The sequence below is a fragment of the Microcoleus sp. F10-B2 genome (assembly GCF_036704965.1).
GTDB lineage: Bacteria > Cyanobacteriota > Cyanobacteriia > Cyanobacteriales > Microcoleaceae > Microcoleus.
Genome location: NZ_JAUBTB010000017.1, coordinates 1 through 57671 on the forward strand (window position 1 = coordinate 1; position 57671 = coordinate 57671).

General features: G+C 45.9%; 54 protein-coding genes and 1 riboswitch (1 of these 55 running past the window's edge). Of the genes, 28 read left to right on the top strand and 26 right to left on the bottom strand.

The features are described from left to right. Nucleotides 1–245: 245 nt before the first annotated feature. The 6 genes from QUA99_RS09065 to QUA99_RS09090 all read right to left on the bottom strand — a co-directional run bounded on the left by QUA99_RS09065 (nt 246) and on the right by QUA99_RS09090 (nt 2812). Nucleotides 246–524, bottom strand: coding sequence for a type II toxin-antitoxin system ParD family antitoxin (locus QUA99_RS09065; protein WP_333235835.1), 279 nt, complete (start codon nt 522–524; stop codon nt 246–248). Nucleotides 525–631: 107 nt separating this feature from the next. Then, nucleotides 632–949 (bottom strand): RNA-binding protein, encoded by a 318-nt coding sequence (locus QUA99_RS09070; protein ID WP_333032386.1) that lies wholly within the window; start codon nt 947–949, stop codon nt 632–634. Nucleotides 950–954: 5 nt separating this feature from the next. Next, complete coding sequence (locus tag QUA99_RS09075; protein WP_333235834.1) at nt 955–1356, bottom strand: hypothetical protein; 402 nt, start codon at nt 1354–1356, stop codon at nt 955–957. After that, nucleotides 1331–1528 (bottom strand): hypothetical protein, encoded by a 198-nt coding sequence (locus QUA99_RS09080; protein ID WP_333235833.1) that lies wholly within the window; start codon nt 1526–1528, stop codon nt 1331–1333. Before QUA99_RS09080 ends, QUA99_RS09075 begins: the two co-directional genes overlap by 26 nt. Before the next feature lie 120 nt (nt 1529–1648). Then, nucleotides 1649–2335: a class I SAM-dependent methyltransferase gene (locus tag QUA99_RS09085; RefSeq protein ID WP_333235832.1), complete on the bottom strand. Its 687-nt coding sequence runs from the start codon at nt 2333–2335 to the stop codon at nt 1649–1651. 102 nt (nt 2336–2437) lie between these two features. Further along, on the bottom strand, nt 2438–2812 hold the full coding sequence (locus tag QUA99_RS09090) for a DUF1257 domain-containing protein (protein WP_333235831.1): 375 nt from the start codon (nt 2810–2812) through the stop codon (nt 2438–2440). Between the two features lie 378 nt (nt 2813–3190). Here QUA99_RS09090 and QUA99_RS09095 point away from each other — a divergent pair, with 378 nt between their 5' ends. From QUA99_RS09095 to QUA99_RS09110, 4 genes are all read left to right on the top strand, one after another. Then, entirely contained in the window at nt 3191–4387 is a 1197-nt protein-coding gene (locus QUA99_RS09095; protein WP_333235830.1) for a WD40 repeat domain-containing protein, read from the top strand. 838 nt (nt 4388–5225) lie between these two features. Beyond that, complete coding sequence (locus QUA99_RS09100) at nt 5226–6206, top strand: PAS domain-containing protein (protein ID WP_333235829.1); 981 nt, start codon at nt 5226–5228, stop codon at nt 6204–6206. 37 nt (nt 6207–6243) lie between these two features. Further along, the gene (locus QUA99_RS09105) at nt 6244–6618 is read left to right on the top strand and encodes a histidine kinase dimerization/phosphoacceptor domain -containing protein (protein WP_333235828.1); all 375 of its coding nucleotides are present in this window, start codon (nt 6244–6246) and stop codon (nt 6616–6618) included. Between the two features lie 332 nt (nt 6619–6950). Then, a complete protein-coding gene (locus QUA99_RS09110) occupies nt 6951–8702 on the top strand; it encodes an EAL domain-containing protein (protein ID WP_333235827.1) in 1752 nt (583 codons plus the stop codon). 55 nt (nt 8703–8757) lie between these two features. On the opposite strand, the gene QUA99_RS09115 is transcribed toward QUA99_RS09110, so the two are convergent. Further along, nucleotides 8758–10182: a J domain-containing protein gene (locus tag QUA99_RS09115; protein ID WP_333235826.1), complete on the bottom strand. Its 1425-nt coding sequence runs from the start codon at nt 10180–10182 to the stop codon at nt 8758–8760. Between the two features lie 98 nt (nt 10183–10280). On the opposite strand from QUA99_RS09115, the gene polA reads away from it, so the two are divergent. From polA to QUA99_RS09140, 5 genes are all read left to right on the top strand, one after another. After that, entirely contained in the window at nt 10281–13460 is a 3180-nt protein-coding gene (gene polA / locus QUA99_RS09120; RefSeq protein WP_333235825.1) for a DNA polymerase I, read from the top strand. An 11-nt stretch (nt 13461–13471) separates the two neighbouring features. Next, nucleotides 13472–14044: a thermonuclease family protein gene (locus QUA99_RS09125; RefSeq protein ID WP_333235823.1), complete on the top strand. Its 573-nt coding sequence runs from the start codon at nt 13472–13474 to the stop codon at nt 14042–14044. Between the two features lie 553 nt (nt 14045–14597). Beyond that, nucleotides 14598–15119, top strand: coding sequence for a hypothetical protein (locus QUA99_RS09130; protein WP_333235822.1), 522 nt, complete (start codon nt 14598–14600; stop codon nt 15117–15119). A gap of 259 nt (nt 15120–15378) precedes the next feature. Beyond that, complete coding sequence (locus QUA99_RS09135; protein ID WP_333235821.1) at nt 15379–17094, top strand: HAMP domain-containing sensor histidine kinase; 1716 nt, start codon at nt 15379–15381, stop codon at nt 17092–17094. Between the two features lie 456 nt (nt 17095–17550). Then, on the top strand, nt 17551–19266 hold the full coding sequence (locus QUA99_RS09140; protein ID WP_333235820.1) for a calcium-binding protein: 1716 nt from the start codon (nt 17551–17553) through the stop codon (nt 19264–19266). 665 nt (nt 19267–19931) lie between these two features. Here QUA99_RS09140 and QUA99_RS09145 read toward each other — a convergent pair. Then, nucleotides 19932–20624 carry a DUF2259 domain-containing protein gene (locus QUA99_RS09145; RefSeq protein WP_333235819.1) on the bottom strand — a complete coding sequence of 231 codons (693 nt, stop codon included), beginning with the start codon at nt 20622–20624 and terminating at the stop codon, nt 19932–19934. A 410-nt stretch (nt 20625–21034) separates the two neighbouring features. On the opposite strand from QUA99_RS09145, the gene clpB reads away from it, so the two are divergent. Further along, complete coding sequence (gene clpB, locus QUA99_RS09150) at nt 21035–23650, top strand: ATP-dependent chaperone ClpB (protein WP_333235818.1); 2616 nt, start codon at nt 21035–21037, stop codon at nt 23648–23650. A 117-nt stretch (nt 23651–23767) separates the two neighbouring features. On the opposite strand, the gene QUA99_RS09155 is transcribed toward clpB, so the two are convergent. Next, nucleotides 23768–23944, bottom strand: a complete 177-nt coding sequence (locus tag QUA99_RS09155) for a ribbon-helix-helix domain-containing protein (RefSeq protein ID WP_333235817.1) — start codon at nt 23942–23944, stop codon at nt 23768–23770. A 53-nt stretch (nt 23945–23997) separates the two neighbouring features. Continuing rightward, entirely contained in the window at nt 23998–24162 is a 165-nt protein-coding gene (locus QUA99_RS09160) for a ribbon-helix-helix domain-containing protein (protein WP_333235816.1), read from the bottom strand. A 219-nt stretch (nt 24163–24381) separates the two neighbouring features. Here QUA99_RS09160 and QUA99_RS09165 point away from each other — a divergent pair, with 219 nt between their 5' ends. After that, nucleotides 24382–24612, top strand: coding sequence for a hypothetical protein (locus QUA99_RS09165; RefSeq protein ID WP_333235815.1), 231 nt, complete (start codon nt 24382–24384; stop codon nt 24610–24612). A 163-nt stretch (nt 24613–24775) separates the two neighbouring features. Here QUA99_RS09165 and QUA99_RS09170 read toward each other — a convergent pair whose 3' ends face one another. After that, nucleotides 24776–25438, bottom strand: coding sequence for a hypothetical protein (locus QUA99_RS09170; RefSeq protein WP_333235814.1), 663 nt, complete (start codon nt 25436–25438; stop codon nt 24776–24778). Between QUA99_RS09170 and QUA99_RS09175 the strand changes: the two genes are divergently transcribed. Then, on the top strand, nt 25437–25625 hold the full coding sequence (locus QUA99_RS09175) for a hypothetical protein (RefSeq protein WP_333235813.1): 189 nt from the start codon (nt 25437–25439) through the stop codon (nt 25623–25625). The genes QUA99_RS09170 and QUA99_RS09175 overlap by 2 nt on opposite strands. A 44-nt stretch (nt 25626–25669) precedes the next feature. On the opposite strand, the gene QUA99_RS09180 is transcribed toward QUA99_RS09175, so the two are convergent. Then, entirely contained in the window at nt 25670–26695 is a 1026-nt protein-coding gene (locus QUA99_RS09180) for a YihY/virulence factor BrkB family protein (RefSeq protein ID WP_333235812.1), read from the bottom strand. A 129-nt stretch (nt 26696–26824) separates the two neighbouring features. On the opposite strand from QUA99_RS09180, the gene QUA99_RS09185 reads away from it, so the two are divergent. Both QUA99_RS09185 and QUA99_RS09190 read left to right on the top strand, forming a co-directional pair. Further along, on the top strand, nt 26825–27457 hold the full coding sequence (locus QUA99_RS09185) for a hypothetical protein (protein ID WP_333235811.1): 633 nt from the start codon (nt 26825–26827) through the stop codon (nt 27455–27457). A gap of 308 nt (nt 27458–27765) precedes the next feature. Next, entirely contained in the window at nt 27766–28752 is a 987-nt protein-coding gene (locus QUA99_RS09190) for a mechanosensitive ion channel family protein (RefSeq protein WP_333235810.1), read from the top strand. A 454-nt stretch (nt 28753–29206) separates the two neighbouring features. On the opposite strand, the gene thrC is transcribed toward QUA99_RS09190, so the two are convergent. Beyond that, nucleotides 29207–30331, bottom strand: coding sequence for a threonine synthase (gene thrC, locus QUA99_RS09195; protein WP_333343230.1), 1125 nt, complete (start codon nt 30329–30331; stop codon nt 29207–29209). A gap of 120 nt (nt 30332–30451) precedes the next feature. Here thrC and QUA99_RS09200 point away from each other — a divergent pair, with 120 nt between their 5' ends. The 4 genes from QUA99_RS09200 to QUA99_RS09215 all read left to right on the top strand — a co-directional run bounded on the left by QUA99_RS09200 (nt 30452) and on the right by QUA99_RS09215 (nt 34609). Next, nucleotides 30452–30733 carry a hypothetical protein gene (locus tag QUA99_RS09200; RefSeq protein WP_333235809.1) on the top strand — a complete coding sequence of 94 codons (282 nt, stop codon included), beginning with the start codon at nt 30452–30454 and terminating at the stop codon, nt 30731–30733. 257 nt (nt 30734–30990) lie between these two features. Further along, nucleotides 30991–32043 (top strand): fatty acid desaturase, encoded by a 1053-nt coding sequence (locus tag QUA99_RS09205; RefSeq protein ID WP_333235808.1) that lies wholly within the window; start codon nt 30991–30993, stop codon nt 32041–32043. 182 nt (nt 32044–32225) lie between these two features. Continuing rightward, nucleotides 32226–33728, top strand: coding sequence for an AAA family ATPase (locus tag QUA99_RS09210; RefSeq protein ID WP_333235807.1), 1503 nt, complete (start codon nt 32226–32228; stop codon nt 33726–33728). Next, nucleotides 33728–34609, top strand: a complete 882-nt coding sequence (locus QUA99_RS09215) for a ParB N-terminal domain-containing protein (protein ID WP_333235806.1) — start codon at nt 33728–33730, stop codon at nt 34607–34609. The genes QUA99_RS09210 and QUA99_RS09215 overlap by 1 nt, the downstream gene beginning before the upstream one ends. A 141-nt stretch (nt 34610–34750) precedes the next feature. On the opposite strand, the gene QUA99_RS09220 is transcribed toward QUA99_RS09215, so the two are convergent. The 4 genes from QUA99_RS09220 to QUA99_RS09235 all read right to left on the bottom strand — a co-directional run bounded on the left by QUA99_RS09220 (nt 34751) and on the right by QUA99_RS09235 (nt 38314). Then, on the bottom strand, nt 34751–34969 hold the full coding sequence (locus tag QUA99_RS09220) for a hypothetical protein (protein WP_333235805.1): 219 nt from the start codon (nt 34967–34969) through the stop codon (nt 34751–34753). Nucleotides 34970–35002: 33 nt separating this feature from the next. Beyond that, on the bottom strand, nt 35003–35170 hold the full coding sequence (locus QUA99_RS09225; protein WP_333235804.1) for a hypothetical protein: 168 nt from the start codon (nt 35168–35170) through the stop codon (nt 35003–35005). A 43-nt stretch (nt 35171–35213) separates the two neighbouring features. After that, nucleotides 35214–36521, bottom strand: a complete 1308-nt coding sequence (locus tag QUA99_RS09230; RefSeq protein WP_333235803.1) for a voltage-gated chloride channel family protein — start codon at nt 36519–36521, stop codon at nt 35214–35216. A gap of 170 nt (nt 36522–36691) precedes the next feature. Beyond that, on the bottom strand, nt 36692–38314 hold the full coding sequence (locus QUA99_RS09235) for a cation:proton antiporter (RefSeq protein WP_333235802.1): 1623 nt from the start codon (nt 38312–38314) through the stop codon (nt 36692–36694). Between the two features lie 97 nt (nt 38315–38411). Beyond that, a riboswitch (Fluoride riboswitch) is annotated at nt 38412–38508 on the bottom strand. Between the two features lie 466 nt (nt 38509–38974). On the opposite strand from QUA99_RS09235, the gene QUA99_RS09240 reads away from it, so the two are divergent. After that, entirely contained in the window at nt 38975–40075 is a 1101-nt protein-coding gene (locus QUA99_RS09240) for a Rho termination factor (modular protein) (RefSeq protein WP_333235801.1), read from the top strand. A 381-nt stretch (nt 40076–40456) separates the two neighbouring features. Then, the gene (locus QUA99_RS09245; RefSeq protein WP_333235800.1) at nt 40457–41167 is read left to right on the top strand and encodes a Uma2 family endonuclease; all 711 of its coding nucleotides are present in this window, start codon (nt 40457–40459) and stop codon (nt 41165–41167) included. A gap of 41 nt (nt 41168–41208) precedes the next feature. Here the strand turns inward: QUA99_RS09245 and QUA99_RS09250 are convergent, their stop codons facing one another. From QUA99_RS09250 to QUA99_RS09265, 4 genes are all read right to left on the bottom strand, one after another. Further along, nucleotides 41209–41544: a XisI protein gene (locus QUA99_RS09250; RefSeq protein ID WP_333235799.1), complete on the bottom strand. Its 336-nt coding sequence runs from the start codon at nt 41542–41544 to the stop codon at nt 41209–41211. After that, entirely contained in the window at nt 41532–41732 is a 201-nt protein-coding gene (locus tag QUA99_RS09255) for an element excision factor XisH family protein (protein ID WP_333381262.1), read from the bottom strand. Before QUA99_RS09255 ends, QUA99_RS09250 begins: the two co-directional genes overlap by 13 nt. Next, complete coding sequence (locus QUA99_RS09260) at nt 41702–41989, bottom strand: element excision factor XisH family protein (RefSeq protein WP_445250996.1); 288 nt, start codon at nt 41987–41989, stop codon at nt 41702–41704. The genes QUA99_RS09255 and QUA99_RS09260 overlap by 31 nt, the downstream gene beginning before the upstream one ends. A gap of 280 nt (nt 41990–42269) precedes the next feature. After that, complete coding sequence (locus tag QUA99_RS09265; RefSeq protein WP_333235797.1) at nt 42270–43799, bottom strand: phenylacetate--CoA ligase family protein; 1530 nt, start codon at nt 43797–43799, stop codon at nt 42270–42272. Between the two features lie 303 nt (nt 43800–44102). Here QUA99_RS09265 and QUA99_RS09270 point away from each other — a divergent pair, with 303 nt between their 5' ends. The 4 genes from QUA99_RS09270 (at nt 44103) to QUA99_RS09285 (ending at nt 49262) form a co-directional block, all read left to right on the top strand. After that, on the top strand, nt 44103–46007 hold the full coding sequence (locus QUA99_RS09270; RefSeq protein ID WP_333235796.1) for a serine/threonine-protein kinase: 1905 nt from the start codon (nt 44103–44105) through the stop codon (nt 46005–46007). Nucleotides 46008–46087: 80 nt separating this feature from the next. Further along, a complete protein-coding gene (locus tag QUA99_RS09275) occupies nt 46088–46357 on the top strand; it encodes a hypothetical protein (protein WP_333235795.1) in 270 nt (89 codons plus the stop codon). Between the two features lie 583 nt (nt 46358–46940). Then, nucleotides 46941–48284, top strand: a complete 1344-nt coding sequence (locus tag QUA99_RS09280; RefSeq protein ID WP_333235794.1) for an EAL domain-containing response regulator — start codon at nt 46941–46943, stop codon at nt 48282–48284. A gap of 312 nt (nt 48285–48596) precedes the next feature. Beyond that, a complete protein-coding gene (locus QUA99_RS09285) occupies nt 48597–49262 on the top strand; it encodes a response regulator (protein WP_333235793.1) in 666 nt (221 codons plus the stop codon). Nucleotides 49263–49361: 99 nt separating this feature from the next. On the opposite strand, the gene QUA99_RS09290 is transcribed toward QUA99_RS09285, so the two are convergent. Further along, nucleotides 49362–50087, bottom strand: a complete 726-nt coding sequence (locus QUA99_RS09290) for a pentapeptide repeat-containing protein (RefSeq protein WP_333235792.1) — start codon at nt 50085–50087, stop codon at nt 49362–49364. Nucleotides 50088–50278: 191 nt separating this feature from the next. Next, nucleotides 50279–51478 carry a phosphoglycerate kinase gene (locus tag QUA99_RS09295; RefSeq protein WP_333235791.1) on the bottom strand — a complete coding sequence of 400 codons (1200 nt, stop codon included), beginning with the start codon at nt 51476–51478 and terminating at the stop codon, nt 50279–50281. A gap of 184 nt (nt 51479–51662) precedes the next feature. On the opposite strand from QUA99_RS09295, the gene QUA99_RS09300 reads away from it, so the two are divergent. Together QUA99_RS09300 and ylqF are read left to right on the top strand one after the other, a co-directional pair. Further along, complete coding sequence (locus QUA99_RS09300; protein WP_333029586.1) at nt 51663–52076, top strand: universal stress protein; 414 nt, start codon at nt 51663–51665, stop codon at nt 52074–52076. Nucleotides 52077–52300: 224 nt separating this feature from the next. Then, nucleotides 52301–53158, top strand: coding sequence for a ribosome biogenesis GTPase YlqF (ylqF, locus tag QUA99_RS09305; protein ID WP_333235790.1), 858 nt, complete (start codon nt 52301–52303; stop codon nt 53156–53158). Between the two features lie 16 nt (nt 53159–53174). Here ylqF and QUA99_RS09310 read toward each other — a convergent pair whose 3' ends face one another. Next, a complete protein-coding gene (locus QUA99_RS09310; RefSeq protein ID WP_333235789.1) occupies nt 53175–53990 on the bottom strand; it encodes an MOSC N-terminal beta barrel domain-containing protein in 816 nt (271 codons plus the stop codon). A gap of 330 nt (nt 53991–54320) precedes the next feature. Between QUA99_RS09310 and QUA99_RS09315 the strand changes: the two genes are divergently transcribed. Further along, entirely contained in the window at nt 54321–55031 is a 711-nt protein-coding gene (locus QUA99_RS09315) for a carbonic anhydrase (protein WP_333235788.1), read from the top strand. A 110-nt stretch (nt 55032–55141) separates the two neighbouring features. Here QUA99_RS09315 and QUA99_RS09320 read toward each other — a convergent pair whose 3' ends face one another. Continuing rightward, entirely contained in the window at nt 55142–56329 is a 1188-nt protein-coding gene (locus tag QUA99_RS09320) for a tetratricopeptide repeat protein (protein ID WP_333235787.1), read from the bottom strand. Nucleotides 56330–56626: 297 nt separating this feature from the next. On the opposite strand from QUA99_RS09320, the gene QUA99_RS09325 reads away from it, so the two are divergent. Next, entirely contained in the window at nt 56627–56896 is a 270-nt protein-coding gene (locus QUA99_RS09325) for a GlsB/YeaQ/YmgE family stress response membrane protein (RefSeq protein WP_333235786.1), read from the top strand. Between the two features lie 440 nt (nt 56897–57336). Here the strand turns inward: QUA99_RS09325 and sppA are convergent, their stop codons facing one another. Then, a protein-coding gene (sppA, locus tag QUA99_RS09330) for a signal peptide peptidase SppA (protein ID WP_333235785.1) crosses the window boundary here: on the bottom strand, nt 57337–57671 show its 3' end. The gene runs 1489 nt beyond the window's last position; 335 of the gene's 1824 nt are visible here — the last part of the coding sequence; its start codon lies off the right edge, out of view; its stop codon occupies nt 57337–57339.

Sequence of the window (57671 nt, forward strand, 5' to 3'; positions counted from 1 at the left end):
AGAATGTTGGTAACATTAATTTTTGAGATAGGCTAGCTTGTAAGAATTCGGCTGCCTATCTTTTTTTAGCACAAGTGGGTTAAATCTTTACGCTCTCTGGGTTTGGCGCGGGTTGTCACCCCCCCAGCTTCTAAAGTTAGAGTGACTCGGATTGTCAGTCTTGAACAGAGATTAATACTGAGACGATTGGGCGAGTTAGGAAGTCAGCAAATGCAGGAATTGAATGCAACTATCATACAAGCATTTCAATTAGTATAGCCTTGTTTACTATCCCGTACTTGCCGGAAACGATCGCAAATCCCTGCAATCAAGGTTTCGCCATCAATCGGTGGATTATGTTCGGACATAGCAACAGCAGCATCTATCTTAACTCGTACAGTATCGATCCACTGGCGATCGGCGCGATCGTATTCATCTAACAACCGCAAAGCAACTTCCAGCACTTCTTCAGCAGAGCCATATTTACCAGTTTGCAGTTTAGTTTGGATGAATAGTTCTTGGGTTTTCGTCAGAGTAATGCTCATAGTATTGATTTACTCGTTTGCTTCAATTATATCGTGTCGATCGATCTTTGAAACCAGCGAGTGGCAAAATTTGGATTTTGCGATCGATCTTAGCATACCTAATTATTTCAAACCAGCACCGGACGACTTCTCAACGGCACAAGAATTTCATGCAAAACACTAGGCTTCGCACTAAGATACACTTCACGACAATTACCCTCGTTATATCCAACAATAATTGCACCGATCGCACTACCGATTTCAGGATACATCTCTTCACTCATCTCTCCGTTATCCAAAAAGTCTGGAATTTTAATCAAACCTTTGACAGCATCTTCACCAATATTAACAAACACTCCAAAGGGAGCATGATATTCAACTTTACCCAGCAAAAATTGCCCCAATCTGTACTTTAACTTAATTTGTTCCCAGCTTTGACTATCCATAATATTCAGTGTGGTTTGAGGACTCGTGGAAATTGGTTGAGTATGGCAAACAAGCGTTGAGGTACAATTACCTCAATTCGCTCGTAACCGTCTTTCTCATCATAGCGATATTCCAGCGACTTGAAATACTGCTCATAACTTGACTTATCAATTGAAACCTCCAGTATCCCTTCTTTATAGCATTGATTATACTCTTCTGCAATACTTCGATCGTTGGGGCCGGCAAAATAGCAATTTCCATCGACATAAGGAGGATTGTAGGGAAAATCGACGGGTTGAAATCCCTCTTTCAGTAATTTCTGACCTTTGCGTTTTTGAGGTGCTTTGTAAATTGTAATGATTTGGGGGGATTGTGACTGACTAGGTTCCATGTAAAATGCTTCAGATTTCCAGACATTTTCCTTCACTAAATGCTTGTTTTGCTTGTCGCCTCACAGGATCGAATTTGCCTGCTTTCAGATCCTCTTCAATTTGTTTATCCCAAAGAGCTTCTTGGAAATCTTCAAACCATTTGACAAACTCTGCGAGTTCATTCTGTGGAAGTTGCTTTACTGCTGTTTTGAGTTCTGCAATGTTCATGGTAAGTAACTTTTTTTCCTAATATTCGTTGACTTGTTTGTTTTAATTATATCGCGTCGATCGCATCATACAAAATTCCCTCTTCAGTCCCCCTCTGCTCGGAGTTCGTTTGACCAGATTTCAATCGCCGGGTGACTGACAAATCAGCAGCATGGAAAGAGGAATCTGCGTCTGTGGATGTGTCTGCTCCTCGAATTCACAGACCCTCCAGCCAGATTCCGACACTTGTTGAAACCACGAACTAACAGTGCGAAAATACCACGGCATTGGCTCTCGAAAAGCTCCGCCGAAGTTGTCGAAAGTCTCGGTTTTCCATCCATCAACATAGGGCTGTTCCTGACACGCTGTGAATGGATGAACTGTCTGGATTAACAGATGTCCGTCTGAGACTATTGCTTTGCGTAACGATCGCAATAAACCTCCAATTTCCTCACCCAGTAGCGAGAAATTGCAAACAATTCCATCGTATGGTTGACCGAGTATCGCTGGATCGGCAATAATCTCATCGTAGCCGATCGCCCGAAAACAACTGCCTCCTTTCTCGCGAGCTCGATCGACCAAAACAGCGCAACCATCAACTCCGACAACCTCAAAACCACGGTTTGCTAGGGCGCGTGTCAGCCAACCTTCACCGCATCCGACATCCAAAACACGCCGAGGCTTATAGCGCAGCACTGCTTGCAGAATAGCCTCATCGGTTGCTGCGCGGCGACTTTCAATCTTATTTTGGTCGATCGCCTGTATCCATGCGTCAGCATTAGCCTCCCAACTTTGTTGAATTTGTTGTTCAGGGCGATCGAATTTCATGGTGATTCTCCTATTGGTACTAGGACTTACGAAAAAATCAGATTTTAACCCGATCCTGCGTAAGTCCTGGCTACATAAAAACGAGTTCACAAAGCCCGATTCTTAAACCCATCGACCCACTACAACTCTCAGCGTTCCATCTGCCAAAGTTTCCTCTTCTTCAACATGAAAACCCTCTGACTGCACCGCCGCCATCAAACTTTTCCGCGCGTATTTTTGACTGATTGAATTGACAAATTCCTGCTGGTTAATTCGAGCGCCCCAAAAATCCGCCACCAATTCGTAATCCTCTCCAGTGCGGCGAAAACCCAAATCGTAACCATTGGATTGCCGAATCACGTACTCGGCATTAATTTTGTCGCCCCGATAACCCCGTACCTGCACATTGCACTCTACTTGATAACCCAGCTCTTCCAACACTTGATGCAGCAGTTCGCCGTTCTTGATCTGAACCTTGATCGTTGTGAAGTGTGACATATCACTTTCGGATTTTTGTGTGAAACGCTAATTTGATTATAATACTATAAACTGCCACAGTCAATAAGTTAGAACTTGTGCTCTTAAACCAGGTTTTAGCGTCAGCGAAAGCAGCCAGGTTACTAGCCCCCGGATTTATCTGTGCAGAAATTCACAACATAGTATCCGATAACAATTCCCCCGATTTATCCGTGAGCTCGCTTTCTTCAATCCTCAAATTATTCAATCTAAAATCTAAGATCTAAAATCTAAAATCGTATGATAGCCGATAATTCTAACAACCTAAACAATCCGATATCCGATAACAATTTCCCCCGAGTTATTCGTGAGTTCGCTTTCTTCAATCCTCAAAATCTAAAATCTAAAATCTAAAATCGTATGATGCCAGACAATTCTAACCAACCCAGAGAATATGATGCCGTCCTCGGCGGCCAAAGTCAAATCCCGATCGCCGGCGCTGTTTTGGGAGGCATCGCGGGGGTCAAGCAGCGCTTCAACAGTCCTAGTATCGAGGCTCGGATTGCCGCTGTTAAAGATGCTCCTAAATACGGAGGCGCTGGTTTAAATTTAGCAATTGAGGCGCTGCTTGATCCCGCACCAGAAGTGCAGCGAGTTGCTTATTTAATTTTGCGATCGAGGACAGAACCTATAGTGCGCCAAGCTTTAAAAGACTTCGTGCCTTACAAGCTTTTTGACTGCATCCGCACTGTGAAAACTGGGACAAATCTTGCGATTAGTCCCGGAGGATCTCGCACGGCGAGTTTGCACGGGAAAATAATTAGAATTTGCGATGTAGATACAGGAGAATTACTCTATACTGTTGACAAGTATCCCCGCGCTCAAGAAACTTTTGTACTTTGCAAAGAAAGCGAAGTTTTTGTGAGGATCAGAAATACTCCGAAACATCGTGCGATCGAAATTTGGCAGGGAGGAGAATTGCGGCATACTTCCCTCGGACATGAAGCGGAAATTAGCGCAATTGTCGTCAGTCCCGACAGTCAAGTTATCGCCAGCGGTTCGGCAGATACTACGATTAAAATTTGGAATTTAGAGACGGGAAAGTTAATCTGTACCTTTGGCAATCTTTTAACTTGGGGAGCTCATAAAGCAGGAATTGTTAGTCTTGCTTTTAGCCCGATCGCACAAACTCTCGCTAGCAGCAGTTCTGACGGTACAATTAAACTGTGGAACCTCCGCAGCAGAGAGTGCTTCCAAACAATTAAGGGTTACGCGAATTGTCTGGCTTTGAGTCCAGACGGGCCGACTTTGGCGGCTGGCGGCTGGGACAGAAACATTCAACTGCGACAGCTATCAAATCCAGATAGTCCAATCACTTTGGCGGGGCATTTTAACTCGATAAATGCGATCGCCTTTAGTCCCGACGGACTCACTGTTGTCAGTGCTAGTGCCGATGGTAATATCAAATTTTGGAATGCCAGTACCGGCGAACATATTCACACTCTTAGCGGACATCAAAACTCTGTTACTTGTCTTACTTTTAGCAGCGATGGTGAAACTATTATTAGCGGCAGTATAGACAAAACTGTCAAAATTTGGGGAGTTATACCATTTTAGATTTTAGATTTTAGATTTTAGATTTTAGATTTTAGATTTTAAATTGAAGAATTGGGAATGACTGCTAGGCTATGGGTTGGGAGCAGGGTCTACTGTTGTATTTTTATTGACGGCTATTAATTGAAGTCCCGCGAGTACCCCACTCCAAAAAAAATTATTCCGATGCAAACGGAAAGGATATTATTCTTATATTTTTTAGGAATGAGAATTAAATAACTTACAATGCGTGATGTTCTTGTGGGATGGGCCCATCCCGCCCGTCCAGAAAGGGCGGGCTTTCAGGCCCACCCCACTTTCAAGAGTGTAAATTATTTAATTCGCGATCCTTATCACTCAACCCGAGCTTTTTTCGTATAAACCCGGTTTAGCAAGGCAAGCCTGCCTTCAGGACTATTCTCATAAAACTCGCTCGGACGGACTTTCTAACTACAAACACCTTTTATGACTGGTATTGACCGGACATGATATTAAGAGTGCGTCCTGGACTGTTTAATATCTCCCGATTCCCGATGCCTCGGTACGTGAATCTACGCAAACAAATATAATAAATTTACAATTACAGTTCTTGTCCAAGCTGAGAATTGCGGAAGTTTTTTTTGACCGACTACAAATAATTACCGTAAAAATACCGATTTGCAGGCATTATTCCGCTTATTATCAATTTTTGAACCGTAGCCATAAAACCTGAGCTAGCCGCCATTACTGAATCCTTGAAACTAGGTTTAAACTATCGCATTTGGCTCGCATGAGTATTATTGCTAAGTGTAATAATTGACTTAAAAAGTTTATGCTTAAAACATAGGCCGCAGTTACATATACAGTGCATCCCAAAGTAACCATGTCACACTGCAACCAATTCATCTGTCCTTCCCGCAATCCCGCAGAAATGTGCGACACTGCTGCCAGTTGGCAGCAAAAAGCCGATCGACTAACGGTAAAATTAAACAGCACCCAGAAGTGGCTTTACACAGAAATCGATCGGCTCAAACAAGCCAACGAAACCCTGCATCCCACTGTCAGTTGTGCCTCGATTTTCCTGTGGGCAACAGACAGACACGGCAAGTTAACCCTTGCTGCAGGGAAAGGATTAGAAAATTTGGGACTCAAACCAGGTGCCACTGTCGGGCTGTCGATTTTTGAAGTTTACAGCAGCCAGCCAGATATCTTAGAAAATATTGCTGAGGTATTAACAGGAAACGATCGCATTTGGAATGTCCGAGAAGGGCATTTTATTTACGAAATTCGATCGGCAGCCCTGCGAGATGGAAACGGCGAAGTTGTCGGGGCCGTCGGTGTTTCTACTGAAATTACTGAACGCGATCCGTCCATCGCAACTGTGGAAACGGCAAATCAAGAATTAGAAGACAAACTTCAGCAGCAGACGGCAGTCTGGAATGCAGCATTTGCCAAAAGCGAAAAAAAGTACCGCAACCTCCTAGAAACTTCCGAAGAATTGATTTGGTCGATCGATATTGAAGGCCTCTTGACTTTTGTCAATTCCGCCGCCAAACGCATCTACATTTACGAACCGCCAGAAATGCTCAAACGTCGCTTCACCGAGTTTTTGGTTCACCAACAAAAAACAAGACAAATAGAAATATTGGCGCCAATTTTAGCGATAACCAGCATTCAGCCACAAACCGCTAATTTTCCTTACGAAACATTACACATTCGCAAAGACGGTACTCCCGTCCGCCTGCGCGTCAACAGCACCGTCAACCAAGCGGAAAACGGCGCTATTTTAGGCTTGTGCGGAACCGCGACAGATATTAGCGATCGCCAGCGATGCAGAAAAAGAAGTCCTCCTCCAACCAATTGACCACCGCGTCAAAAACAACCTCCAATTTATTTCCAGTTTGCTCAAAATTCAGTCCCGCTACATCCAAGACAGCCTTGTTAATGAAATGTTAAAAAAAAGTCAAAACAGAGTCAGGTCAATCGCCCTGGTTCACGAACAATTCTCTCTATCCAAAGACTCGTCAAACATTGATTTTGCGGAATACATCCAAAATCTCGCCCACCATTTATTACACGCTGATGAAATTCAGGCAGCAGGCGTCACATTTCAAACAAATATTGCGTGGGATTCTCTCAATATTAATACGGCAGTTCCTTGCAGATTCACGCTCGACGAGCTTGTAACAAATTCCCAGAATTATGCTTTGAGAGGACAAACTCAAGGTAAAATTAAAATAATTTTTACTAGGACGCTCGCCGAGTTGGCGTGCTAGCTGGGATGGACAGTGGAATGGGTTTTATTCAACACTTAGATTATCTAAAATTCCTAAGAGGATGTTTTAAAAGGGTCGTTTGACCTCATAGTTGGCACAAAGAAGCATCTAAGTATGGGCCCAAAGCTTGATTTATCGTCTCAGTTAAGCCCAATCATCAGGGCTAAATTATACCTGACCGGACTTTTAAAACATCCTCTAAGATTAGGTTGGCGGTCTATCGAGTCTTCAGTTAACAAAATTCGCAAAAAAATAGAAATATTAAAAACTGCTAGTACGAATTTGAAGCTAACATTTTTCTAACCAAAATAGCACTTGTAGGAGAAAAGTTAATGTCACAGAAAACAATTCTGATAGTTGAAGACAAAAATATCATTGCAGAAGATATTTCAGACAGTTTAATATCTCTAGGATATAGAATAACTCGTATTGTCTATTCCGGAGAAGAAGCGATTCAATCAGCAGCAGAACTCCGACCGGATTTAGTTTTAATGGATGTGAACCTGCAAGGATCGATCGACGGCATTCTAGCAGCAGAAGAAATTCGATCTCGCTTTCAAATCCCGGTAGTTTATCTGACAGCTTATCCTGACGAAAACACTTTGTGGCGCGTCAATGGAACCAAACCCTTCGGCTATATTGTCAAACCTTTTGAGGCAAAAAAAATGCACACAACTATTCAATTGGCTCTCCACCGACATCAGTACGATAGCTTGACAAACTTGCCAAATCGTTCGCTGTTGCGAGAACTGCTAAGTCAGTTGTTAGACAAGCAAAAAGCATTGCCAGCAATGATTCCCGTTGTCACTCTCAGTTTAGATAGGATTAACCGGATTAACAGTACCTTAGGACACGATATTGGCGACTCCGTACTTTGCAAAGTTGCGCAGCGGCTGAGTAACTGCACGGAGAACATTAATATTGTGGCTCGTTTGGAAGCAGCAGAATTTGCAATTGTTCTCCAACCAGTTGCCGAAAAACAGGAGGCTGCTAAGATGGCTCAAAACATTTTAGATATTGTAGCCCAACCTATGATTGTCAAAGGCTCGGAACTGTACGTCACGGCGAGTATCGGCATTTCTTTATCTCCAAGGGACGCCAGCGATGGAGAGGAACTGCTGAAAAATGCTTATACAGCCATGTACAGTTCTCAGCAACAAGGTGGCAACAAATATCAGTTTTACACTGCCAAAGCCGCGAGTATTTCTATCAATAGATTTACTCAAGAAACTTGCCTCCGCAATGCTTTAAAACGATCGGAGTTTGAAGTTTATTATGAGCCACAAATAGAAATTAAAACAGGTAAAATTATTGGTGCTGAAGCTTTGGTGCGCTGGAATCATCCAGAAAGGGGCAGAGTTTCCCCGGCAGAATTTATTCCAATGGCTGAAGAAATGGGCTTGATTGCACCGCTGGGCGAATGGGTTTTAGAGACTGCTTGCAGGCAAACTAAAGCTTGGCAAATACAGGGGTTGCCGCCGCTGCGGGTAGCCGTCAACCTGTCAGCCCGCCAGTTCGATCGCAAAAACTTGACGGAGAGAGTCAGACAGATATTGAGAGAAACTAATCTCGATCCTAAATGTCTGGAATTAGAATTAACGGAAAGTCTGATTTTGGAAGATGAAACGGCAGCAGTTGAAGCTTTTACGGTGTGGAGAGATATGGGGATTAGGATAGCAATTGATGATTTTGGCACTGGTTATTCTTCTTTGAGTTATCCGAAACGCTTTCCGTTTGATGCGATCAAAATTGACAAGAGTTTTATTCGGAATATTGCAGACGATCGCCAAAATGCAGCGATTACAATAGCGATTATTCAAATGGCACACTGCATGAACATGACTGTGATTGCTGAGGGGGTAGAAAATGAGTCGGAACTTGCTTTTGTGTGCGATCGCGAGTGCGACGAAATTCAAGGTTATTTTTTCAGCCAGCCTTTGCCAAGGGCTGAGTTTGAAGCGCTGCTGAAAAGCGATAAGTGCTGGGAGTTATGCTGGAGGAAGAAGGAAGAAGCAATTTTAAGCTCGGGTTTGAGCAAACAAGAAACTTCTAATCGTCTTGGCAGTTGCTATAAAATAGGATAATGGGTAATGGGTAATGGATAATGGGTAATTTTCCCTAATTACTGATGACTAATGATTAATTCAAAAGATACGATCGCCCAACCACCCTGCCCAGCCACAGCCCAAAACCGGAAGTAGCCACCAACAGGATAAACGTATAAAGCCCGCTGCCGTTGTGGATCGACCTTTCAGCAGCTACCATCCGCGCCACCACTCCAGCAATAATGCCGATCGCAGCCCAAGCCCCATAAACAGTCTTAGACCCGGCGATAGCCAAAGCTTGGACGATCGCCTCAGAACCCGCCCCAGCCAAAGCCCCCGCCCACGCCCCAATCCCCAGCCCGATCGCACCAGAGAGCCCGATGGGGCCCCGGGAATTCAAGCCTACTTCCGCCGCCAGCCCGCACGTCAAGCCAACAACCGCCCAACACACGGCCGCCGCCAATGCGTTGACCCAATCCCCAGAAACCGTTCCAGCCATCAATCCCACCACTGTCACCACTCCCGCTACGGCCAAAACTACAGCCACCGCCCGATACTGGGCCTCGGAACTGGCGATCGCCCCCAAACCAGCTCCAACTGCGCCCCAAGCAGCCCCTGTTACCATTCCTCCCGCCTGAAAACCGGCGATCGACCCCCCTACCGCCCCAGCCAAAACTAACGCCGCCAGCCACACTCTAGGCGTTGCCGAACCCTCCGCCAGCAAAATCGCGGCCCACAGCCAATCTGCACCGCAGATTAAAGTCCACATCCACAGCGGGGATTCCCTCAAAATCCAACCGGTCAAAGCATAACTCGCCACAGCGATTGCCAGTGGTGTCCAAGGGAAGCTTGAATATTGTTGAGATGGTCGCGGTTTGGAGTATTGAGTGGGAAATTCTTTTTTCCTTTTGGGGGTAAGGTTTGAATAGTTTAGAGATGGCCGCGCTTTCCTCGCAACGCTTGTGGCAGATTGTTTTTTTCCCCGCCGCGCTTGGCGATTTTGAGTAGTAAATCGTTTCTTGGTTGAAGAGTTGTTTTGAGTTTGAATTTTTTTGGAGACGGCTTTTGGGCGGGTTTGACTGCGCTGGGAACCAGGCCTGGCGGCTGATTTTCGAGAACGCCTTCTCAGCGGCTTTTCCGGCGGGGGCGGCGGCTGCTGAAACTGTTTTTCGATCGACCTCGATTCAGGCTGACTCAGAAACAACACCAACTGCTGGTAAGCTTCATTAATTTCTGTTAATCTTTGGTGAGCTTTTTGTTGCAGGCGGTCGTTGTGGGCAAACCGATCGGGATGCCACACAAACGCTAAATCCCTGTAAGCGCGCTTAATTTCTTCTAGGGAACTTCCCGGCTCAATTTCGAGGATTTCGTAGCATCGATTAATGTCAGCCATAGGCTTCGACGGGCAGGTGTTGGTAAATTGGCGTGAAGCGAAGCTATCCCGCAGGGAATCGCACTTAACATCTTCTACTATTCTCAGCCAAGCTGCACAGTAAGCCGATCGCCCATCAACTGTCAACCGTTCTCAAGTCTGCGGGCCATCCTTCGGGTCGATCGATGCCGACTGACAACTGGCTACAATGAGAAAATCCTTTCGCGCGATCGGTAACTGTGTCTGTGTCGGAAAATCAACCTCCCACCTTCATCCTAGTTGACGGCCACTCCCTGGCCTTTCGTTCCTACTTCGCCTTTGCCAAAAGCCGAGATGGGGGTTTGCGAACTACGACGGGCATTCCCACCAGCGTCTGTTTTGGCTTTCTCAAGTCGCTACTGGAAGTAATGGCTGCCCACGACCCCCAGTACATGGCGATCGCGTTTGACCTCGCCACGCCCACATTTCGCCACGAAGCAGACGACACCTACAAAGCCGGTCGTGCGGAAACTCCCGAAGATTTCATCCCCGATATCAAAAACCTGCAAGAACTCCTCAGCTATTTGAATTTACCCGCCATAACTGCTCCCGGCTACGAGGCAGACGATGTTTTGGGAACTTTGGCAAACAAAGCCAGCGCGGCAGGTTATCAGGTCAAAATCCTCACGGGCGATCGAGATTTGTTTCAATTAGTAGAAACCGAAAAACAAATTAGCGTATTGTATTTGAGTACCGATGAACTCAGGCGATCGGGCAAAGGCAAATCCCAAGAATACGGTCCGGAAGAAGTCAAAGCCAAACTCGGTATTTTGCCCGAACAAGTAGTAGATTACAAAGCTTTGTGCGGCGATAAATCCGACAACATCCCCGGAGTCAAAGGCATCGGCGACAAAACCGCCCTGCAATTGCTGGAAGCTTACAATTCCCTCGACGGAATTTATGCAGCCATCGATGAGATTAAAGGAGCAACTAAGAAAAAGCTAGAAGAAGGCAAAGAAGCTGCTTATCATTCTCAACGCATGGCGACAATTGTCCAAGACGTGCCCTTAGAAATCAACTTAGAAGATTGCCAGCTTATAGGTTTTGATGAATCAGCCTTGATTCCCATGCTGGAAAAGTTGGAATTTAAGACATTTTTAGGGAAAGTAAAGCAAATTCAAAAACGGTTCGGCGGCACAGAAGAGCCATTGACAGACAGTGGCACAGGCATCTTGCCATTGACAGACAGTGGCACAGGCATCTTGCCTGTGGCAAAGGGCGGGCAAGATGCCCACCCCACAATCTATTCAACCGACAGTGGCACAGGCATCTTGCCTGTGGCAAAGGGCGGGCAAGATGCCCACCCCACAATCTATTCAATCGACAGTGGCACAGGCATCTTGCCTGTGGCCGACAGTGGCACAGGCATCTTGCCTGTGGCAAAGGGCGGGCAAGATGCCCACCCCACAATAGATAAGTCACCTCAAACTGGTGAAAGTTCAGAAGCAGACGAATTGTGGTTTTGGACTCATGATGACACCAAAGCCGCCCAGCAGCAAAACAAACTGCCAATTCAACCCCGAATAATTCAAACAACCGAACAGTTAAACGAATTAGTCCAACTGCTGCAAACCTGCACCGACAAAGCCTCACCCGTGGCGTGGGATACCGAAACCACCGCCATCGAACCGCGAGACGCCGAATTAGTCGGAATTGGCTGCTGTTGGGGAACCGGTGAAGAGGATGTCGCTTACATTCCCACGGGACACAAAACGGGCAAAAACTTGGACAAAGCCACAGTTTTAAATGCTTTGCGTCCGATTTTGGAAAGCGAGAATTATCCCAAGGCGCTGCAAAATGCTAAGTTCGATCGATCGATCCTGCGCTGTCAGGGAATCAAACTAGCCGGAGTCGTCTTCGACACCATGCTAGCCAGTTACGTACTCAACCCAGAAACTAGCCACAGTCTCAGCGAATTGTCAAGGAAATACTTAGGCATTGTCGCCAAAAGTTACAATGAATTAGTACCCAAAAACAAAACAATTGCTGACATCAGTATTCCCGCGGTAGCTGACTACTGCGGCATGGATGTTCACACCACATTTGGGTTAGTAAATAAACTTAGAGCAGAATTGGATAAAGCTGATGAAGCTAACTTTCCGGGAAAGTCTTTGCACCAGTTACTGCTGGAAGTAGAACAGCCTTTAGAACCAGTTTTAGCAGAAATGGAATACTGCGGAATTCGCATTGATTCAGCATATCTGCAAGAACTTTCACAACAGCTAGAAAAGAGCTTAAAAGAAATAGAAGAAAAAACTTATCAAGCAGCGGGGAGAAAGTTTAATTTAGGTTCGCCGAAACAACTCAGCGAAATATTTTTAGAAAAAATCCCGGATGAGTTTCAGAAAAAGTCTCGCAAAACGAAGACGGGATACTCTACAGACGCCGCTGTATTGGATAAATTGCAAGGAGACCACCCGATTGTAGACGATTTATTAGAACACCGAACATTATCCAAATTGAAATCAACTTATGTCGATGCTTTGCCGCAGTTAGTGCGTGCCGATACCGGGCGAGTGCATACAGATTTCAACCAAACTGCAACGGGTACGGGAAGGCTTTCTTCTTCCAATCCAAATTTACAAAATATTCCCATCCGCACCGAGTTTTCGCGGCAAATTCGCAAGGCTTTTTTGCCGGAAGCAGGTTGGGTGATGGTGTCGGCTGACTATTCTCAAATTGAACTGCGAATTTTGGCTCACTTGAGTCAAGAACCTGTGTTAATTGAAGCTTATCAAAATAACCGAGATGTGCATACCGTGACGGCTCAACTGCTGTTTGAAAAAGAGGAAGTAACTCCCGATGAAAGACGGTTTGGCAAAACGATTAATTTCGGGGTAATTTACGGTATGGGGGCGATTAAGTTTGGTCGATCGATGGGCAAAACTTCAGCAGACGGTAAAAAGTTTATTGAACGATTTAACCAGCGTTACAGTAAAGTTTTTGAATATTTGGAGAAAGTAAAAAAAGAGGCGATCGCCCTAGGCTATGTTACCACAATTCTAGGCCGCCGCCGCTATTTAAAATTCGAGAGCGAAAGCCTCCTGGACTTAAAAGGTCGCAATCCCCAAGACATTCACTCCGATAGACTTAAATCTGTCAGCAGAGATGATGCCCAATCTTTGCGGGCCGCAGCCAACGCTCCCATTCAAGGCTCCAGTGCTGATATCATTAAACTTGCCATGATTGAGGTACACAAAATTTTGCAAAACTATCAGGCGCGGCTGCTGCTGCAAGTTCACGATGAATTAATCTTTGAAGTGCCTCCCGATGAATGGGAAGAATTGCAGCCGAAAATTAGAACGGCGATGGAAAATGCTCTGCCACTTAGCGTACCGCTGATAGTTGACATCCACGCTGGGCAGAATTGGATGGAAACTAAATAAAACAGAGAAATATGAGCCAAACTAAAATCGCGATTTTCCCAAAAATAAAAACCTTAAGTGCAGTTGCTATGCTATTGCTACTATTCGGGTGTCCACAAAAGTTAGCGGCCAACAACTATGCTGTCAAGCGTGTCAGCGACGGCGATACCCTGGTCGCCAGCGATCCAGCGGGGAAAGATATCAAAGTGCGTTTTGCCTGTGTAGATGCACCGGAAATCGCGCACACAAATGCTGAAAAAAATAGCAAAGCATCAGCACTAAAAAATCAATTTAAGTGGGGAAATCTAGCGCACCAAAGAATGCAGCAGCTAGTCAAACAAGGGGGCGGTCGCGTTGTTTTGACCGTCACCGATACTGACCGCTACGGCCGCAAAGTTAGCGAAGTTCGCTTGCCAAACGGCACATTTGCCCAAGAAGTTTTGACCCGCGAAGGATTGGCAATGGTTTACCGTCCTTACTTGAAAAATTGTCCGAGTGCAAGTGTTCTGGAACAAGCGGAAGCCGAAGCTAAGAAAAATCGCCGCGGCGTTTGGGGAGATTCTAAATTTGTTCCTGCGTGGAAATTTCGCAACAGCGATAAATGAGGGGAAGCAGGAAGTTAGGCAAGGGATTGTAGAACGCATTTAACGGATTTAACGGATGGATGTTGAGTAGGGACACGGCAATGCCGTGTCCTGACGGGGAGCTACGACTTTTAATAATTGGTATAAGATTGAGGATTGTAGCAAGATTTTTGGAAATTGGTATTGTGTTGTTGGTCTGGAATCGGGGAACCTGTATCAGATATTTACAGTCTTGGAGTCATTCAGGTCTTGTTAAACCCGGTCTCTACTATAAATCTTAGGTTTAGCTGCTTCGCATCCCCCCAGAAACCGGGTTTCTAGAGTCCGATGCCGATCGCCCTAATTTAGTACAATACAATCAGGACGAGGTTTTGCTCCTACCGTCCGCAATCTGTGGAGTTTCGGCGATAGCTGACGCCAGATTCATCTAAAACCAGACATGAGTTCGATCGCACTTTTCTCCGACCTGTTTTTTAGGAAAAGTCAACAAATGTGATAGGCTCCTGATAAACCAATAGACTGCTGACAAAAGCGGTCTATTGCAATCACCCAAAATTAACTTTAAGGGACATCAATGAATTTCAAACATCTGGTTATTTCCGGCATTGCCCTGATCCTCGGTACTGCAATTGTAGGAAATGCGATTGCTCAAGAACTGACCGACGACCAAAAAACGGTTGTTTGTCGCTTGAAAACAGAAGTTGACCAGCGGAAAGGCAACGGTCAAAAATTAGTATTTGTGCCGTTGCTGGGCCAAGTTCGCAACCAAGTTTCATCTCCTTTTAGAGCCACGCTGCATCCTAATGTGGAGTATGTTTTTGTTGCCACTTGCGACGGAAATTGCCAGGATTTAAACTTATCTCTCAAGGATGCAAGCGGCCAGGAAATCGCTGTGAGTCAAAAAACAGGCGAACTGGCGTCAATCTCTTTTACTCCCCCATCCCAAGGCGAATATCAAATCAGTGCTAAGCCTGGGGAATGCAAGAAGGCAGAGGGTTGCAATTTCGGCATGGGAATCTTCGTCCCTGCCTCTGCAAACGTACCTAATGCTTCAAAAATTCCTGCTGAGATAGCACAATTTCGACTTTGCCAGTAGAGGAAAACTTACAAGTTGTGAGTTGTGAGTAGAGTTAAGTTGTGAATAACCAATCTAACTCATAACTTGCAACTTATAACTCGTAAATTTTAATTAGTTATTCACAAATTAGCCAAACTGTCAAGCAGAGAAATCAGTGGAACCCTGCACAGACCCGAAAGTGCCGAAATTTGGTTGGGCATGAAAAACTCTATTTACCCTCACGCAGGCATCAATTAGAATATAGATAGTGCCTCTCAGGGTGACGAGTATATTGCCCATGTCTTCAACCTTAGCCTCGAAAAATCAACCCCATAACCCCCCTCAAACAGATTTGAGAAATATGTTCACTCGCTTGGGTATCAGGCAGAAAATCGGCTGCGGATACGCCTTGGTCATTTGTATTGCCATTGTGGGTGCTGTGGCGGGACGGGGAGTAGAATTTTATTACAAACAGCAGGTGCGGGAAAAACTGGCGCTCGATCGAGATAAAGGGGAAATCTTGACCAACCTCAATAACACCGTGCAGGAAGTCAGAATTCAGCAGCAAAAGCTGGCGAGTCTGACGGCAAAACCGCAAATTTTCGATCGCGAACGCTCGGAATTCCTGACTCGCGTTGCTCAGATGAGCGGCATCCTCGAACAACTGCAAACCTTTCCACCGACTAAGAATCCCGAGGTGGCCAAAGACTACGAACTGCTTCAACAGTTCGTTCAAGTCAACGGCAAAACTGTAGAATCATACTTTCAAGAAGTACAAAAATTGTTGGCGACTGCGAAATTATCTGGTTTAAATCCGAAGCAGCAGCAGGCTTTCGAGCGGAACTTGAACAATTTTGCGGCTGGCGAAACCGCTTTGAAACTCGAACAGTTGTCGCAGGATTCAGCCAAACTGGCCGGCAGCTTTGGCGAGAAAGCAGACGAGGCATTGAGTACCTACGACAAAGCAGAAAAACTCGGAACTCTGATTCTCGTTTGCTCTCTCTTGATATCAGCCGCGATCGCAGCAATTCTAGCAGCATACACCAGCGGGGCGATCGCTCGTTCCTTAGAAGCCACAACCCTCATCGCTCAGCGAGTGACAGAAGAATCGAACTTTGACCTGCAAGTACCCGTCACTACTTCCGACGAAGTGGGAATGCTAGCAACTTCCCTCAACGAACTGATCCAAAGAGTAGCAGAATATACAGAAGAATTGCACGAAGCAAAAATAGCCGCCGAAGCTGCCAACCGCTCGAAAAGTGCATTTCTTGCCAACATGAGCCACGAACTCCGCACCCCCCTCAACGCCATCATTAACTACAGCGAAATGCTGCAAGAAGATGCTCAAGATTCCGGTTCAGAAGACTTTCTCCCAGACTTAGAAAAAATTCAAACCGCAGGCAAACACCTGCTGGATATGATCAGCGACATCCTCGATATTTCCAAAATAGAAGCCGGTCACGTCACCCTTTATTTAGAAAACTTCGACGTGGCAACCATGATTGAAGAAGTGATGACTACGGCTCAACCGCTAGTAGAAAAAAAAGGCAATTCTTTAGCACTGAAAACCAAAGGCGAACTCGGCACAATGTACGCCGACCAACCGAAAGTGCGGCAAATTCTCCTCAATTTGCTCAGCAATGCTGCCAAATTTACCGAAAAAGGCGTCATTACTATCGGCGTCGAAAGAATTAAAATTGAAAAATCAAGACCGACGAAACCAAATAAAAATAATGATTTTTACTCTGGATCAAACTACACTTCTCAAGTTTTAATGTTTCGAGTTAGCGACACCGGCATCGGCATGACGGACGAGCAATTAGAGCAGATATTTAAACCTTTTACCCAAGCTGATGCTTCGACTACCCGCAAGTACGGAGGCACGGGTTTGGGATTGACAATTAGCCAGCGTTTGTGTCAAATTCTCGGCGGCGAAATTAGCGTCGAAAGCGAAGACGGTAAAGGTTCAACTTTTATTGTCAGTCTCCCGGAACGGGTGGTGATGCAGGCATGAAGTCAATCGATTTTAGATTTTAGATTTTAGATTTTAGATTGAAGCATTGACCCCACGGATAAATTCGGGGGCTTGTATCCGGGATGCTTTCGGTCAGGCAAGATATGGATTTTGACACGGATACACAGATTAATTATTGAGCATTCGTCAATAGTCAGGAGGCAGATGTTCAAGGAAAAAGAAAGAGGGAGGAAGGAAGAGGGAAATTTAAAAATCTATTGATACAGCAACCGCCAAGGCGGTTAGGGCATAAAGTGTAAATAGCCCCAATTGCCGTGCGATCGCAAAACCCATCTCCAAAGTTGTACTCTTAAATGTCAATACTTCGGACAATTTTTGATTACGAACCGTAGGATAAGGGTTTCAATGCTCTAAGGCGATCGAGCTACCAACGAAAAATCGAGGGTTTCAGACTACGAAATAAAAACAGTTCGGACTATTGAAATATCAGGGCTTATGAATATTACTCGCGTCTCAGTTGACTCAGCAGGCAATCAGGCCAATCAAAGCTCAATTATCTCCTCCTATCCTTCCATTTCGTCCGACGGGCGGTTTGTGGCGTTTGAATCTCCAGCATCCAACCTTGTGCCGGGGGACACTAACGCTAGCGGTGATGTCTTTGTGCGCGACACGCTAGCCAATACCACCACCCGTGTCTCTGTAGACTCAGCAGGCAATCAGGGGAACAACATTTCCACCGAGCCCTCTCTCTCAGCCAACGGGCAGTTTGTAGCATTTTGGTCTAATGCCACAAACCTCGTACCGGGGGACACTAACAATACAAACGACATCTTCGTGCGAGACTCGTTGACGAATACCACCACCCGCGTCTCTGTAGACTCAGCAGGCAATCAGGGGAACAACTTATCCTCCGATCCCTCCATCTCAGCCGACGGGCGGTTTGTGGCATTTTTCTCTAATGCCACAAACCTCGTGCCGGGGGACACTAACAATAGCGGCGACATCTTCGTGCGGGACTTGTTGACGAATACCACCACCCGCGTCTCTGTAGACTCAGCAGGCAATCAGGGGAACAAGTATTCCGGCGATCCCTCCATCTCAGCCAACGGGCGGTTTGTGGCATTTTTCTCTAATGCCACAAACCTCGTACCGGGGGACACTAACAATAGCGGCGACATCTTCGTGCGGGACTTGTTGACGAATACCACCACTCGCGTCTCAGTTGACTCAGCAGGCAATCAAACGAAGGGGTTCTACAACTCCTTCGAGCCCATCGGCTCCTTTGACCCCTCCATCTCAGCCGACGGGCGGTTGGTGGCATTTTACTCTTCGGCTACAAACCTCGTGCCGGGGGACACTGGTAATAACATGGACATCTTCGTGCGCGACACGCTAGCCAATACCACCACCCGTGTCTCTGTTGACTCAGCAGGCAATCAGGCGAACAATTACTCCCTCAGCCCCTCCATCTCAGCCGATGGGCGGTTTGTGGCGTTTCATTCAGATGCCTCCAACCTCGTGCCGGGGGATACTAACAATCGGTTCGACATCTTCGTGCGGGACTTGTTGACGAATACCACCACCCGTGTCTCTGTTGACTCAGCAGGCAATCAGGGGAACAAGGGGTCCTTCGAGTCCTCCATCTCTGCAGATGGGCGGAGAGTAACGTTTTCATCTGAGGCTACTAACCTCGTGCCGGGGGATACTAACAATACCCTCGATGTCTTTGTTTCTGAAACCGGCAACACTCCAAGCAACAACCCTCCTAATAACAACATCAACGGCACGGACGGCAACGACATCCTGTTTGGGACCAGCGGCAACGATATCATCAACAGTGTGGAAGGGAATGACGTACTCATCGGTTTGCGGGGCAACGATGTCCTTGTCGGGGGCGACGGCAGCGATATCCTGAATGGCGGCAAAGGTTTTGACACTCTCAACAGCGGTTTGGGAAACGATATTCTAGTCGGCGGCGGGGGCAACGATGTCTTTGTTTTAGGTGCCGGATTGGGAGTTGATACAATCGCTGATTTCGCCAACTCTCAAGATACCGTCCAATTAATCAATGGCTTGACCTTCGGACAGTTATCAATTTCGCCGGGAACGGACGGCACATTAATTACAGTAGTCGGCAGCGGTGAAATTTTAGCTTCTTTGATAGGTGTTGCTCCCAATCTCATCGGTTCTGAAGATTTCATCTCGGTCTAGAGATAGTAAAGTGGTCATTTGTAAAATCAATTTTACTCATGGAACATGATTAAATTTGGCAAACAATCCTTGGCATTAATAGGCACAGTTATTGCAATTTTGTAACCTACTTTTACCACTCATTCACAAGAAAGCAACAGCGAACTGACCAAACTTAAATTTTTCTTATAAGCCAAAAAAAGGTTGTTGCCGATCGAGAAACAGTCTCTGCGATCCCCAACAACCCCGCCAATCTGCCTTGTCCGAACCTCCGCCGCCCCTTTTACCGTCGTTGGAGCGTGTAATCGAACAGTTTTTGAAATTTGGTCTTAAACAAGTTTACTGCCAACACTTGTGACAGGACAGGTGGTGGTGATGGATAATATCGATTCCGGTTGCATTCCTCATCATTGTTGAGTGTTGACTGTTGACTGTGAGTCAAAAAAATGAAAATTGCACGAATTATTTGTTGGCAGCTTGATTCGACTTTACGCCCTACGATGAAGCGCGGATTTGATATCATTCCGGCGCAGCCTGATTTGATATCAATTATCAAAATAAAGAATAATTAACAACCCGGACTGACGCACAGACTCTATCTCTAGGTGAACGCTGCACATCTTACATATAGGGGTTCTGCGTAAGTTTTGATAATTCCCAGGTTTTGACCTGGGAATATAGCAAGCCTACAGAACAAAGCCTTGTACAACAGTAGTTTTCAAGACTCCTTCAAAAGTGCGTTCTGTCTTGTCCAACAGGACAACGACATTGCGCCCGTTCGGAGACAAACGAACTTCTCGGATTGAATAAGAGAACACCCAATCTTGAAAATTGTTCAGGTTTCCGAGGACACGCTGCCGACCGTTATGATTAATTACAAGACGCATTGCCGCGCTCTCTTTGCCAGCCGAAGCATTTTTTTGCCGCTGTTCCAGGCGAATTTGTAAAAGCTTTCCTGTATTGAGTTTGACGGCAACTGTCTCGCTTCCATTGGCTCCGGGAGTACGAGAAATAATGTTCAGTTTAGTTCCAGCTTTAGGAGGAGTTAACTTCAAAGTTTGCCTGTTATTCCAACTTTTTTTAAGCAAGTCATCTTCTGCCATTTTAGTGCTTTTATTGGAGTCGGACTCGCCATATTTAGTTTCGATACACCCATTTTTGATGCAGGAATTTGCAGCAACTCGAACAATTTGCAATTCTGCTTTGGGAATTCCCGCTCCTGTATCTCTGGAACTTTCTAGATACAAGTAGTAATTGCTGTCGGCGGAAAAACCCGACATCCGGTGTGCGGCACGCCAGGTATTTGCCAAAGCTTCAGGGGCTACTGCGATCGCGGCACTTGCTATAATACCTAGCGAAATTAAAGGTAAAATTTTCATAGCTATATTTTCCAAGTGTGAGAGTTATAGCGGCTGTTATTGATGAGTAAAACAATAACGATTTGGGTTTAGCTATAGGACTGTGACGCTTCTCAAGTCCTCTCTCCTATTTACATGAGTGTTTCTCTATTTTCCGCAGCAGGAGACTGTTTAAGAATATGCCGTTTTTTCAAGTGGCACTAGAAATAATTTTTAATGTGAGAGTTGCTTTTATCCAAGAGTGCAACTTTTAGGGGCGACAGTTTGCTTTTGGCTGCCAGAGACTGCGACAAAGGACGGAAATACCTATCTACAGATAGGGGAACACCGATCCGATCGCCCTCCGCAACTCCCTACAATGACAATTGTACGGGCCATTAAGCAATTGCCTCTACAGCAGTCATCATTTTTAATGCAGGGAATTAAAATTTATGCAACCGAATAATCCAAACCAATTTACCGAAAAAGCCTGGGAAGCCCTCGCCCGCACCCCCGAAATCGTCAAAGCAGGTCAGCAGCAGCAGCTAGAAAGCGAACACTTGATGAAAGCTTTGCTGGAACAAGAATCGGGGCTCGCTAGCAGCTTATTTAACAAAGCGGGAGTTTCTGTAGCAAAATTGCGCGATCGCACTGATGAGTTTATCAGCCGCCAGCCGAAAATTACTGGAACGGGTGGCAACGTTTATCTCGGTCGTTCTCTCGACACCCTGCTAGACCGCGCCGAAACTTACCGAAAAGAGTACGGCGATGAATTTATTTCGATCGAGCATTTGATACTAGGTTACGTTAAGGACGATCGTTTCGGCAGAAATCTACTGCAAGAATTTAAACTAGATGAAGCCAAACTCAAAGACATAATTGCCCAAGTCCGGGGGAACAACAAAGTGACAGATCAAAATCCAGAAGGCAAATACGAAGCGCTGGAAAAATACGGCCGAGACTTGACTGAAGCCGCGCGTCAAGGTAAACTCGATCCGGTAATCGGACGGGATGACGAAATCCGCCGCACGATTCAAATATTGAGCCGTCGCACCAAAAATAATCCGGTATTGATTGGGGAACCGGGAGTCGGCAAAACTGCGATCGCCGAAGGACTCGCCCAGCGAATTATCACCGGAGATGTCCCCCAATCTCTCAAAGACCGACAATTAATTAGCCTAGATATGGGCGCTTTAATTGCCGGGGCAAAATTCCGGGGAGAATTTGAAGAACGCTTGAAAGCGGTGCTGAAAGAAGTTACCGACAGCAACGGCAAAGTCATCTTATTTATCGATGAAATTCACACCGTTGTCGGTGCCGGTGCAACTCAAGGATCGATGGATGCCGGCAACTTGCTCAAACCCATGTTAGCGAGGGGAGAATTGCGCTGTATCGGCGCTACAACTCTCGACGAATACCGCAAGTACCTCGAAAAAGATGCGGCACTAGAACGCCGTTTTCAACAAGTTTATGTTGACCAACCGACAGTTGAAGATACTGTCTCGATTTTGCGGGGTTTGAAAGAACGCTACGAAGTGCACCACGGTGTGAAAATTTCTGACAGCGCCCTAGTGGCGGCGGCTACTTTGTCTACTCGATATATTAGCGATCGCTTCCTGCCAGACAAAGCCATTGACTTAGTGGACGAAGCAGCCGCTAAACTCAAAATGGAGATTACCTCCAAGCCGGAAGAACTAGACGAAATTGACCGCAGGATTTTGCAGCTAGAAATGGAAAGACTGTCGCTGCAAAAAGAAAGTAACTCTGCTTCGATCGAACGCTTGGAAAGACTGGAAAAAGACTTAGCCAACCTCAAGGAACAGCAAAACGGTTTGAATGCCCAGTGGCAATCGGAAAAAAATGTCATCGGCAGCATTCAAAAGATTAAAGAACAGATCGATAAGGTGAATATTGAAATTCAACAAGCTGAATTAAAATATGACCTGAACCGCGCTGCTGAGTTGAAATATAGCAAGTTAACCGAATTGCAAAAACAATTGCAAGAAGCAGAAGCTCAACTGTCAGCAACTCAAACCACAGGTAAAAGTTTGCTGCGGGAAGAAGTCACTGAAGCTGACATTGCCGAAATTATTTCCAAGTGGACGGGAATTCCGATCAGCAAGTTGGTTGAATCGGAAATGCAGAAACTTTTGCACTTGGAAGATGAACTGCACAAGCGGGTAATTGGACAGGATGAAGCGGTGACGGCTGTTGCAGATGCAATTCAGCGATCGCGCGCGGGTTTAGCCGATCCAAACCGTCCGGTTGCGAGTTTTATCTTTCTCGGCCCCACGGGTGTTGGCAAAACCGAGTTAGCCAAAGCATTAGCTGCTTATCTGTTCGACACGGAAGAAGCGATCGTCCGAATTGATATGTCGGAATACATGGAGAAACACGCGGTTTCGCGGTTAATTGGTGCGCCTCCGGGATACGTCGGTTACGACGAAGGCGGACAATTAACTGAGGCTGTGCGGCGCCGTCCTTACTCAGTGATTCTATTCGATGAAATCGAGAAAGCGCACCCGGATGTATTCAACATCATGCTGCAAATTTTGGATGACGGCCGCGTTACCGATGCTCAAGGTCACACAGTAGACTTTAAGAATTCTGTGATTATTATGACATCGAATGTCGGCTCTCAATACATCTTAGATGTGGCGGGAGATAACGAACTAATGCGGAGTCGGGTGATGGAAGCGATGCGGGGAACTTTCCGCCCGGAATTTCTGAACCGGATTGATGAGATGATTATCTTCCACGGTTTGAGCAAGCGCGAGTTGCGGCAAATCGTGCAGTTGCAAGTGAAGCGCTTGGAGAAACGGTTAGCCGAGCGCAAAATGTCTCTGAAATTGTCGGAATCTGCGATCGACTTTTTAGCAGAAATTGGTTACGATCCGGTTTACGGTGCGCGGCCTTTGAAGCGGGGAATTCAACGCGAGTTGGAAACGCAAATGGCGAAGGGTATTTTGCGGGGAGATTTTGCTGACGGCGATACCATTTTTGTGGATATCGAGAATGAAAGGTTGGCGTTTAAGCGGCTCCCAGCACAGTTGGTGACTGCGAAATAATTTGAGTAGGGTGGGCTGCGGCCCACCTTATTTTTTTGAGGCGATGGTTCTTTTTTTGACCGCAGATGTAGGCGGATGGACGCGGATGGACGCGGATGGGATTGCGGGCGATCGTTCTTAAGGGCGATCGCTTTCTGATTTATCTTTTTTCAACTCTTGGCGTTCTCGAACAGATTTCGTCAGCAGGTACGTTGCCACACTGCTAACGGATCTGCTGTCTTCTTCTGCCCATTCTTCGAGAGCTTTTTGAATCTCTTCTGGCAAGTATGCGGTAACTCGTCCCCGTGAAGCCATTTGTTGCACTGCAAAACATTTCAATACAGTCCATCTTACGCCGTGGTCATCGCTTAAGGGCGATCGCTTTCTGATTCTTCCTTTTTCTGCTCTTGGCGATCTCTGACTGCTTTAGCTGCCACATGGGATAGCAGGTTTGCAAGGGTTCTATCTTCCTCTTCGGCCCATTCAGACAAGGCTTGATGAATGTCTTCTGGCAGTGTAACTGTAACTCGCATTCGTGAAGGCATCGGCTGGCATGGTTTTACTTCAATTGTCTTTAATTTTACACTCTAACATCATTTTATATAGTTTTATGTCATCTGCATCTAATAACATCAAATGACGCTATAAGTGTATATAGGGTTCAGACCCTAAAAAGTCAGAAGCCAGCCCCTTACTGTCCAAGGTTCCGGGCTGGCTCTGGCTCCAAAAATAGCAATGGAGTGTATTCAATTATGACTTATAAAGACCGCTTGCACTGTTGGGCGATCGCCCGTTTGTTACCCTCTGAGCAATGGATAATTGTTGCCCGCTTCCGCAGTCGTTCCGATGCAGAGGGGCATTTCAAGTTTTTGCGTCAAACTATACCTCACGTTAAGTTTGAGGTTGTGTTCGATCGCACTGGGGAAAGTCACCGTTTATCGGCGTTGGGCCGTCCTTCCAATCCTGTCACCAGCGCCTTATAAAGGATAATTTTCGCTGCGATTTGAGTTAACTAAACATTTGCTATCGCACTTTTTTCGATAAGTGCGATCGGCCTTCCTTTCTTGAGTCCCCCTCTGCTGGGACGAGAGTTTCTGCTGAATAGATTTCAATCGCCGAGTTATCTGTTGGGCTGTCTCTACTAACTTACTTCCGCACCATCACAGACTTAATCACAGCATTCGGCTGATACTTATTAGTCTGATAAAATCCCCCTTTCCCAGCGCCATAAACCCCCGCAAACTGCTTCCCCTCAGCCTTGGGAACAAACATAATGTTTCTAGTGGGTTGCTTGGCAAATACAACCCCTTCTCTCATTTCATTATCCACGTTATAAGATAAAGTAGCCTTGCCGTAAATTGCCTCAGCTTGTTTCAGAGTCATTCCCGGCCCGACGCCCTGAACTGTTTTATAATTAGCATTTTCAGTCATCAAAAGTTCAATGACATCCGTATCTTTTAGCTTTGTACCCGCAGCGTAGATAATCCGATATTGCACTTTTCCCGACTGGCTGACAGCCACAGCATCAAAGTCTACCATAAAAGGAGACTCTACCTTAAACTGCGCTGTGGAACCGAGAGCCTTTTTCAATTGTCCTAAAGTCATCCCCACCTTCCCCGCTCCAATTGTGCGATCGGAAATTGTTAAACTTGCAGCAGGTGTTTTTTGAGCAGCCTTTGCCGTTTCTCCCAGCTTATTTGCACCCCCAGGCGCAACAGCGGAACCGGGAGTCGAAATTAAAGTCAGGTAACTGCCGATCGCCAATAAAACAGCTATCATTGATCCAGACAAAATTTTAAGATTCAACATGACTAATTCTCCTAGATTTCAAATGCGACTATCTACCCGCATCTTTTTGACTATCCTGGGCGTCACCCTCCTAGTTTGGATTCTTAGAGGTGTTGGTATCTTGACCTTCATTCCCGGTGGTGTCATTTGGATACTGATTTTGCTGTCTTTTGTTGCGGGTATCCTCAGCACTTTACTCCGTCGGTAAGCCAGCATCCGGCAAATAACAAATAAGAATTAACAATTAACAAATTATTTTAATTTGGAGTGTTTCATTGCCTTTCCCACTGTCACATTCAACTGAGCTCCTATCAGCATCACCAAAGAAGAAAGATCGAGCCACAGCAGCAACACAATAAAAGTTCCGATCGTGCCGTAAGTCCAAGTGTAATTGCCCAAATGGAAAACATAAAACCGAAATAAAGCTGAAAATAGTGCCCACAAAATAGCTGCAAAAACAGCTCCCGAAAAAATAGGAATATCTGGTTGACGGCGGCTAGGCCCGTAGCGGTAAACAAAAGCAAAAGCCAGTGATACAATTCCCAAAGAAATCGGCCAGCGCCACAGCCGCCAAACACCTAACAGTTGCGACTCCAAAGGGCAAGTGCTAGCGAGTAGAAAGCAATTTTGAACATCTTTTAAATCGCAATTGGCGACGGACTCCAGCAGGCAACTCTGGCGGGCAATAGCTTGTACAATTAAGTCGCTGACAAATACTACTCCCGATGCTAGAATTAACAGCACAATTGTACCGATACTCAGCCCCAAAGAAATAAGTTTTGCTTTCCAAAATGGTCGAGTTCGATCGCTAGGGATTTCATGGATGCGATCGAGTGCAGCCATCGCCGCGCTCATTACTCCAGAAAATGCCCAAATCGCCCCAAGAAAGCTCACCGAAAACAGCCCTTTACTGCGAGTTAACAGAATTTCTTTGATTAAGCCACCAATCAACTTCCGCACGTCATCGGGTATAACTTCGCCCAAAAGACGGGCGATTTGATACAGTGTTGACTGCAAAGGTTCAAAGAGGGCGATCGCAGATAAGATAGCCAACAGCCCCGGAAACAGCGCCAGCATAGAATTGTAGGCCATTTCCGCAGACAGCCCCGGCAACCGCTGTTCTCCTGCCTTCGCGCCGACCTGCTTGAGCGTGCCCCAAGTCAAACACCGACAAAACAGCCAAAAACCCCCTAATTTCCGTTTGAGAGCTCGAAGCAGCCTCAAAAATGCCTTAAACAAAGCTAAAATCAGGTAGCGCAACCAGTAAAAAATGTTCATAGCGCACAGGCAATGGGGCGAAAGATGAGGTACACAAGTCGTTAATTAATTAAGCCATTATCAACTCGCAATTGCCAATTCCCAATTCCCCAATCTAAAATCTAAAATCTAAAATCTAAAATCAATATTATGGCTCAAGATGTCAGACAGTGGTTAGATGAAATCAAGCGGCTGCAACAGCAGTTAACAGAAGTTTCGCGCGATCGCGATGAGGCAGGTGAAAGTGCCGCTCAGTGGCGCCAACTCTACAATACCGAAGCCGAGCAGCGGCGGAATGATGCTAAATTAACTCAGCAAAGCATCGCTTCTCTGGAAGCACAAATAGAGCAATTACAAAATTTTTCCCCCATTATGCCCGAAGGCGACGATGCTGGGGTTGCCCGACAGCAGGAAATTGCACAACTGCAAACAGTAGGCGAACTTAAAGCTAAGTTAGCAGAAGTTCTCGAAGAGCGCGATCGGGCGATCGAACAAGTTAAACAACTCACTCAAGCCCTCAAACAAGAAGAAGCCCGCCACGCCGAAACTAGCAAAAATTTAACTAGCGCCCTCGGAGATGCCGTTGACTTGCTCGCGAAAGCCCAAAATCCAGCCCCTGCAAAAACCGAGACAGTATATTCTTTAGAGATAGTACCTACTCGCACTGCAAATCCCGGCGAAACTGCTCTGGAAATCCGCCAAACTTCCGCCCCAGGCAAAAATACCGCCCAACTTCCACCTTCTAAAAATCAGTTACTCGATTTACCGCCCTTTGGGAATTAGGAGCTAAAAATTCAGGAATTATCGGCATGGCAAGTCCCCTTGCAGGTCTGATTTAGTCAGCGATTCCTTGTTTTTGTTTTTCCTGCAATTAGGTGGCATTAATTCATCTGCTTCTTTATTATTCCGCATCTAGGGATGTTTGACTAATCGATGTAACTGTACTATACGCCAACCTCTAATCTGCATTCAAAATTTTGAAAACTGCCAAAAAATCTGCCTTGCGCCGTACCAACCTACAGTCTTTAGATAGAACTTAACCCAGCTAAATTTTAGTAATATCGACAACGACTGATACGCGAGGAAACTTCATGAAGGCAGAGATATCCGCAGTCTGGGTAAAGATTCAGAGCATGATCGACGGCTTGATTATCCTGTTGCCCAATATTGTGCTGGCGTTAATTGTCTTTGCAATCTTTTTCTCTGTGGGCGGGGCAATTAAAAGAGCCGTCAGGCGGCTAACCCGCCACCACCACCAAGCACGAAATTTGGGGCTGGTATTAGGACGGTTGGCGCAGGGTACGATCGTTCTAGTTGGCCTGTTTGTTGCTCTTTCGATTGTAATTCCCACATTTAAAGCTGGGGATTTGATTCAATTGCTTGGAATTAGCGGGGTGGCGATTGGTTTTGCCTTTCGCGATATCTTGCAAAACTTCTTAGCCGGGATCCTAATTCTGTTAACTGAACCGTTCCGAATCGATGACCAAATTGTGTTTAAAAACTTTGAGGGAACGGTAGAAAATATTGAGACCCGCGCTACAACAATCCTAACCTATGATGGTCGCCGAATTGTCATTCCCAATGCCGAATTATTTACGAATGCGGTGACAGTGAATACCGCTTTCGATAAACGCCGCACGGAATACGATTTTAGTATTGGTTACGGCGACGATATTGACCGCGCCAAGCAGTTAATGCTGGAAGCATTGTACAGCATAAATGAGGTGTTGAAAGATCCTGCACCCGATGTGCTGGTGGTTCAGCTAGCAGAAAGTACCGTCAATATTCGCGTTCGGTGGTGGATTGCTCCGCCGCGCCGAATTGACGATATGCGATCGCGCGACAAGGTAATTTGTGCTATTAAAAAAAAGCTCGTGGAAAACGGCATCGATTTGCCTTATCCCACGCGACAAATTTTGTTTCACGACCAAACCGAAGAAACCGACGGCGATCGCTCCCAGCAGCGCGAGGGATGGCCAGCAGGCAAAAGTAAAGTTCCGAAACCTCGCCCTATTGGGGGATCTGTGGGAAAAGTGGGCCAAGGGCGATCGCAACAAGACGACAACGGAAAATATTAACAGCATCACCAGTCATGAAAAATATGGCGTTGCTGAATACAGGTATGAATTCAAGATTTCCCAATGGCTATAGGCAAAGTATGGTGAGTTTTGTAACATCAAGCGAAAAGGTGATTCATACCATGAATCAGCAACGCCAAAATTGGCAAGTAAGGCGACAAGCCCCTTGCGATCGGGACAGGCAATTAACAGGGTTGCAGTAGGGCTAGTCATAATATAATGACAAAATTGTCTCGCTGAGTCGAGCAAGAACAAGTTATCTCACAGGGGTTTATTGATACGTTTAGGGGCGGGTTCTTCGGCCCACCCCACAAGAGATTTTAACTAAAAGTGGAACAGGCATCTTGCCTGTTTCGATTGGCTTACGGGCGGGCTCTTCGGCCCACCCCACAAGAGATTTTAACTAAAAGTGGAACAGGCATCTTGCCTGTTTCGATCTTCCTTCTTCCTTCTTCTAAAACCCCATCGCCCCAGCTACCGCATCCAAAGTCGGAGCAATGCCGCTTTTAAACAGATTGTTGCTGTGATTAATTGCGGTATCCGGGTCTTTCAAACCGTTACCAGTCAACACGCAAACCACCGTCGCCCCAGTCGGAACTTGGTCTTTTACCTTCAGCAAACCGGCCACAGAAGCCGCACTCGCAGGTTCGCAGAAAATTCCTTCCTGCGATGCTAACAAACGGTAAGCGTCCAGAATTTCGGCGTCGGTGACTGCTGCAAAACTGCCGCGGCTGGCTTCGGAAGCTGCGATCGCCTGTTTCCAGCTAGCGGGGTTGCCGATCCGAATCGCCGTCGCCAGGGTATCTGGGTTCGCCACAGGCTCTCCAGTTACCAAAGGCGCAGCCCCGGCGGCTTGAAATCCCATCATCTGCGGCAGCCGCGAACATTTTTTGGCTTGGTGGTATTGACAAAAACCCATCCAGTATGCTGTGATGTTTCCCGCATTTCCGACGGGAATGCACAGCCAGTCGGGGGCGTCGCCCAAGGCGTCCACCACTTCAAAAGCTCCGGTTTTCTGACCTTCCAAGCGGTAAGGATTCACCGAATTTACCAATGTCACGGGGTAGTTAACAGCCATTTCACGGACAATTTCTAAGGCTCGATCGAAATTTCCCCCAATCGAAATGACTTCCGCACCGTACAGCAAAGCTTGCGCCAGCTTGCCCAAAGCCACGTAACCTTCGGGAATCAACACGAAAGCTCGCATCCCCCCGCGTCTGGCGTAGGCGGCGGCGGCGGCCGAAGTATTGCCGGTACTGGCGCAAATTACAGCTTCGGCACCAGATTCCTTGGCCTTGGAAATCGCCATTGTCATCCCCCGGTCTTTGAAACTACCCGTGGGGTTGAGGCCGTCGTATTTCACGAGGACGCGCACGTCTCGACCGATGAGAGAGGCGATCGCAGGTGCTGGAATCAGGGGAGTATTGCCTTCTTGGAGGGTCACTACAGGCGTGGTTTCCGTCACCGGCAGGTAGGGGCGATAAGCTTCGATCAAGCCCGGCCAGCCGTAGCGTTTCGGCTCGGCGGCGCGGGCAGCGGAGTTAGCAGCAGAGTCAGTAGCAGGTAGAATCAGGGTCACGATGTCAATGGTTTTAGGCAATGGCTAAGGAATTTACACTAATTTTAGCTCGATCGGTTAATTTGATGTTTAATACGATCGGTTCAGGTTAAAGTAACTTAATGGTGTGAATGTGTAGATATGTCTACCCAATTACTAATGTCAAATAATTCATCCACTCTTTCCCGGCCTCAAGTTACCGCGAGCAATCCCGAAATGGCTAGTTCTTCTACCCTATCGACCACTTTTGCCCGCAAAGTAGATTCGGTGAAGTGCCCCTACCAAGCCGACCAGCAAGTTAAGTTCCTGCACTTGCAAGCGGAAATCGAATCCTTGCTGCTGGAAGTGCAAAGCCTCAAACAGCAACGCTCGATCGCTGGCTTGCCGGCGAGCGGCCCCATTTCTGGCAGCAGCAGCAATTAGCAGACAACAGTCGCTAATGCTAACTGTGCTGCCCCTGTGTTATAAAAACAAAGGTTTTGCTACCCGCAGTATTTTTTGCCGAAAGTGCCAGAAATTCCTAACTGCGGATAGCGATCGCTAGCTTTTGCTAAAACGCGCTTGCCTACAGCTCAACTCGTCTGCTGCTTGCTGGCAACGAGCTGACATTTTATGGCGCTTTTTTATTGCGCTAATTTGTTAAGCCATCCTCATGGCATACGGAGAATCGAAATCAGTTTATGACAGCATCGATCGAAAAACCACTAAATTTGACATCCGCAAGTGACACTTCCAACCTGCGCCTCAAAGATATTCTCAAAACCCTGCCGCGGGAAGTATTCGTCAAAAACCCCCGCAAAGCTTGGACAAAAGTAATCGTCAACGTTCTTTTAGTTGCTGTCGGTTACTGGGGCATAGCAGTATCGCCTTGGTTTCTACTACCCCTAATGTGGATTTTCACAGGAACCGGATTAACCGGTTTTTTTGTGATCGGCCACGACTGCGGTCATCGGTCATTTGCTAACCGCCGCTGGGTAAACGATTTAGTCGGACATATTGCATTTCTGCCGTTAATTTATCCGTTTCACGCATGGCGGCACGGACACAATTATCACCACAAACACACCAACAAACTTGGTGAGGATAATGCTTGGCACCCGATGACAGCAGCCGACTACACTGGCGCGCCCAAGGCTTTACAAGTAGCTTATAGTTTAATATTCGGTTGGATGTGGTGGATCGGCTCGATCGCCCACTGGGCAAAAGTACACTTTATGTGGTGGCGGTTCAAAGGCAAACAGAAACAAGAACAAGTGCGGTTTTCTGTCTTAGTGGTTTTAATCGGTGCTGCGATCGGATTTCCGATTTTAATAGCAACCACAGGCATTTGGGGATTTGTCAAATTTTGGTTGATGCCCTGGCTGGTTTACCATTTCTGGATGAGCACTTTTACGATCGTCCACCACACAGCACCAGACATTTCATTTAAAGAACCCGAAGAATGGAACGAAGCCCAAGCACAACTATCAGGAACAGTTCACTGCGATTATCCCCGCTGGGTAGAGTTTCTGTGCCACGACATTAACGTCCACGTTCCCCACCACCTTTCAACTGCTATTCCCTGGTACAATTTGCGCCTCGCCCACAGCAGCTTAAAGGAAAATTGGCAAGATCATCTCTACGAAACAGAATTTTCTTGGTCTTTAATGAAGCGGATTGCCGACAACTGTCACCTATACAATCCGGCTGGCGGCTATCAAACATTGCAGGAATTTAACGCTAAAACAAAGTAGTTTAGAAACGCGATAAATGCCCGAACAACCCGGTTTGTCAAACACAACCGGGTTTTTCGATATTACAATCCGTAGCCTTTGTAAGGGGAGGAATGCGTACCCTACTGTCAATATCGCAATCCGTACCATTATTAAATCAGTCATTCCCAATCTAAAATCTAAAATCTAAAATCTAAAATCGGATGACTTTCAATCCCAATAACTGTCGCAACGAAAGCGAAGTAGAAAGCAAACTCATTGTCAGCTATCTGCTACCAAAGTTAGGCTATACGCCCGACACTTGGCACCAAGAAATAGCCTTTGGGAATATTCGTCTAGACTTCCTCTCATTTGCCACCCAAGTTATCCCCATAGTTCTCGATGCAGACTCGCCCATGAGTTTAGTCATGGAGGCAAAACATCCGAAGGAAAATTTAGACCGTCACCTGCGGAAACTCAAGCGTTACTTAACAAGTTTAAGCATCCGCTACGGACTCATAACTAACGGTAAAGAAATTAGAATATACGCAAGAGTCAGCGATGATATTCAGCTAGTTTTTCAGTGTGCAGGGCAAGACATTGAAACGAGAATTGATGAAATTATAACTTTAATTGGCAAAAATAGTTTAAAATCTGTAAACAGTCAAGATGGTGTAGAACAGGAAGATACTAAAAATAATTTAGTTAGTCCTGAGTTAATTAGCCAAGTACCTCTACAGCAAAACAATCCCGCCACCGCAGAACCTGAGCAAATTCAAATATCACAACCGGAAAAAACATCTGAAAATAATTCAGTTAATTTTCAATTTACATCAACTTTAATTGTTTCAAAAGTTAGTAAAAAAAACATGAAAATCATTGCTGTTTACCATAACAAAGGTGGCGTTGGCAAAACTACAACAGTAGTTAATTTAGCCGCGGCGCTGAGCAAGGAAGGTAACAGAGTATTAGTCATAGACTTAGACAGTCAGGCAAATACAACCTTTGCGACAGGTTTAGTAAAATTTGAGGATGAAGAACAAGACGATTTGAAAGATAGCAACATTCTTCAAGTTTTGCAATCAGAAGACTTTTACTCGATCGCCGAAGTAACACGCAAGTCTAATTTTTGCAATCCCGCAATTGATGTGATCCCTTCCCACATCGATTTAATGTACTATGAAACGGAGCTAAATCAACTAGATTACAGCCGCATGATTTTAATTCAAAAACTAGCAGAAGTCCAAGATAAGTACGATATTGTACTGATTGATACGCCGCCATCTTTGAATTTTTATGCGAGAGTTGCCCTGATTGCTGCGGATTATTTAATTATTCCTTCTGACTTAAAACCTTTTGCCAATCAAGGACTGATTAATGTCAAGGATTTTATTAAAAAAGTTAATGGATTCAAAAAACAAATTGGCAAGAAACCTCTAGAAGTTTTAGGCGTCCTCCCTTGCAAAATCTCCACAAATACTAAATTTATACAGTACAGTTTGCCCAAGCGGAGGGAAGCAATTCCCAAACGCTACGGCTTTGAAATCATGGACAGCGTAATTTACGAAAGAGATGATTTGGCCAAGTGTGCAGAACAAATTCAAATCGTGGGAGATATGGAAATTGCCGATCCGATTTCGGTGCTGGACTTTAAGCCAGATTCCATCGCTTCCCAAGAATTTGAAATGCTAGCAATCGAAGTTTTGGAAAAAACAGGTAAAAACTAATGAAAAAATTATTTCCGTCACTGATTGCAGTGAAAAAGATTGTATCTGCAGTGCCCAATTCCAATTTTGCTGAGCCTGATTTGGAGAAATTGGCCAGACTGATATTAGAATTAGGAGGATTGATTAATCCGATCATTGTCCGCCGCACCAGTATAGATTCCTACGAAATAGTAGATGGAAACTTTGAATACTACGCGGCTGCCAGAGCAAAGGAAATTGAACCTCTCAAGGGCGAGACAATCGGAGCATTCATCCTGGAACCAGAAAATGAAGAACTTCTCCTCGAACAACTTGAAATTCTCAGAAAAACCGCCATCACTGAGAATGCTGGTGAAAATGAAACTCCCAAAGAGTCATCAATAACTGAGGCTTCAGGTGAAAATGAAACTCCCCAACCATCATCGAGTTTTGAGCAGCGACTGACAAATATTGAAGCCAGGTTAGAAAATCAAATCAATGAATTGAAAGCTGAACATATCCGCGAAAAACAGGTCTTAGCCCAGAGAATACAAGAGGTTGAAAACCTAATTTCACAACAATTACCTCTGTTAATAGAAGCCCAGTTGGCAAACATAATTAATGAGTTTAAATCAGACCATACATCTGAAAAACAGCATTTGTTAGACAACGTACAAGCAGTTGAAAAGGTAACTTCTCAACCAATTTCGCTGTTGCCAGCACTTAATACTCAAGATAAAATTCAATTGGCGGCGAATTTGAAAGATGCTGGGCTGAAGCCTCCCGTTATACAACTAATACTCAAAGAGCGAGATGTGCGGCCGTTTGTGTCATTTGCAAATGTGGTGGAACGCATTAAAGGCTTAACCGACAAAACAATGATTAAAATTATTGATTACTGGCACAATACTCATCAGCAGTGAGCCGTCTAAATTGCATTTTGGGGCGGGCTTGCGTGTCCACCGCCACAAATGTTGAAACCCGAGTTACAACTGGGTTTCTGAAAGGTAATTGACAATGAGCAAAATACTTATCACTAGCAATTGCATTGTTGGGGTGGACTTCTAGACCACCCTACAAAAGTTGAAACTGCCCGATCGCCCTGACGGCAAAAAGAGTAAAGATAAGTGAAGCAGTGGATCGTTGGTGTCCCACAGGCAGTTAAACCGATCGCAGTCGATTTTTTGTAGGAATTGCAGTAAGTTTTGCCGTAGCACGGGCGAGGGCCCGACGCCATCGCCCATCCCATCAAACCCACCAAACAGAGTTTTGTAACTCATCATCTTTCATTAGTATTCTCCTTGAGTCGATCGGAATTACAGCAAAAACATCGTCAGCAGCAAGACTGGATAAGTTGCGAGTAAAAACCAACCTGCTGCTCGACAGATTTGCTTTTTCGGGGTTGCCAGCAAAATAACTAATAGCAAAGCGACTAGCATCGCGATCGCGGGTTTATTTAACAGCGTAGCATCAGCAATCAGCATATCCGATTAACCGAACCATCTCAAATAAAGTTAACCGCCGCGACTACTTGATAGTTTGTTCTGCATCAAAATAATTATTCTTTGCATAATTTTGCAACTTTAACTCTTCTTGCATTGACATAAAAGGGTATTTACTAGAGCCAACTCGCTGTGAACTATAAATGCCCGCATGACCTGAAAAAACATAGCTCATCACACAGGCGATCGCAATAAATACCCCCGATTCCAGACCAAAAAGTTCAATTCCCATTAAAGTTGAGGCGATCGGTGTATTCGCCGCACCGCCAAAGACAGCAACAAATCCCATTCCTGCCAATAAAGGTGCTGGTAATGCCAAGATTAATGACAAAGCATTGCCTAATGTTGCACCAATAAAAAATAGAGGAGTCACTTCTCCTCCTTTAAAACCAGTCCCTAAAGTTAACGCAGTTAAAGCTATTTTTGCTGCAAAATCCCCAGGTGGTAACTGAGTGTTAAACGCATCGACAATGATAGGAATACCCAAACCGATATATTTAGTCGAGCCAATCGCCCATACGCTCAGTGCGACAATCGCACCACCGATCGCAGGACGAAAAGGAGGATAGGATATTTTTGCTTTAAAAAAGTGGCTAGTTTTGTGAGTGAGTCTTGCAAAAATCATCGCCACAATTCCGAAGATTGCACCAGCGACAATTGCATAAATTAGCCCCATTGGGCTGACTGTCGGTACAAAGGGAGCATGGCGGTATGCTGTATGATGCAGACCCAAAACTAAGGTAATGCGATCGCCTACAATGGCTGCAACTAAACAGGGAAAAAGAGCATCATGGTTAATAGTTCCAATAGCTAAAACCTCTAAACCAAAAATAGTTCCCGCTAAGGGAGTTCCGAAAACGGAAGCAAATCCACCACTGATCCCAGCCATTAATAAAATTCGGCGTTCGGCGTGTTTAAAGCGGAATATTTTAGTTAATTGGTCTGCGAGTGATGCCGCAATTTGCAGTGCTGTCCCTTCACGACCAGCGGAACCCCCAAATAAATGAGTTATATCTGTACCTAGCAGCACCATCGGAGCCATCCGCAACGGAATAACATTTTTCGGGTGATGAATCTCTTCGAGTAAAAGATTATTACCAGCTTCTACCTTCTTTCCGTATCGATGATAAATCCAACCACTTAAGAATCCAGCTAAGGGCAATAAGGCAATAATCCACAGATGAGACTCTCGCCAATTTGTTGCCCAATCTAAAGATGCTAGGAGAGCGGCAGAACCTAAGCCGGAAAAAATGCCAACTATACAAGAAATGATGAACCACTTGCTGAGTTGGGGTAATGCAAGGAATTGCTCAAATTGCTCAAACCATTTCATGATAAAAACTCCTATTTTTGAGTTTTAGATTTGCGACTGTTAAAGTAGCCAGACTGGGGTTAATTTTTAGGTACGTTGTTGCGCTTTAGCGCTCTTTGGCTATAAGAAAGAGCGCCCAAGCGCAACAACATACCTTTGATTGAGGTGCCATTTTTGTAATTCCTAGCAGGTTAATTTTTGCGGTCTTCTACCAAAATTACAGGAATGAAACTATTTTCTATGACCGCTTGGGATACCGAACCAACTAACACTTCTTCCCAAGTCGTGTGTCCCCGTTTTCCTATCACAATATCTGTCACATTATACTCTTGCGCAACGCGCATAATTTCCTCTGGAACTGAGCCGTTAATGGTAATGAATTGATGACGGATATCTGAAAGTAATTTTTGAGCGCGATCGCGCAGTTGCTGTACAGCCTCTTTTTCTGCAATATTAATGATGTGTAACACAATTACTTCACCATCAACACGACGTGCTAGGCTTGCTGCTTTGAGCAAAACATCTGTAGAAAAGGTAGAAGTATCGACTGCTGCTAATATTATATTACGAGTCACTACGGTTACTTTTGTCGGATCGACTTTTCCCCGTTCTAACAATTTTGGTGCAAACATGGGAATTCCCCAAGCGCCTATCGGTGCTGTTGTCAAAATTGAGAGGACAGCAATGGCTAAGATAATTTCTCCTCCCTCAATCCCCATAGATAGAGGAATCCCGCCAATGGCAGCTTGAACGGTGGCTTTTGCCATATTTCCGGGTAGCAAAAATAGTCTTTCTCGCCAATTCCAATTACTACCCAATGTGGAGAAATACCAACCTATAGTGCGACCAATAAACAAGCCAATTGCCAAGACAAAAAGCCCCGGGAAAAAAGTCTTCCCTAATACCTGAAGTTGAATACTGGCTCCCAATAAAACAAATAAAACAATCTCAGCGACAATCCATAAGCTGTCAAATCCACCGCGTAGTCGTCTAGCTAAAGGTGGATCGAGTTCAATCAAAAAAAAGCCCATTGCCATTGCTGCCAAATAGCCAGAGTAGGGGAAAGCTTGCTCACAAATCACTAACAAAAGCGCAATACTGGCGGCAATTAATACATCTTGTGCGGCGTTTTGCGTCCAGTTTTGTTGAGTTAGTATAGAGACAGTTAAACGAGCTGCAATGTAGCCAATTAAGACCCCTAATCCTACTTCCATTGCTACCTGAAAGGGGAGTAATTGAAATGCGCTTAGGCTAAAACCTCCAGGGAAGATGATATTCTCAACTTTTCCCCGATCGAAGAAACTCAAAAGTAAGCTAAAGACTAACAGTAATAAAACATCAGATAGGGCACTACCCGTAAGAATGGCATCGGGAATTCCTTTGGTGACACCCCAGCCTAAACTTTTTAGTCGTAGCATTCCAGGGACAATTACAGCGGGTGATTCTGCACCAATTACACAACCCAAAAGTAACCCTGTGGGAAAGTCGAATTTAAAAATTAGTATCGCAGCGAATGCGATCGCAATTGCCTCGATTGCCGCTGGTAAAATTCCTAGCCGCAGCGCCACCGTTCCTTGCTGTGCCAGCTTTTCCCTATCTAATCCCAATCCCGCTTTCATCAGGATGATCGTCACTGCCACAATTCGCAGATTATCCGCCGATTTCAGCAATTCTGGACTCAGGACATCGCTAACTTGCGGCCCTAAAACTATCCCCACCAAAATCATTCCAATCAGAGGCGGAGCACCTAAGCGACGGGCAATTTGACCCGAAAAAAAGCCCATCAATAAAATCCACAGCACACTAGCTAACATTAGATTCCTTTCTCCAGATCCTGAGTACGGACAAAGGCTTGCTATCTGTGAGTCGTTAGTGAGAAGTTTTCACGGCCCCACTCTCCGGCAGCAAGCCAGAAAAGTAGGAGCCATCAGCCTTTTAGTCTTTCAGTTAACGCAAGGAAAGAATGACGCTTCAGGCGGTTTTGGCGAGCTCCATCGCCATTAATATTCTTATAGCATCTTTTGTACAGAAAGCGAAAGAAGATATTTTTTTGCAGAATCGCGATCGCCACTCGCAACGCCAGCCTGTTAGTGAAGCTTGCAGAAGAGGATCGCCCTGACACCAAAAAAAGTAAAGATGAGTAAAGCAGTGTATCATTGGTGTCCCACAGCCAGTTAAACTCATCACAGTCGCTTTTTTTAGGAATTGCAGTAACTTTTGCCGTAGCACGGGCGAGGGCCCGACGCCATCGCCCGGGCTGTCACCGCACAGCCAGCCTCACAGATACAGCACCCCGGCGATATCTCCCCCAGATAACCGAGTTCGATCGCAGTTTGGGTAAGGTGCTTGTGGCGCACCCGAAAATTAGAGTTCTTGGGTTAGTCTTGCGGCACTTAAAACGCAGGCTGTAAAGTGCAAATATACATAAATAACTACACACCAGATTTTTATGAAAAAAGGGGACTTGTAACAAGATGGATCGAGCGTCCGATCAAAACCGAATAGTTGAATATTTGCGGATTAAGCCAATTAGTCACAGTCAGATTTACACTTCCCAAATTGCAGTACCAGAGCCTCAGAGGGGGGAGATTCCCCGCGAACGCCGCGAAGCTCTCAGGAGAAGTCTCATCGAGCAAGGCAGCAACTTGATTCCTTTAATTGTGCGCCGCACTGAAGCTTACAGCAATGAAGAAGAATATGAAGTTGTTTGCGGCTCAGATTGGTGTATTGTTGCTAAAGAACTCGGCATCGAGCAAATGTGGGCTTGGGTATTTGAAATGACCGATGAGGAGGTAGCTGTTGCTCGAGCTGAAATGGAACATTTAGCTCCGCAACCAACTCAGAGAACTTCACAAATAGAGACTCTACTGGAACACTTGGAGCTATCATTTCAAAAAAAGGTAGAAAGTCTCACAAAACAAATAGAACAATCTGTAAAAAAAAATGAAGACCTGCTCAAAAAGCAAGTAAAAGCTCTAACTGAGCAGAACTTCGATCGCGAGCAAATAGCACAAATTAAGCTTTTGCTCGAAAAAGTTGAAAAAACATTTCATGAAAAGGTAGATAAATTGGCCAAAAAAATTGAACAATCGGGCAGCGATAGTCCGCCGACATCTGCTGTTATTTCTGAGGTAAATTTTGAAGGTGCATTGAGACAGTTGGATGAACTAGAAAAACTGCTGTCAAGAAAATTAGAACGCACAGTTCAAACAATCAATCATTTTGTTGCTGACGCGATCGAAGACGTAGAAAATGATCTGAAAAATCAAATCGAAACACTCCGCTGCCAACTGGGAGCCGCCGCAACGCACTCAGAAATCCAGCCAGGGACACCACCGAAAACCCAGTTAGAAACACAGCTTAAGAAGCAGCCTAAGAAGCAGTCGAAGGAACAGCAAAAACCTCAGCTACCGCAGTTGCAGTTGGAATTGCCGTTTCCGTCCCCAGAGGAAGACTACGACACTCTTTCGCTGAGGCGATTGAAGGCGATCGGCAAAGACCGGAAAATTCGGGGCTACGCGCGCATGAAACGACCGGAACTTCTGGCCGCTCTGAGGGAAGCTGACGGCCAATAAAGCAGCAATTGCTAATAGTTAAAGACTAATTAGATCGAACCCGGTAGCATCGGAATAGTAAAATCCAGTCAACAGTCAACAATCACAGATGGTGCAACCGGAATTTATCTAATTCATCTGCGTTAATCTGTGTTTATCTGCCCTCATCTGCGGTCAAAAAAAGAGGATTTCTCTGGCCGCCCCGGACAAGGGATTCACGCAAATTCACGCAGATTAAGAGAATAGAGATATGAATAATTCCGATGCTAGATTTGATATTGTTCGGTGTTCGATCGCGTATTTCGGCAAAAAGCGCGATCGGGCTTTCAGAATAGTCCTCGGCAGAGATATGAAAAGCTTGCTAAAATAGGCGCACAACCTCTTACTCCTCACCCAGCAGCCATGTCCCCAACCGCAGAATTAGCTACTACCCAAGAGATACTAGAACAAGAGATACTAGAACAAGAGATACCGGAAAACTTTATCTTTCCTCCCGGCGATTTATACAGTGATGAACATTCCCTAGAAACAGAACTGCATCTCCGACAAATAATCCTACTCCTCAACAGTCTAGAATGGCTGTGGCGAGATAGAAACAATTTCTATGCTGCTGGAAACCTCACCCTTGATTACTGTTCCAAGCAACTCAAATCGAAAGACTTCCGAGGGCCAGACTTTTTTGGGGTACTCGGAACTGAACGCAAAACTCGGAAAAGCTGGGTAGTTTGGGATGAAGACGGAAAGTACCCCAATATTATCATTGAAATCCTGTCTCTCAAAACAGCGGATACAGACAAAAACTTTAAAAAACAACTCTATCAAGATACTTTTCGCACTCACGATTACTTTTGGTTTGACCCAGAAACTTTAGAATTAGCTGGGTTTCATTTACTTGACGGGGAATATGAAGCAATCGCACCGAACGAATTCGGGCATCTGCGGAGTCAACAACTCGATTTGAGTCTCGGGATTTGTGGCGGAAAATTGCGTTTCTTTACAGCAGAAGGAGAGCTTGTCCCTACTCCTGAAGAGGTTGCAGAAAGGGAGATTCAACGAGCCGATCGCCTGGCCGCGAAACTGCGAGAATTAAACATTGATCCCGATACAATTTAGCGATCGTCCTTTTATTCAATTTTCCTGTATTGTAAGCTGGTTTAGGCGATCGCATATCCCGTATGCTGCCGAACATGATACGGATGAAACCCTAAAACTATCTTGTCTTTAGGCACTCCTAATTCTACAAGTTCTGGGGTAATTCCCGTTTCTATACCATCTTGTTGAATCCAAATTTTGCCGTCGATAATTTCCACATGGACGATACAATCGTGAATTCTTTGAGGCCCTTGCCAGCCTTCGTGCATCTGTAAAAAATTGTTTTGTTCGCGGTCAACAATAACGCTGCTTTTAATTTCTCCGTGTCCGTAAGAAATCTGGGCATAACTCTCTAAGATTTTCTGAATAAAACGGCGATATTCATCTAGTCTATCCATCTGATAATAGTCTCCTTTAACGAATCAAAAACTATTAATTTAAATCTCTTTTTCTCTAACAAAACCTGCCCGATAGGTTCAGAAAAAATTTGTGCATAAACTTCTGCACGGATTGCCAGATATACAGCAGATTCCACATTATATGAAGTACACCCGCCTATAGTGAGCTTCCCGTAGGGACACGGCACTGCCGTGTCCCTACACTTGACAAACCTGGAATACGCTGTACGATCCGTTCAGGTTCCGAAAGCTCTAGGATATCTTCGTAGACAATATACTGTCCCAGAGCTTCTTCTAAGTCATGAACGGGTGAAACACTCAAAAAACTTTTTACTTCTACAGCAATTTTGCGACCTTGCTTTTCGGCAGCCAGTATTTTTTCTGCACCCAAATCGACGTTGAGAGTACGTTTGCCAATTTCTAGGGTTAGCGGATCGTTTGTTATCGTCCAGCCGTCTTTTTATAGAGCTGTTTTGAAATTATTGTGGTAGATGTCTTTTGCTGGCATATTCTAAGCTGAACCATCAAATGTCACCCTGATTATAGAATAACATAAGACTTGGGAAAAGGGAGCATCTCACTTTTGCAGTTAAGCTAGAAATTGGAGTTTTAAGGCAGGAGGCAGGAGGCAGGAGGAAAGAGGAAGAAGGAAGGAGCCAGAAGAAGTGTTTTTACAAATATGAGATGCTCCCTGGGAAAACTGATAGCTCATCAATTCAAACTACTTACTGCCGCGTGTATCGGTGCTTCACCCCAATCGGAAAATACTCCGCATCGCCCATCGCAGTTAATGTCACGACAGGTAACTGATATTCTGGCGGAACATAATTAGCAAATTCGCTGTTTAGCCGCCGCAATTGCGCGAGAATTGAAGATGCGATCGCCTCCTGCATCTCCTCGTCGCCCTCCACCCCCGCTGCTAATTCCACAACCACCGATAAAAACCGATTTCGATCCGCATCTTCCTTGACTTGCAGTACAAATTTTCCCGTCACCCATTCCCGAATCGTGGGAACTTCTAAACCTACGGTGACATTTTCTGGGTAAATGTTAGCACCGAAGTAGGAAACGGTAAAGTGCGATCGCCCAAATACATAGACAAATGGCAAGCAGCGAATTCCTCTGGGGAACTCAGAAACTTTCATAGCTGCTGCTTGCTGCAAATGTGCCACAGGGTTAAATCCCCATTCAGCCAAAAAATTGAGCATTGCTTCGTAAGAAATTAAACCGCCGTTATCGGAGATGTGATAGCGTATTAGCGGGATACCGTTGTCGCCAGAAAATAACAGCGTGCCGTCATTATTCGCTTCAAAAAAGCGGCTTTTCGGATCGTACTGTACCAGCGTTGGCAACCGCGATTCCCCGAATAAATTGCGTGCTGCTTCCGGATTGTTTGCTAAAAAGCGGCGGATGCAAATACTCAGCGGTGTCTCGTTGCCCAAAACGCCCGCATCGGCAGTACCGTAAAGGCTCGCAGAGTTGTAATATAGATTGTCAGAATTAGTGCGATCGCTCACCAAACTCCGCCATTCTTCGCTAAACACTTCCCCCGCAAACACCATCTTAATTCGATATTTTTGCCACTCCACACCCCCAGCAATTCCGCTATCAATCACATCCTTGATAAATGGCGGATATCCCAACAAAACTACTTGCTCGAAATGCTCCCCAAGTTCCTGAACAACTCGGAATATTTCAGTCTTATTATTCCCAGGCGTCACAACTGTAACGGGATAACCCTTACTCGCCAGATAGCGGCAGCAATTCGCCGTGTACATTCCCCCAACCCAAGTTCCCAACGCAAAGCAAATCACAGCTAAAGTGCGGCGATTGTCGGCGTAAAAACTGTCGTGAAATATTTGTTCAAAACGAGCGGCAATTTGCAACTCGTCGCTGATAAAACGCGGCCAAAATGTCGGGTTTCCTGTCGAACCCGATGAAACAGCAATGAAATCGCAAGTTTCTAATTTGCCTTGGTAGCACAACTGAGGTAGCGGGTGACAGCGTAAATAATTCTCTTTGGTAATTAGCGGCAATTTTTGGAAGTCTTCAAAGGTTTGAATTGAGGCGGGATTGATGTTGAGTGCAGCTAGGAAAGTCTGGTAAGCTGGTACTGTGGCAGCGACTTTTTGAAAAAGCGCCATCGCCTCGGATTCGGCCGCTCGACTCTGCTGCTGTTGCAATCGTTCCTCAAGCGGCGCTCTCAAAAACTCTTCAAACGCCCCAATTGCTCGCTGACGCTGTTCTGGCTGCATGATTTGCTCCTTAAAATGCGTATTTTGCACCTCGATCGCTCAAGATTCAATTAGTAGCGCTAACGCCCGGATGGCACATTGGGTCGGACACTAAAAATTTGAACACATTTTGAGGTCGATCGAAAATATGGCGCAGTAGATAAACTTCAATAGCACGAAACCGCTGTTTTCACAAGAACCGCAGGGGATAGCCAAGCTGCCGATCGACTAATAAACACTGACACACTATGGCAAGATTAATTCAGCGATCGCCCAAAACTCCTAGTCTCAGTCAAGCGTGAAAATCCGACGCAGCAAGTTTCAATGAACAATCCCATCTACCCCGGCATAACTCTCAACAACCACTACCGCATCGTCCGCGAATTGGGACACGGAGGCTTCGGACGCACCTACCTCGCTGAAGATGCCCACCGATTTAACGAACCCTGCGTTTTAAAAGAATTTGCGCCCCAAGTACACGGAAGTTACGCTTTACAAAAATCCGAGGAACTGTTCGAGCGGGAAGCGGGAGTTCTCTACAAGCTGCAACACAATCAAATCCCGCGCTTCCGCGAACTCTTCCGCGTCAGTATCAGCGATCGAGGATACCTATTTTTCGTCCAAGACTACGTGCCCGGTCAAACTTACCGCTTTCTGCTCGACGCCCGCAAGCGTCAGGGTTTGCGGTTTATAGAAGCAGAAATCAATCAATTGCTGCAGCAGATTTTGCCCGTGCTCGAATACATTCACTCTTTGGGAGTGATTCACCGCGACATCTCCCCGGACAACCTGATTCTGCGGAGTTCTGACGGGATGCCCGTGCTAATCGACTTCGGCGGAGTAAAACAAGTCGCCGCCACCGTAGAGTCTCTGTTCGCTGAGGCTAACGGCACTCCCGCCCCCGCGACTCGCATCGGCAAGCTCGGCTACGCTCCCGTCGAACAGATGCAGATGGGAATCGTCTCTCCCCACAGCGATTTGTACGCTCTGGCGGCCACGGTTTTGGTGTTGCTGACTGGGAAGGAACCCCATCAATTGCTCGACAGCCATACCCTGAATTGGAACTGGCGGGCGGAATGTTCTCTGTCTCCGAATTTGTCCCTGGTGCTGGATAAAATGCTTGCTCAGCAGCCGAGCCAGCGTTACTCCTCGGCTCGCGAGGTAATGCTCGCTCTCTCCGGCAATCCGCCTTTACAGCCGCCTTTGCCAGCAGCCCCGGATTTTGGACTCACGCAGCCACCGGATTTCTCGCCTGTACCAGTGCCCGCTCCCGCGCCAAAACTGCCGGGAACTCCGGTGCGAGTTGCTGCTATTGGCAATCAGCAAAAGATGCCTGCTTGGAAAATGGTTTTGTTCGTGGTGGCGGTGCTCTTAAGTATGGGGGGAGTTGGCTGGTTTGCGGGTAATTCTTTGTTAAATCTGCAATCAAAAGTACAGAAAGTTCCCCAGCCTGCAAACCCGAAGCAGCAGCAAGAAGATGCTTTGCAAGATCGCTTTGTCAAGCTCAAAATTGACGATCGATTCTATAACGGTTACGTCAACCTCGTGGACGAGACTTTCTATGCCAAATACCCGGAATTGGGCGGACGGCTGTTAAAAGAAGGCGAGGACGATCGCCAGTGGCGCCAAAGGTGGCAGAAAATCGGCGACGAGTTGCTCGACAAGCTGGAAAATCTCAGCAGCGACGCTAGAGCGCGGTTGGGCAGTTACGACACCGCCGATATCGATCTCTGGAAAACGGAGGTTAACAAGCTGAATTTGAGCAGTCGGGCTCTGTACGATTTGGCTGATGCTAAGTTCTTTTATTGGTTTCCAGAACAGCCGCGCGATCGCAATCTCATCGGTTTGCCGATCGGACAAATTTGGCAAGCAATTACCGCTGACGCCCTCGCATCTTTGCAAGCTGGAGCCACTGTCGAAAGCGTTGAATTTGACCGCCTGTCGAACAGCAAAAGCCTCACAGGCAATCTCAAACCCGGAGAAGGGAAAGCTTACATTGCCAGGTTCGCTCAAAATCAAACTTTGCGGGTGAATTTGCAAGCTCCGCCCAAATCAACTCTGCTGTCAATTTATTCTCCCGGGCGGACAAACAAAGCCCGGGCTTTGCTGCAAGATGCAGAGGGGCTTAGTTGGTCGGGATTGCTCGATGATTCTGGTTATTATGAATTCGTGGTCGTTTCTCAGGCCTCGGAGCCGATCGCTTACCAGTTGAATCTGACGGCTGAATAACTGCTATTGACGCCCTCGATCGACCTAGGCAATAATAAGGTAATACCAATCAGATAAGTTGTCCGGTTCAAACAAAGAATATGCTGAAATTCGCGATCGTAGCTTTAGTGACTTTTGGATTAGTATTGGTGACTGCACTAGGTTTACATCCGGCCAATGCGACAGTCAGCACTCCCGAATTTTATGCTTGGAACTTTGCCTCTGTAGGCAGCAGCGAGCTTGTTTGCAAAAAGACGGTCGTAGTTCCGCAAGACCTGATCGTTCCGTCATCATCAATGCAAGCTGTCAGTATTAGTTCGGCAATTGTAGATGAAAAGTTTTGCGCCAATTCTACTAAGCCTGTGCATTAAGACCCTGCATAATATGATGTCGGGTTATACAACCATAATTAAGATCTCCGGCCGTCGATTTGAGATTTGAGATTTGAGATTTAGTACACAGATCGATCTGGAAGCTTGAATCTCAGTCTAATTTTTTATCTCTCCCCAAAAGTTGTCTGAAAGCAAGTATCTGTTTGTGGGCGAAATCAGGACGCAGCATCTTGATTCATCCATCGATAGAAAACTAAAACCCTCAGTACAAACACGGGCTAATTATGAGCAATTAACCGGACATCATATAACTGATTGTCTGAGTGATTGCCGCCATCCGCCCAGTGAAAGTAGTAGCTGCAATTTTTTTATGAGAAAACCCGTTTTTTTTGTAATAAAAATTTATCAAACGAGTCTGGTGCAGCAGTTTTATGCTCTTGAAAAATACAGAAATTTTCCCTATTTTGGCAGTTATTTTATTTTGACTTAAGAATCGAGGGAAAATATTCAGCCATTTGGCTAATCGTTTATTGGCTAATTGGCCGACTCAGTAATTCGTTAGTTTGAATATGCTAGAGTTAGTCAGGTTCTGATATATAGTGCCATCTGTTATCTAAGTATCATGCTCAAAATTTTGGTAATTGAGGACGACGAATTAATCCGGGAAACTCTTCTGCAACTCCTGGAATCTCAAAGCTACCGGGTGATTGTCGCAGAAAACGGTCGCTTTGGGGTGCAGATGGCGCTTGCGGAGATACCGGATTTAATTTTGTGCGACGTGCAGATGCCGGAACTCGACGGTTATGACGTGTTGCGCACGCTGCGGCAAAACTCCCTAGCTGCAACAATTCCATTTATTTTCCTCACGGCTCAAAGTGACAAAACAGATTTTCGTCGGGGGATGGAATTGGGGGCCGACGATTACCTGACAAAGCCGTTTACTAAGGCGGAATTGCTCGGGGCCATTGCTTCTCGCGTCTCGAAACGCCAAACTATTACTCAACCGCTGACAGTCGCGCTTCACCAAGCAGAAGCTAGACTCAAAGATTTAGTTAACGAATCGACCAAGGTTTCCACCCTTTCTCCTGAAAAGTTGGCTTTGGAAGCTCTGCTGCGCCGCGCTTTGGCACAAGGTGAGTTTCAGGTATACTATCAGCCACAAGTAGATATTGCTACCGGACAAGTTGTCGGCGCTGAAGCTTTGGTGCGCTGGCAAAATCCCGAGCGAGGTATAATTTCTCCCTGCGAATTTATTCCCTTAGCAGAAGAAACAGGTTTAATTATTCAGATTGGTGAATGGGTACTGCTTTCAGCTTGCGCTCAAGCCGCTAGCTGGCTGGCGGCGGGGTTTTCGCCCTTTAGAATATCAGTAAATTTGTCTGCCCGGCAGTTGTCCGACCCGGAACTCAAGCCGCGAATCGTGCAAATATTGGAAACTACAGGCTTGGAGCCTGCTAATTTAGAATTAGAAATGACTGAAAGCGCTTTGGTAGAAAATGCGACAGTTGCAGGCGCTACTTTAAATGAACTAAAAGCTCTAGGAATCAGGATTGCTATTGATGACTTCGGTACTGGTTACGCTACTTTAGGATATCTCAAGCAATTTGCTTTTGACAGTTTAAAGATCGATCGAATTTTCGTCCGCAATGCCAACGAAGATACTCAAAATGCTGCTATAACTACAGCAGTCATTTTACTGGGTCACAGTTTGAATATGACAGTAATTGCTGAGGGAGTGGAAACCGAAGCAGAATTAGCTTTTTTGCAACAGCATCACTGCGATATCATGCAGGGGTATCTGTTCAGCCGCCCCGAACCAGCACCGATACTTGAAAGTATGTTGGTTGCCGACCCCGGTTTGTTCGCGCCGCCAGCAGCAGCACCTGCTCGCGTCGTCCCTTTTGTACCTGTGTCCGAACCCGAAAAATCTAAAAACCTTTCAATGTCTGGTCTAGGGATAGTGTAACCGTAACCAAGATTTCTGTATAATAAAATAAAATTATTTCTTTTACCTTCTATTTTCTGCAGAAAAGTTGACGACGACTCCTAAAAAGTTGTAGCTTTTTAGGAAAGGCGAATCAAAGAAGCAGATTTTCCCCCATATTCCTCTACTTCTTCCCCTTTTATGCTATCTGCGCCTTTAATTGGACTATTTGAGGAATTGTGGCGTCTTGAAATTGGGAGCCTTTATCAAGTTGCAGCAGGTAAACTCATTTAAGTTCCAACTTTGGAACCGGCAGTTTCAAGAACTGTCAACTGGAATTGGTGCAAGCCCGTCATGGAAAGAATATTAGTGGTTGACGACGAAGCAGACTGTCAAACAGTCTTAGCAATGTACCTGGAAAGCCAAGGATATCGAGTAGAATGCGCTACTTCAGGGGTTGAGGCGCTCTCGATTTTTGAAAAGGCCCCCCCAGATTTGGTAATTTCAGATGTGATGATGCCAGAAATGGACGGGTTTGAGTTTTGTCGCCGTTTGCGAACTACCCGTTTGGGACAGTTAGTTCCCTTTATATTTTTGTCTGGTCAAGGCGAGATTGAGTCAAAAGTTGAAGGTCATTCGATCGGCGGTGACGATTATCTGGTAAAACCTTTTCAGTCTGAAGAAATTTTAGCTAAGGTAAAGGCGCAGCTAGAGCGCTCTCACCGCATTCACGCCGAGATTGTCCGACTGCTGCAAACTTCTAGCGGTAGGGCGGTGGAACCAAAATTTGTGGCAGTATTGCCAGCACCTGCACCTTTGCCTTTAACACCAGCCGAGGAAAGAGTTTTTTGGGAGGTTATCCAGGGTTATACTAACAAACAAATTAGCGATCGGCTGTTTATTAGCCCCCGGACTGTGCAAGCTCATTTAGGCAGCATTTTCAGCAAATTACAGTTAGAAAATCGTGCCCAGCTTGTGAGATTTGCCCTAGAAAGAGGATACAAACCACCTCAAACTTAGCTCGGAGTTCAACCTAGGGTGCGCCAGCCAGCCAGGGGATTTTAGATTTTAGATTTTAGATTTTAGATTTACTCCCCAGATGAATCTTGGAACTAGAGTCTAAAATTTTTCTTCCACATTCAAAACACAATAAGGATAATTAGTTATCACACAAACCCCTGGCCCCAAATTCGTACCCCGGAAGTTGGCACGTTCCAAATCACCCTGCCGCACGTTATTCGCCGCATCGATATTTGTCCCGGTCAATTGAGCCCTAGGAAGCCTAGTATTTGACAAAATAGCATTCTGCAAATTACTATCGCGCACATCCGCGAAAGACATATCCGCTCCGCTTAAATTCGCACGATTCAAATTAACTCTAAACAGCAGCGAACGCCTCAAATCCGCATTCGACAAATTAGCTTGCAGCAGATAAGCTTCGCCCAGATTCGCATTAAAAAGTTTAGCACCGCGCAAATCAGCACTCGTCAGATTCGTTCGCCCCAAAAAAGCATTAGACAAATCCGCACTTCGCAGATTAGCACGCTCCAAGTCTGCCCCGTACATCTCGGCATTAACTAAGTTAGCATTCGCCAAATTAGCATCAGTTAAATCCGCTTCTAGCAAATTAGCTTCATAGAGATTTGCTCCGCTTAAATCGGCTCCTCTTAAATTAGCTCTGTACAAGCTAGCCTTGAACAAATCAGCATTTCTCAAGTCACAGCCCTCGCACTCTTTAGTTTCCAGCAATTGCCTAACATGATCTGGATTTTGAGCTTTAACGGGAGCTGCAAGCCAAAACAAAGCTAAACTTGCCGTTACAGTTGCCAAGATTTTAAGTTTCACAAACAAACCTCACTGCTACTTCAAATAAATTATACTAGCAAACTGTAGACTTTAAACCCATATCCTGCTCTCTTTTCTGTTGCTCTGCGTTCTCTGCGCTCTCTGCGGTAAATATTCAAAAAAATGATTCGCAGCCAAGGATTTAGACCTGCTGACAGCAAGGCGGGCCAAGCCCGCCCTACTTAACTTAATTAAGCCTCATCCAAAGCCGCAACACCCGGCAATTCCTTACCTTCGAGCAGTTCCAAACTAGCACCGCCACCAGTCGAAATGTGGCTCATTTGTGCGCCTAAATCCAACTGTTCCACAGCCGCCACCGAGTCACCACCACCGATAATTGTGGTAGTACCAGTTTCAGTAAGTCCAGCCAAAGAACGAGCGATTCCTTCGGTTCCTACAGCAAACTTCTCCATCTCAAACACGCCCATCGGCCCGTTCCAGATTACAGTTTTGCAATCGGCCAAAGCATCTTGGAAAGTTTTTACTGAATCCGGGCCGATATCCAAACCCATCCAACCGTCGGGGATGCTTTCAACAGGGACAGTTTGAGTGTTAGCATCAGCAGCAAATTTGTCAGCAACTACCACATCAGTAGGTAACAGAAAAGCAACTCCCCGTTCCTTCGCTTTAGCTTCCAAAGACTTAGCCAGTTCCAGCTTGTCATCTTCCACCAAAGACTTGCCAACGTTCAAGCCGCGAGCTTTGTAGAACGTGAAAACCATCCCACCGCCCAACAGCAATTTATCGCACTTCTCCAGCAGTTTTTCAATGACTCCAATCTTGCTGGAAACCTTAGAACCGCCGATTATAGCAGCTAAAGGACGCTGAGGATTGTCGATCGCACTGCCGAGATATTGCAGTTCCTTCTCCATCAAAAACCCAGCCACAGAAGGACTCAGATACTTAGTAACGCCCTCAGTAGAAGCGTGAGCCCGGTGAGCCGTACCAAAAGCATCATTGACATACAAATCTGCCACCGAAGCTAACTTCTTAGCAAATTCCGGGTCGTTTGCCTCCTCCTCTGGGTAGAAGCGGACATTTTCCAGCAAAACCACATCGCCATCTTGCATCGCGGCGACTGTAGCAGCAACATCATCGCCGATGCAGTCGTCAGTTTTTTTGACCTCTTTGCCCAACAATTCCGACAGCCGTTTCGCAACCGGAGTCAAGCGCAACTTCTCGGTCACGCCCTTGGGACGGCCGAAGTGGCTGCACAAAATGACCTTAGCACCCTTGGACGCTAAATCTTGAATTGTCGGCAGAGCAGCCCGGATACGAGTATCATCGGTGATGTTGCCGTTGTCGAGCGGCACGTTAAAGTCCGCCCGCACCAGTACCCGTTTGCCCGATAAGTCCGATGCCGATAAATTTGCTACAGTTTTTTTGGTCACAGGATTAACCTCCTAATATGTGTGTTTTTGTCTAATTCCGTTGAAATGGTGGCACTGGTCACTTGCACTTGGGGCCTCGGGCGCATTCAACCGCGTCCGTACAAAAAACGGAAGATGAAACAAACGGCACTGATTGGCTCAACGTAAACATTTTATCGGAGTCCGCGTCCGGGAGATGCGCACTATGTTCAAGACTGTCTTATTTCCTGTCGATCAAAGCCGAGAAGCCCGCGAAGCCGCGGAAAAGGTTGTCAATATTGTGAAAACCTACGCTTCTCGTTTAGTTATTCTGTCGGTAGTCGAACCCCCAGCCGAGGAGTCCGACTCCCCGCCGCGAGAGGTGATGAGTTCCCCGGAAGCAGTCGCCAAACTGCTGTCTGAGGCCCAATCAATGTTTTCCCAGGAGGGAATCGAAGCTGAAATCATTGAGCGAGAAGGCAAACCGGCTTTCACGATTTGTGATGTGGCTGACGAAATTGGGGCCGATTTGATTGTAATGGGCTGTCGGGGGATGGGTTTAACCGATGATGGGGCGTCTGACAGCGTTACCAATCGGGTGATCAATCTGTCTCCTTGTGCAGTTTTGATTGTGCCTTAAGGAAGGAAGGAAGAAGGAAGAAGGAAGAAGGAAGAAGGAAGAAGGAAAACTCTTTCTTATTACTTATTTCCAGTAGTATAAGTTAGATGCCTAACAGCTTACTTCTGCCATTTTCCTGATTCCCTCCTTCCTTCGTGCCCTTAAATCTGTTACACTCATCCGTTCCCTGATTATTTCTTGATTCTTCCCTCTTCCTTCTTCCTTCTTCCTTCTTCCTTCCTATTATGAAAATTCAATGGTATCCCGGTCACATTGCCAAAGCTGAACGGGCATTAAAAGAACAGCTAAAGCGAGTAGATGTGGTGCTCGAAGTCAGAGATGCGCGCATTCCATTGGCTACTTACCACCCCCAAATGCCGGGCTGGGTGGGAGGCAAGGCGCGAGTATTGGTCATCAACCGCATGGACATGATTACGCCTCGCGCGATCGAGGCGTGGGAAACATGGTTTGATACCCAAGGGGAAACGGCCTATTTTACTAATGCCGAGCACGGTCAAGGAGTAGACGCTGTGGCGGATGCGGTGCAGAATGCTGGGGTGCAGCTAAATAAAAGAAGGTTCGATCGAGGTATGCTGCCCCGTCCAGTCCGTGCAGTGGTGATGGGATTTCCCAATGTGGGAAAATCTGCTTTAATTAATCGGCTGTTAGGGCGGAGAGTGGTGGACAGTGCCCGCAAAGCTGGGGTAACTAAATCGCTCCGATGGATTCGCATTTCTGACGAAATTGAATTATTAGACGCCCCGGGAGTGATTCCAACCCGAATTAACAATCAAGAAAATGCCATAAAATTAGCTATTTGCGAAGATATTGGCGAAGCAGCTTACGACAATCAGGTAGTAGCAGCAGCGATGGTTGATTTGCTCCTAAAGCTTGAGGCGGCTGATGACAATTTGATATCGATATCTGGTTTCAAATCCAGGTATAAGTTAGATCCAGCATCTAGTAACGGTGAAGGTTATTTGCACGAGGTAGCAAAAGACAGGTATCAAGGAGATGTCGAACGAACGGCGCGGCAGATGTTAAACGATTTTAGAACCGGTGTATTGGGTAAGCTTACTTTGGAGTTGCCGCCGGCTCGATAAGACTCGTGCCATACAACTAATCAGGAATGGTATTAAATAGGGATTTGCTGACGGTGATAATTTGAACTTCGTCTCCTATGTGTACTATTTTTTCTGCTGATTGAGGTGGCACTCTGGTGTTAACTATCAGCCGATCGAATTGAATTAAATGGCTTTTTTTTACAAATTTAGACATGATTTCATTCTGCTTTGCTGCTATTATATTTTTTAAATTTGGATAAGCTTCTTTCGCTGCATAATTTTGCGTAGATAGGAGACAGGGCTGACCGAGATTAATACCTTCAAATATTACTTTACCTATTTTAAACCTGACAATTTCATCAGCTTGCGGGAAAAGTCTGTCTTCCCAAAAAGCCGGGACATCTCCTATTTCAATATTAGCTCGCAAGCTATGGCGCATCTCGTTAACACAAACTCTCGGAAACCAAGATGCAACTTCGGCAATTGTGTCGGTACTGATAATGCTAGGCCCTGGTGCAGCGCTATCGTCGGGAAAGCCTGTCAGCAAGTTTTCTATTAACTTGACGGGGAAACCGAAGTAGTTGCTCAACCAAGATTCTATTCCCGGGCGTTCTCTATCTACATGAAAAAAAAATTCTTGTTCGGTGTCTTGAATTTTCAGGCCGGCTATTCTCTTTTTGATGTCAAAGGATAAGCGCAGAAAAGAGACTCCGCTGTTGCGCTTAGTGTTAACAAATTCTCCTGCTGCATCGCAGATTGCAAAAGAGCGATCGCCTTCTAGAGCACCGCTGGCAAGAATAGTGGCTTGACTGACAGCTATGCCGTCAAGGGACTTGACCGGATAGATATGAATGCTGGCGACGTAAGACATTTCGATTTATTGAGAAATAATTGTCGTCGTTGTAGATACATTCTAGCATCCTCTGCCGGCCAAAGGACGGCCGCAGTTACCTCGATCGGGACTGACGCAAAAACCTGGTTTCTGCACGTAATTTGGTCGTATTAGCTCGATCGCGACAGCGAGAGACCGGGTTTTTTTGGTTAGCGCGTGTCCGGGACTGTTTGTGAAATAAAAAGGGGCAACTTTTTGAAAGTTTAAATTTGGCGGTAGCTGCGTGTAAAGAAAAATTAAAGAAGTCTGGCCGAGCTTGGGGTATATATTATGCTAAAAAATACAAACAATTGAACTGAGTTGCAAGCCATGACTAAAAGCGAAAGAACAGGCATGATTTCGCGACGGAATTTAATCTTGAAGGCTGGTGCAGGGATGGTGGCGGCAAGCTTTGCACCTGCGCTTTTGCAAATCCAACCCGCAAAGGCAGAGGCAATCTCTGACGTTACTCCCGACGGTGCTCTCCAGAAATTGATGGAGGGGAATCAACGCTACATTGAGCAAAAACGGACATTTCCCGACCAAGCTCGATCGCGAGTTGTAGAAGTAGCACAGGGTCAACATCCGTTTGCAACCATCCTGGCTTGTTCTGATTCGCGCGTTGCTCCCGAAATTATTTTCGATCAAGGATTAGGGGACTTATTTGATATTCGAGTAGCTGGAAATTTTCTCGACGATGTGGTTCTCGGGAATATAGAATATGCCACCTTAGAATTAGGAGTGCCGCTATTAGTAATTCTGGGTCACGAACGCTGCGGTGCTGTTAAAGCAGCTTTAGATGGCAAAGCTGTGCCGGGTCACATTAGCACTTTGGTGGCGGCGATTAAACCCGCAGTTGATACCACAAAAGGTGACCTAGGCGATGCGTGGGATAACGCAGTCAGAGCTAATGTAAAAATCAATGTAAATCAGTTACAATCCTCGTCGCCTATTTTAGCTGAAGCAGTCAAAGCGGGCAAGCTTAAAGTTGTTGGGGGCCGCTACGATTTGGATAGCGGCAAAGTAGAGATAATTGCTTAATTTTGCTGGTAATTTTTACAGTTTGTAGGGGTAATGCCCCCGTGCTTACCCCGTCCGGTTCGAGGGGCAACCACGGAGGGATTGCCCCTACAAATTATTTGGTAACAAGTTTAAAGTAAACCCATTTCTTGCAGTCCCCGGCGCAGGCGTTCGGCTTCAAATGGGCGGCGCTGTTCGTGAAGGGCGATCGCTCTTTTAAATTCTGCTAAACTCTCTGGCATTTTGCCAATTTTCAGCAGCGCTACTGCCAAGTTTTGATGAGCTTCCGCGTGTTGTGGATCGATTTTAATCGCTTGTCGGTAATAGGCGATCGCATCTGCTAAATTTCCGGCTGCCTTCAGCGTCAGTCCTAAATTGTAGTGACCTGCTGCAAAATTGGGGTCAATTTTTAAAGCTGCTTTGTAAGCTTTTTCAGCAGATTTCAAATCTCCTTCATCCTTGAACAAATTGCCCAAATTATTGTAAGCGCCTAACTTGAGTGCGGGGAAAACATCTGTATTAATTGCGGCTTGATAGTGTTCTTTTGCTTTAGCAAATTGCTGCTGCTGGCGGTAAGCAATTCCCAAATGATAGTTCAGTTCGTAAACAATAGAATCATCAATTGCCTCCGCAGTCAAGCCTTTGGTTAATAAATTAATTCCCCGCCCGATTTGCCCGGTTTCTACATACAAAGCGCCTAATTTGCTACAAGCATAAGCATCGTTTGGATAATAAGCGATATAGCGTTCCATTGCTGCTTGAGCTTTTTGGAATTTACTTTTTGCTGCGATCGCATCTTTTTGATAACCAGAGTGCCAAATCGCCACATCGGGGAGAGCAGCTATTTTCCACTCGGGTTCCCTCTGCAAAATCTCACCTACGCTGTCGTCTACCATTGCGTGGTAAGGGCGAGAAAATCGGATGTCGGGGCGATTGCGAAACAAGCGCGACACCAGGGAATAGGGAGATTGAGAGGCACCGATCTCTTGGCGGATGAGATTGATTAGCAGCAGCCGATCGCTCGCAATTGCCTGCTTTATTTGAGGTACAATCTCCGGTACCAAAACCTCATCGGCATCCAACACCAAAATCCAGTCGCCCTGCGCGTGCTTCAGACACTCGTTGCGCGCCGCTGCGAAGTCGTCGCACCATTCAAAGTCATAAACCCTCGCGCCACATCCTCGGGCGATTTCACGGGTGCGATCGCCCGAGCCCGTATCCACCACCACAATTTCGTCCACAACACCCTTAACGCTGTCCAAAGTCCGCGACAGTGTTGCCTCTTCATTCTTCACGATCGTGCACAGAGTCAGATTCATCGGGCGCAAACTTTCCTCGTTTCGCAAAATTATTGTAATTTTTTACCAGTAAAACACAAAAAGTCCCAGAAAAGATTCTCCTATTTCCCTTTTGGTTTGAGCATAAGTACCTTTCTTCCCCAGAAAAAGTGGGTTAACTCTTTTGAGATATTAAAAAGCCTCAAACTCCGACGATTCATGAGAAATCCTACCACTCTCGGTTCCTCCCTACGGTAGAGGTAAGGGCGGGATAGGGGTTGTTATTCTAAGAACATAAGACAAGGCACAAGAAAAGTTAAGTATTCAGGAGAAAGGGAAATGGGAATTATTGCTTGGATCGTTTTAGGACTGATTGCCGGTGCGATCGCCAAAGCTATTTATCCGGGAACTCAAGGCGGCGGTTTTCTGGCAACAACAGGTTTAGGAATTTTGGGCGCGCTAGTGGGAGGTTATCTAGGTCAAGTCTTCCTGGGGACTAGCGGGGGAGCATCCTTCGGAGCATTGACTATACCCAGCATAGCTTTTGCAGTCGTAGGTGCGATCGTTCTACTTTTCATCTGGGGATTGTTAACTCAGCGTGCTGCATAACAAATATTGCCAATTCCCAGTCGATCGACTTAGGGTATTCATAAACCCGGTTTCTTCCAGAAACCGGGTTTTTCAGTTGTTTGTAGTGTTCGTCAGCCTACTGATATCAATTCCGTTAACATCGGAATGATATAAACAAATGGAGGACACGGCACTGCCGTGTCCTCTATATCTCACATCTTGCACCATTCTCGCTTAACAGGCTTTCGGGCCAGTTCCGCGAAGACGGAGTTTTCTTGTGGGGCGGGGAGGAGAACCCGCCCGCAAAAGGCTTATTGAGAATGGTGCAACATCTCAGTGCCAGCAGAGTGACCGCGATTAAAAGGGCGGGTTTTTGAGATTGGAAATTGTTGGCAGATATTTTTCGTGAACCCGCCCCTACCGTATTAGGGGTAATCGACCGGACATAATATAAAAATCCCGGATTTGATATCAATTAATTAATCAATCCGCAAATTAAAAGGCAAGCGAACATAAACCCCCTGCGGGTCGTTCATCGACTCGATCGCAGCCAATTCCTCCTGCATTTTCTTAACTTCAGCAGTCAGCGGGTCGAGTTTGGCGGCTGGTTTCAAAACGCGAACGCCAGAAATTCTTTCCAAAATTCGCTCCTCCAAAGTGCGGCGTTTTGGATATTCTTCCAACTTCCAATCGTCGCCCAGTTTAGCTTGCTTCGCTGCCTCTGTGACAGCATCTTCAAGACCGCCAATTTCATCGACTAAACCCAACTGTTTCGCGGCCGTACCAGACCACACTCTGCCTTGAGCAATTTCTT

Excerpts from the sequence above, each read along its gene's own strand:
- QUA99_RS09065 (WP_333235835.1), bottom strand. The coding sequence starts at position 524 with ATGAGCATTACTCTGACGAAAACCCAAGAACTATTCATCCAAACTAAA.
- QUA99_RS09070 (WP_333032386.1), bottom strand. The coding sequence starts at position 949 with ATGGATAGTCAAAGCTGGGAACAAATTAAGTTAAAGTACAGATTGGGG.
- QUA99_RS09080 (WP_333235833.1), bottom strand. The coding sequence starts at position 1,528 with ATGAACATTGCAGAACTCAAAACAGCAGTAAAGCAACTTCCACAGAAT.
- QUA99_RS09085 (WP_333235832.1), bottom strand. The coding sequence starts at position 2,335 with ATGAAATTCGATCGCCCTGAACAACAAATTCAACAAAGTTGGGAGGCT.
- QUA99_RS09090 (WP_333235831.1), bottom strand. The coding sequence starts at position 2,812 with ATGTCACACTTCACAACGATCAAGGTTCAGATCAAGAACGGCGAACTG.
- QUA99_RS09095 (WP_333235830.1), top strand. The coding sequence starts at position 3,191 with ATGATGCCAGACAATTCTAACCAACCCAGAGAATATGATGCCGTCCTC.
- QUA99_RS09100 (WP_333235829.1), top strand. The coding sequence starts at position 5,226 with ATGTCACACTGCAACCAATTCATCTGTCCTTCCCGCAATCCCGCAGAA.
- QUA99_RS09110 (WP_333235827.1), top strand. The coding sequence starts at position 6,951 with ATGTCACAGAAAACAATTCTGATAGTTGAAGACAAAAATATCATTGCA.
- QUA99_RS09125 (WP_333235823.1), top strand. The coding sequence starts at position 13,472 with ATGAGCCAAACTAAAATCGCGATTTTCCCAAAAATAAAAACCTTAAGT.
- QUA99_RS09130 (WP_333235822.1), top strand. The coding sequence starts at position 14,598 with ATGAATTTCAAACATCTGGTTATTTCCGGCATTGCCCTGATCCTCGGT.
- QUA99_RS09135 (WP_333235821.1), top strand. The coding sequence starts at position 15,379 with ATGTCTTCAACCTTAGCCTCGAAAAATCAACCCCATAACCCCCCTCAA.
- QUA99_RS09140 (WP_333235820.1), top strand. The coding sequence starts at position 17,551 with ATGAATATTACTCGCGTCTCAGTTGACTCAGCAGGCAATCAGGCCAAT.
- QUA99_RS09145 (WP_333235819.1), bottom strand. The coding sequence starts at position 20,624 with ATGAAAATTTTACCTTTAATTTCGCTAGGTATTATAGCAAGTGCCGCG.
- clpB (WP_333235818.1), top strand. The coding sequence starts at position 21,035 with ATGCAACCGAATAATCCAAACCAATTTACCGAAAAAGCCTGGGAAGCC.
- QUA99_RS09155 (WP_333235817.1), bottom strand. The coding sequence starts at position 23,944 with ATGGCTTCACGGGGACGAGTTACCGCATACTTGCCAGAAGAGATTCAA.
- QUA99_RS09160 (WP_333235816.1), bottom strand. The coding sequence starts at position 24,162 with ATGCGAGTTACAGTTACACTGCCAGAAGACATTCATCAAGCCTTGTCT.
- QUA99_RS09165 (WP_333235815.1), top strand. The coding sequence starts at position 24,382 with ATGACTTATAAAGACCGCTTGCACTGTTGGGCGATCGCCCGTTTGTTA.
- QUA99_RS09175 (WP_333235813.1), top strand. The coding sequence starts at position 25,437 with ATGACTAATTCTCCTAGATTTCAAATGCGACTATCTACCCGCATCTTT.
- QUA99_RS09170 (WP_333235814.1), bottom strand. The coding sequence starts at position 25,438 with ATGTTGAATCTTAAAATTTTGTCTGGATCAATGATAGCTGTTTTATTG.
- QUA99_RS09180 (WP_333235812.1), bottom strand. The coding sequence starts at position 26,695 with ATGAACATTTTTTACTGGTTGCGCTACCTGATTTTAGCTTTGTTTAAG.
- QUA99_RS09185 (WP_333235811.1), top strand. The coding sequence starts at position 26,825 with ATGGCTCAAGATGTCAGACAGTGGTTAGATGAAATCAAGCGGCTGCAA.
- QUA99_RS09190 (WP_333235810.1), top strand. The coding sequence starts at position 27,766 with ATGAAGGCAGAGATATCCGCAGTCTGGGTAAAGATTCAGAGCATGATC.
- QUA99_RS09200 (WP_333235809.1), top strand. The coding sequence starts at position 30,452 with ATGTCTACCCAATTACTAATGTCAAATAATTCATCCACTCTTTCCCGG.
- QUA99_RS09205 (WP_333235808.1), top strand. The coding sequence starts at position 30,991 with ATGACAGCATCGATCGAAAAACCACTAAATTTGACATCCGCAAGTGAC.
- QUA99_RS09210 (WP_333235807.1), top strand. The coding sequence starts at position 32,226 with ATGACTTTCAATCCCAATAACTGTCGCAACGAAAGCGAAGTAGAAAGC.
- QUA99_RS09215 (WP_333235806.1), top strand. The coding sequence starts at position 33,728 with ATGAAAAAATTATTTCCGTCACTGATTGCAGTGAAAAAGATTGTATCT.
- QUA99_RS09220 (WP_333235805.1), bottom strand. The coding sequence starts at position 34,969 with ATGATGAGTTACAAAACTCTGTTTGGTGGGTTTGATGGGATGGGCGAT.
- QUA99_RS09225 (WP_333235804.1), bottom strand. The coding sequence starts at position 35,170 with ATGCTGATTGCTGATGCTACGCTGTTAAATAAACCCGCGATCGCGATG.
- QUA99_RS09230 (WP_333235803.1), bottom strand. The coding sequence starts at position 36,521 with ATGAAATGGTTTGAGCAATTTGAGCAATTCCTTGCATTACCCCAACTC.
- QUA99_RS09235 (WP_333235802.1), bottom strand. The coding sequence starts at position 38,314 with ATGTTAGCTAGTGTGCTGTGGATTTTATTGATGGGCTTTTTTTCGGGT.
- QUA99_RS09240 (WP_333235801.1), top strand. The coding sequence starts at position 38,975 with ATGGATCGAGCGTCCGATCAAAACCGAATAGTTGAATATTTGCGGATT.
- QUA99_RS09245 (WP_333235800.1), top strand. The coding sequence starts at position 40,457 with ATGTCCCCAACCGCAGAATTAGCTACTACCCAAGAGATACTAGAACAA.
- QUA99_RS09250 (WP_333235799.1), bottom strand. The coding sequence starts at position 41,544 with ATGGATAGACTAGATGAATATCGCCGTTTTATTCAGAAAATCTTAGAG.
- QUA99_RS09265 (WP_333235797.1), bottom strand. The coding sequence starts at position 43,799 with ATGCAGCCAGAACAGCGTCAGCGAGCAATTGGGGCGTTTGAAGAGTTT.
- QUA99_RS09270 (WP_333235796.1), top strand. The coding sequence starts at position 44,103 with ATGAACAATCCCATCTACCCCGGCATAACTCTCAACAACCACTACCGC.
- QUA99_RS09275 (WP_333235795.1), top strand. The coding sequence starts at position 46,088 with ATGCTGAAATTCGCGATCGTAGCTTTAGTGACTTTTGGATTAGTATTG.
- QUA99_RS09280 (WP_333235794.1), top strand. The coding sequence starts at position 46,941 with ATGCTCAAAATTTTGGTAATTGAGGACGACGAATTAATCCGGGAAACT.
- QUA99_RS09285 (WP_333235793.1), top strand. The coding sequence starts at position 48,597 with ATGGAAAGAATATTAGTGGTTGACGACGAAGCAGACTGTCAAACAGTC.
- QUA99_RS09300 (WP_333029586.1), top strand. The coding sequence starts at position 51,663 with ATGTTCAAGACTGTCTTATTTCCTGTCGATCAAAGCCGAGAAGCCCGC.
- ylqF (WP_333235790.1), top strand. The coding sequence starts at position 52,301 with ATGAAAATTCAATGGTATCCCGGTCACATTGCCAAAGCTGAACGGGCA.
- QUA99_RS09310 (WP_333235789.1), bottom strand. The coding sequence starts at position 53,990 with ATGTCTTACGTCGCCAGCATTCATATCTATCCGGTCAAGTCCCTTGAC.
- QUA99_RS09315 (WP_333235788.1), top strand. The coding sequence starts at position 54,321 with ATGACTAAAAGCGAAAGAACAGGCATGATTTCGCGACGGAATTTAATC.
- QUA99_RS09320 (WP_333235787.1), bottom strand. The coding sequence starts at position 56,329 with ATGAATCTGACTCTGTGCACGATCGTGAAGAATGAAGAGGCAACACTG.
- QUA99_RS09325 (WP_333235786.1), top strand. The coding sequence starts at position 56,627 with ATGGGAATTATTGCTTGGATCGTTTTAGGACTGATTGCCGGTGCGATC.